The following is a 57,671-nucleotide window of genomic DNA, read 5'->3' as shown; positions in this document are numbered from 1 at the left end:
TAAATTCTTTTTTAAGGCAGTTGATAAATTATCAAATTTAGCCGGTGATTTGGCTTTTTTCGGTGCTTCTTTGATAGCTTTGGTAGATGACATAAATAATTATCTTTTCACATTAGCATTATTATATTATATTATGGATATTTTGGAAAATAAAACTATAAGTAATCTATGAATCAAAGTAATATAATCTCTCCTGAGTTACTGGATGAGAGGAGAAATATTGCAAGGCAAGGGGGCGGTGAAGCTAGGATCAACGCACAACATCAAAAAGGTAAGTTAACTGCACGAGAACGCATAGAAGTATTATTAGATCCGGATAGCTTTACCGAAACAGGTATGTTTGTATCCCATAGATGCGATAATTTTGGGATGCAGGATAAAAAGTTTTTAGGTGACGGTGTTGTAACGGGACACGGTACGATAAACGGTAGGTTGGTATTTATTTATAGCCAAGATTTTACTGTACTCGGCGGTTCTCTCGGCGAATATCATGCTAAGAAAATCTGTGATATTATCAATCAAGCTATAGAAACTGGTGCTCCCGTAATCGGTATTAACGACTCAGGGGGAGCAAGAATTCAAGAAGGGGTTGATGCTCTAGCCGGATACGGTGAATTATTTCAGCGTAATGTTTTAGCGTCGGGTGTCATCCCTCAAATTACTCTAATTATGGGCCCTTGTGCCGGTGGTGCGGTATATTCTCCTGCCTTAACCGATTTTATATTTATGGTTAAGAATAGTTCTTATATGTTCGTAACCGGTCCCGATGTAGTAAAAACCGTTACGGGTGAAGAAGTAAGCCAAGAAAAGCTCGGCGGTGCTAGGATGCATACCACTAAAAGCGGTGTTGCCGATCTTGCATTTAACAATGATATAGAAGCATTGCTTGAAATTCGTAAATTCTTTAATTTCCTTCCATCATCCAATCGTAGTCCTCTTCCTGTTCGTTCGACTGTTGATCCTGCCGATAGAGTTGATATGTCTCTTAGCACGTTAATACCTAACACTCCTAATAAACCTTATGATATGAAAGAACTTGTTGAGCGTATCGTTGATGAGGGAGAATTTTTTGAACTACAACCTGATTTTGCTAAGAATATCATTATTGGCTTTGGTTATATGGAAGGTTATCCGGTAGGATTTGTGGCTAATCAGCCTTTGCATTTAGCAGGATGTTTAGATATAAACGCCTCAAGAAAAGCAGCAAGATTTGTTAGATTTTGTGATGCTTTCAATATTCCTATAGTAAGCCTTGTTGATGTGCCTGGATTTCTGCCTGGTACATCCCAAGAGCATGACGGTATTATTAAACACGGGGCTAAGCTGTTATACGCTTATGCGGAAGCTACAGTGCCGAAGATTACTGTAATTACCCGTAAGGCTTATGGAGGTGCTTATATAGTGATGAACTCCAAGCATCTTAGAGGCGATATAAACTATGCTTGGTTTAATTCGGAAATCGCTGTTATGGGGGCAGAGGGCGCAGCCGAGATAATATTTAAGGAAGAATGTAAAAATCCTGAAGCTAAAAAACAAAAAATAGATGAATATAGGAAAGTAGTAACTTCGCCTTTTGTTGCGGCATCTAGGGGATATTTGGATGACATTATAAGACCGCAAAATACCAGATGGCGAATATGTAAGGCGTTAAATTTCCTGCGTACTAAAAAAGTAGAACTGCCTTGGAAGAAGCATGATAATTTGCCGCTTTAGCTGTCATCCCGTGGCTTGACCACGGGATCTCAGAATACAGTCTGTGACACAAGACCCCGTGGTCAAGCCACGGGGTGACATTAGGATACAAAAAACTATGAATAAACCATTATTTGATAAAATTTTAATTGCTAATCGTAGCGAGATCGCCGTTAGGATAATACGTACCTTAAAAAAGATGGGGATAAAGTCGGTTGCAGTATATTCTGAAGCAGATACAAACTCAATGTATGTGCAGCATGCAGATGAGGCTTATTATATAGGTGATTCCCCTGCAACGGAAAGTTATTTATCTATTAAAAATATTATTTCGGCGATTCGTGAAAGTGGCGCCAGCGCAGTACATCCAGGTTACGGTTTTTTATCAGAAAATCCAAATTTTGCCAATATTCTTAAAAGAGAAGGTGTTGTTTTAATAGGACCGAGTGCCGGAACTATTAAAAAAATGGGTGATAAAATCGAAGCAAAAAAGATAGCGATAGAAGCCGGAGTTAGCACCGTGCCAGGTTATATGGGAACTATAAACGATGTTAAACAAGCTATAGATATTGCTAAAGAGATTGGTTTTCCGGTAATAGTAAAAGCGGCTGCCGGCGGCGGTGGGCGTGGTATGAGAGTAGTGAATAATCCCGCTGAAATGGCCAATGCTTTTGAGTCGGCAAAGCTTGAAGCAGCCAATAGTTTTAGTGATGATAGATTATTTATTGAGAAGTTAATTCAAACTCCCCGTCATATCGAAATTCAGCTCATTGCCGATCAATACGGCAATAGTGTATGTCTCGGAGAGCGGGAATGTTCAATACAGCGTCACCATCAAAAAGTAATCGAAGAAGCACCAAGTTCTTTTATTACTGAAGATATAAGGCAAGAAATGTATCGGCAGGTAATATCCTTATCTCAAAAAGTGGGATATTATTCGGCCGGTACCGTTGAGTTTATAGTAGATAGCAATAAAAATTTCTATTTTTTAGAGATGAATACTAGGTTGCAAGTTGAGCATCCTGTTACTGAGCTAATTACCGGTATAGATATCGTTGAAGAGATGATACAAATCGCAGCCGGCGAGAAATTATCATTTACGCAAGATGATGTAAAATTAAAAGGTTGGGCATTTGAATCACGCATTTGTGCCGAAAACCCAAGCCGAGGTTTCTTACCTTCTAGCGGTAGAATTATAGCTTATTCCGAACCTGCAAAGAGTCCTAATATCCGTATAGATACAGGGATTGGGCTTGGCGGCGAAGTAAGTATGTTTTATGACTCAATGATTGCAAAATTATGTACTTACGGTGAAACAAGAGAGCAGGCAATTGAGCTAATGCATTCTGCTTTGAGTTCTTATATAATTAACGGTATTGCTCATAATATCAGTTTCTTAGAAGCGGTAATGCTACATCCACGCTTTGTTAGCGGCGATATTTCTACTGCCTTTATTCAAGAAGAATATCCTGACGGTTTTTCTGGAGCTAGTCTAACTTCAGAAGTAACTACCGTATTTTTAGCAACGGCTATTTTTATTTATATATCGGAGCAAAGACGTGCTTCTTTAATTTCCGGCAATATTAACAATCAGGCTAACAAAATAGGTACAAGGTGGGTAGTAACTATCGATGATAAACTATTTCCTGTATTAATTACACCTGTTGAAAACGGCTATAATATACGTCACGAAAGCGATAGAATATATATTCGTAGTAACTGGAATTTAGGTAATGAACTTTTTACGGCTATAATTAATGGTAAAAAGACAAATGTGAAAATTGAGAATATCAGAACCGGTTATTTATTATCGCATGCCGGTATTAGCGTAAAAGCCTTTGTACGCTCTCCTCGTATATCAGAACTTGAAGCGTTGATGGTCTCAAAAGTAGTGGTGGAAGAAAGCTCTGAACTACAAGCTCCTCTAAGCGGTCAGATTGCTGTGATAAAGGTGAAAGAAGGGCAGGAAGTGACGGCAGGACAAGAAATTATGATTTTAACTGCTATGAAAATGGAAAACTTGATTCTTGCCGAAAGAGACGGAAAAATAGCTAAAATTTTTGTTAATGAAAAGGATAATGTTGTAAGAGGGCAGGTATTATTAGAATTTGCTTGATATATTAGGTTCTGTAAAGGAAAATTCAATTATTTATATTTTCAGATATTTTTTAGTGAAAATTAATAAGATGTTTGCAGTAATAGTTGTTCCTATTTCAAAACAATCTTATAATTTGCAGCAAAGAAGAGCAAAAATAGATTAATTTAATTTTCCTTCACAGAACCTAATATATTGTTTTTCGCTTATAATTCGCTACTATAGTAAACTCAGCTCCATTTTATGAAAAGCGTAAGGGTATAGCCTATATATTAATAAGCAAGACAACGAACAACGAAGTACAAAATGGAGATCAGTAGATAAATGATCTTTGTTTACCTTATTATATGCCTCTACAGCTTCTATAAATTCTTCTTGATTGAAGGTAACACTCTCCTAAATAATATTGTGCTTCTTGATAATAATTAGAGCTTTTGTGTATTTTACTATACATGTCTATAGCTTCTTTATAATTTCTCATTCCTAAAATAATTATTTCCTTCCGTAAGATTTGGATGAGCCATGGTTCCTCCGTATTTTAATTAGATTTTTTTATAAAAAAGTATATATTATCATGAAATATGATTCTCATGTTTCGTGGTAATATATATCTAATAAATGTGCAAGAGGTTTTGTCGTCATTGTGAGGAAAAATTGTAAGTTTTGATTAAGCAATCTAGTTAAAAATACTAATATTATTAGTATTTTTAACTAGACCCCGTGGACAAGCCACAGGGTAACAATTAGGAAACTGGTCCACGCAACAACGTCTATGCGGGAATGACATAAGAGCAGGCAATGAAGCAATCTTATTGTAGGAATGACATTATTAAAGCTCAGAATCAAATATTTTTATATCACCGCCTAAAGACGTTTCTTCATCAAGTCCCTCAAGGGCAAAAGTGCGAAATATACCTGATTTAGAAGGAGTATGTTCTAACCTAGAGCCTGTGTTAGGTTTTTCAGTTTCAACCTTAAAATCAGAAACATAGCCCTCGTTTTCTACTACAGTATTTGTATTTATTGGAATTTTCTTTCCGCTAGAATAATCTTCTAACAGTGCTTTAATTTCTGCGAAATTTTGTAAATCTTTAGATAGTTGTTTTTTGAATTTAGAAAATTTTTGCTTTATTTGTTCTGATGATAAATTCTTATATCCGTCATAATGTGATGATATACTTGTTTTTAATATCCTCTCTAATATATATTGGTGGTTAGGATTATTAGCTTTGTCACACAATGTAGAAATCTTAGTGATTTGGGTTAGTTGACACGATACATCGCTATGTAAGTTATCTTTTTCCCATCCTTTAACATTATAGTTAGCACCGTGTTTAAGTAAATATTTTACTATTGTGATCTGCCCATACTCTGATGCAAGCATTAAAGGTGATACATCTGTATTGCCGTTAATCGTTGCCCCTGCATCTAATTTTTACCGCATTTAAATTACCGTATATTATTGCTACTGTTAGAGCTACATCTAAATTAGCATTTTTAGATAAAAGATATTTTGAATTTCTTTTCTATTTTTTAAATTTGCGGTGCTTAATGGTGTGTTAAAACGATATTCAGTATTAACATCAAAACCGTATATTTCAACAAATTTTTTAATTACTGCAAGCTTATTTTCTTTTATTGCTTTAAAAAAGATTTGCTTATGAAGATCGTTTACATTTTGACCACCTTGTGCTGCTTCTTCTAAGGTTGTATTTAAATAAGTTGCTCCTTTTATTAAAAGATCACATGTAATGTCTATATAGACATTACATGTGATCTTTTAATATTTGTAAGGTTCTTCCAAACCGGCAGTAACATTTAGTGTATTAGAACCATAATGACTAAAATTTACATTCGCTTCTTTTTCTTCTACAAAATACTTTACTAAAATTAAACTTTTATTGTGTATTGCTTGTATTAGGCTGGGATTAGGTTCAAACGTAAGATGATTAAGTAAATATTCAGCTTGTGCATTATTGTTTTTAAGTGCAAATTCTAATGCTTTGTATTGCCTTGCGATGTAAGGTCTTCCATGAGATTTATTTTATTTAAATTCGGATTATCTAAGCTAGCTATAATCTTTAATTTTGTCCCGTCTTTAGGATGAAAAACGTATCAAAATATTGTTTTAAATACCCTAGAGTTATTACATTTTCTGTTTTAGTAGTTTCCGGCTTAGTAGTTCTTTTAATTTGAGAACCCCCTGGAACTGTGTGTGGAGGAGTTGTGCATGATAATTTACCTTAAATTAATTTATAGCATGCGTACTATAGATTAATCTAAGTAAATTATCAATATCTTAATTGATAGTAAAATAATTTACGATTTCTTAACTTTAAGTTGTATTTGATGGTTCTCTAATTCTACTTTACTTACATAATCAGGCGTGAAATTTTTAGCAAACTCGCCTAAAGTTTGTTCTTTAATAAAGTCTCCATAATTATCAATTATCTTAGATAAATCAAACTCGCTTATTATCTCAATTAAAATCCTGTCAGTGATAGAGAAATCGGCATCTTTTCGAGCCTGTTGTATAAAGCGTACAATGTCTCTTGCGTATCCTTCTGCTCTTAACTCAGGTGTTAGCTCTAAATCAAGTATTAACAAGCTACTATTATTCTCAAAACTTGCTGCTCCTTTGATATGTGAATACGGCTCTAAAACTAGCTTATATTCGTCACTATTTAAGGTTTCACCGCATATAGCTAAACCGCCTGCGATAGCTTCCCACTCACCTTTTTTAGAAGCGGCTATAATCTCTTTCATTTTATGCGGCAAACGTTTACCAAGCATTGGGAAATTAATCGATAGTTTTTTGCTTGCGTAATTCTCTAGATCGTCACGATAAATTACTGCCTTAACATTAATTTCATCTTTAATTAAATCTTCAAAATCTTTGAGGTTGTTATTATGTTTACTGATAATAGCTATGCTAGCAAGTGGCTGCCTTACCCTGATATTTTCAGTGCTTCGGATAAATAGGCTATTACTGCAAATATCAAGCACGTTATCCATATTAGCAACCAGCTCGTGATTTATTTCAAAGTCTGAGAGAGTAGGGTAGTTGCAGAGATGTACGCTAATCGCGTCATTGCGAGGCACTGAAAGTGCCGTGGCAATCTTATTAGATACTCCTGAAATTGCTTCGTCAAGATTTGTGTCTTTCCTCGCAATGACGTTTGATTTTCCTGAGAGTACCGTGTCGTTACACTCCTCACAATGACGTAATCCCTTATATATCGCTTCCGAAATTATAGGCACTAGTGCCGACATCGCAATAGCCATGGTGTCTAAACATGAATATAGAGTATTATAAGCATTTTGCTTATCTGTATCTTTTTCGCTTTTCCAAAATCTAGTTCGGCTTCGTCTTATATACCAGTTATTCAACACTTCAAAAAATTCTGAAACTGCATGATAAGCTGTTTGCGTATCGAAATTATCTAAGCTCTCTTCAATTTTTTGTACGGCTATTTTAAGCTTAGATAATATATAAACATCAAGTACGTTTTTAGAGCTAAAATTAAGCTTGCCTTTAAGCGAATCAGCATTAGCATACATCGTAAAGAAATGGTAAGCATTCCATATAGGTTTGATAAATAGACGAAGCGTATCAAATACCATTTTGCCGTCTTTATCAATTAATAGCTCCTGACCTTTAACAACGTTTGAAGATAACATCGTAACTCTTAAAGTGTCAGAGCCGTATTTATCAAATAGCTCCAGCGGATCGGCGTAGTTATTAAGACGCTTTGAAAGTTTTTGACCTGTAGCGTCTAAAATTACGCCGTGGCATATACAGTTTAAAAACGGTGGGCGATCAAATAAAGCGGTAGATAGCACCATTAAGGTATAAAACCATCCGCGTGTTTGAGCTGAATACTCAATTATAAAATCAGCCGGAAAATGATCCTCAAACCACTCTTTATTTTCAAAAGGGTAATGGGCTTGCCCATATGGCATTGAACCGCTTTCAAACCAGCAATCAAACACGTCTTCTATTCTACGCATTGTTGATTTACCGGTTGGATCGTCGGGATTTGGTCTTGTCAGTTCATCGATAAACGGACGATGTAAATCAGTAACTTTAACACCAAAATCTTTCTCTAATTCCTCTATAGAGCCGTAAACGTCTATGCGTGGATATTTTGGATCATCGGACTTCCATACAGGCAGCGGCGTTCCCCAGAATCTATTACGGCTTATCGACCAATCACGAGCATTTTCAAGCCACTTACCAAATAAATTATCTTTAACATGGAAAGGTATCCAGTTAATTTGCTGATTTAACTCTACCATTCTATCTTTAAACTGCGTAACCTTTACGTACCATGACGGAACAGCCTTATATATAAGAGGCGTATCTGTTCGCCAGCAATGAGGATAATTATGAATATACTGCTCGGTTTTTAGCCAATTTCCTTGCTCTTTCAGTTTGATTATTATTTTGTCATTTGCATCAAATACTTGTAAGCCCTCTAAATCAGGAATTTCTTTAGTGAATTTACCGCTATTATCAACAGGACAAACAAGCTCAATACCTTTCGATTCACAAAGTATTTGGTCATCTTCACCAAAGCCTGGAGCCATATGTACGACTCCCGTGCCATCACCCTCAACTACGAAATCGCCTGCAAAGATCTTGAAGCTGTTTGGATGATTTTCGAAATAGTCGAATAAAGATTTATAGTTCAATCCTTGAAGTTCTGAGCCTTTAATTATCTCAAAATTTTCTTCACCGCTAAGTCCTAATTCTTTAGCATATTTAGAGACGGAAGAGGCAGCTATTATATAACAAATATCATTTTTAGGGACTAATGCATAATCTATATCACTACCGACTGCTAAGGCTAAATTTGACGGCAATGTCCAAGGTGTCGTCGTCCAAGCGAGTATACGGTATTCTTTAAAAGATCCTGTGGTCGTAGCCATGGGATGACATAGTACAAAACTCACCGTTACAGCTTTATCGGCTCGCTCACGATAAGAATTATCAAGTCTTGTTTCAAAATTAGAAAGCGGTGTTTCGCATGCCCAAGAATAAGGCATTACCCGCATAGATTCATACAATAACCCCTTATTATATAACTCCTTAAATGCCCAAAGTACGGATTCCATAAAATTCTTATCCATCGTTTTATAAGAATTTTTAAAATCCACCCATCTTGCTTGACGAGTTACATATTCTTCCCAATCATTAGCATATTTCATTACCGAAGCTCGGCAATGTGCATTAAACTTCTCTATACCAAAATTAGCTATTGCAAGACGTCCTGAAATGCCAAGTTCTTTCTCTGATTGCATTTCAGCAGGAAGACCGTGACAGTCCCAGCCAAAGCGACGTTCGACTTTCTTACCTTTTACGGTTTGGTATCTAGCATATACGTCTTTAATAAAGCCGGTAAGCAAATGACCGTAATGCGGCAAACCGTTTGCAAAAGGTGGGCCGTCATAAAAAATAAATTCTGACTCTCCGTTCCTATCATCAATAGATTTTTGGAATATATTATTGTCTTGCCAAAATTTTAGTATCTCTCGCTCTAAGCCTGCAAAATCAGCATTCGAGCTAACTTCAGGATAATATTTAGTATTTGTCATTATTTTAGAAATTATTTTTAAAAATATCTTAATTATATGCAAGAGAGGTCATAATACAAGAATTTTTAAGGTATTTAAGAAAGTAATAAGGTGTATTACAGATTAAAAGATGATATAGAAATTTTGTCTAACTCAATTCATTTCACTATTAGTTACTACCTATCGTTTCAGCTTCATAAGCCGATAATATTTGTGCTTCGTATCCTAAATACTTCCACTCTTCATTTAAATATTTAAACATTACTTCAACTCTAGTATATTTTGTTAAATCGCTAAGGCACTGTGCTTTAGAATCACTTTCTAATTTATTACTTAAGTTTAGTAGGAGCTTTTGTTTTTGCTCTAAATTAATAGTTTTAAGAGCTAGCAAAATCGCAGATTTTAAATATTAAATTCTTTATTGTTATCTATATACTATTAATATCTTCATTATATTTCACTTCGTTAAATTTTTTCACTTGAATCTCTTTATACTCAGGTACATTCTTATTCTTTATCGTCTCTTTCTCTATCCGTGCTTTTTTATAAATTGGCTCATAGCCCTTAATTTGCATTCATACGTTATAATTTAATAGTTGGATATATAAATTGGTTTTGCTAAAGAAATATCATCATAAGTTTTTAATTTTTTCCTAGGTGGATAAGTATATATTGGCTTCGGCTCGATTTGTTTAGTTTCTTCTATAAGCTCTTTGTCTAAATATTGTTGTTCTTCGGTATAGGCGATGTCTTTTAAACCTACATATTTCTTTTCTGTTTTATAAGAATAATATTTGTCATCATTTATCTTCTCTTGAAGATCTAAATTATAATTATTTTTATACGCTTTAGCAAGTTCAGAGAAAAGTATCTTTAGTGTTTTTGAATTTTCACCGAAATAACTTATAGGGATAACTTGATTATTAACTAATGTTCTATCATGTTCTTTATTAGAACATTCTTTTTTAAATTGAGTTTTCATATTATGTGAATTAGCGAATCAAAACAATATTGCAACTTAATTGTAAGCTAGCCCAAGCTTTGTCTGCTGTATATATCGGATAATTTTTCCTGTCCTTTTTCTTCCGCAAGTAAAGCCATCAAGGAAGAAGAATCAAGAATTATTGTTATGAGAAGACATTATTGGGTTACAAGTTAAAATTTAGAATTTTCTTTATTCGCTTCTTGATATTTCTGCTTTAAAAATTCATCAACAAATGATTCTGATTTAGAACCATGTTGTTTAAACAATGCTTGAGCTTCTTTTACAGCCTTATGACAAGTGATTAAATGTAATTCATTATTAACTTTATTTATAAGTTTCAATAGCATTTTTATATTTGATATGGAGTTAATATTACCCATTAAGCATATCTACGTAAACATTCTAACTATGGGGATCTTTGAAGGGGCGAGTAATTTTTTCATCTGTGAGAAAGTTTTTACTATATTTGCTACGGCAGTCTCAATCAATTTATCGGTTTCAATATAATTTTCCGATTCGTCTTGGATATAAAAAAGAATAGATGAAACATAAACCGAGAGCAATAAGCTTCTTTTGGTATAATAGTTAAAATCAAAAGATTTATCACCGGCATAACGCCAAATAGCATCACAACTACGGAATGCAACTTCAGTTCCTTGTATTGGATTTAATGCAAAATAAGCGGCATTCTTACTATGAATAATAGGAAGTACGGTTTTGACCCTAATCTTTACGGCTAAAGATATTTTTTCTCTTATTTTTGATGGTTCTGCTATTATCTTTAAGCTTTCTAGCATAATATTATCTAAATACTCTTCCAAGAATCCTACTATTTCGGATAAACCTTCTGGAAAAACTATTAAGCTATAGCCTTTTGCGAAACCGCATTTTTCTTCTGCTTCTTTGAGTAGTTTATTATTCCATTCATTAAACGGTAATAATTCTAATAAAGATTGCACGAAGCTTATTTTTTTGATATGGTGTTCTTCTTGAATGCTCATATTTTTAACCTTGACATATAACTGAATTATAGGGTATAGTTCAATAAACCACAATATCTTTTAAGGAGAGTAATTTTAGTGATATTAGTAAATGTTCACGCCGGTAATTGTGATAATACGCTTAAGAATTTTAAGAAAAAGCTACAAAGAGAGCTTTATTTTCGTAAGATGAAAGAACAGCGTTATTATGAAACACCTTCAGCGAAGCGTGTTCGTAAAGCACAGGAAGCAGCAAGAAGACAGAGAAAATTTGCTCGTAAAAAAATGTTTGATGAATAAAATTGCAAACAATTTTCATACTAAATATAAAGCTAGAAATATATAATATTTCTAGCTTTTTTTATTGTCATCTAGTTGCTTGACCATGTGTTGTACGAACGTTCAAGATGTCATTCCTGCGAAAGCAGGAATCCAAAAAATAGCCATACAAAATTTTACGTATTTGATGAAATAAATATAATAAAAAAAACAAGTTTTTATATGTTTGACTGGATTCCCGCTTTTGCGGGAATGACATAAAAACAATCAATGCAACAACACCCCGCTTTTGCAGAAATGACAATAAGATACTTAAAACTTGAAATATTTTCAATTAGCTTTTTTTTATGTTATAAAGAACTGTTATAGTCATATAAACAGTATCTATGCTTAGTTATCTTAAACAAAATTTACGTTCTTATTTTTCTAGTAGAGTACTAATTTGTACTTTAGCAACAGCAGCTATTATTTTTGCTTGTGCTACTTTTTATGTGATATCTTTAGAATCAAAGAATTTTAGTACGATTATTGGATTTTTATTAGTTGATTTAGTAATTTTTTTAATTTTAGGTGTTTTACTAACTCAAAAATTTTTTACTAAAAATAATGATAACGATAGTTCTAAATTACAAAAGCGTATTGTAATTGCCTTTAGTTTAGTTGCAGCTATTCCAACTATAATTGTTTCGGTATTTTCTGTTTATTTTTTTAATCTTAGTGTTCAAGCTTGGTTTGATAAGAAGATTTCTACGGTTCTTGATCAATCTGTGATAGTTGCAGAATCTTATATTGCCGAGCATAAATTACAGCTAAAAGAAACGGCTTTAGCCGTTGCTGAAGATTTAAGCGATATGTATTACGATTTAATTCACAATCCCGCTTTATTTACTAAAACACTTAATACTGAAGCAGAGATGCGTTCGCTTGATGAGGCTATAGTTTTAAACAAATCTACTAATACTATAGTAGCTAATAGTTATTTAAGTTTTTCATTATCATTTGCAACTATCCCTGCACATTTAATTAAAAAAGCGGATTTAGGTGAACCGGTGGAAGTAAAATCCGATCCAACCACAATAAGGATGCTGATTAAATTAAAAGAGTATAATGATGTGTATTTATTAGTTGGTAGATTAGTAGATAATAAAATTATCGACCATGTAGATGCAACTAACGGAGCAGCTGCCGAGTATAATAGCCTTAAAAATGAAATAGATAATATACAGATTAAGTTCTCTATAATGTTTATCTTTATTGCCTTATTACTGCTTTTTGTAGCTATAAGTTTCGGGGTTATATTTACTGCTAAAATAGTAAAACCTATTAAAAAATTAGTTACTGCAACCGATAACGTTAAAGACGGCGATTTAACGGTACAAGTGCCTGAAAATGAAGTAGATAAAGACGAAATAGGCACGCTTTATGTGGCATTTAATAGAATGATTAAGCAGCTTTCTCGCCAGCAGCGTGATTTAGTTATAGCACAGAGGGCTATGGCTTGGTCGGATGTTGCAAAAAAAGTAGCCCATGAAATCAAGAATCCGTTAACTCCTATTTTACTTGCTTCTGAAAGATTGCTGAAGAAATTTAGCCCTGAAATTAAGGAAAGGGTAGAATTTGAAAATTATTTAAAAATGATTATTCGCCATACTAACGATATTAAAAATATAGTATCCGAATTTGTTCTTTTTGCACGTCTTCCTGCTCCTAAATTTACGAAGAGTGAATTAGTTTATTTAGTTAAACATATTGTTGAAGCACGTAAATTACTTAATGATAATATTTTGTATAAATTTGAGTCTAACGTAGAACAATTTGATTTTATGTGTGATGCTACCCAAATAAATCAAGTTATGATCAATTTATTGAAAAACGCAGAAGCGTCAATAGAAGGACGAGAATCCGGGAAAATAGAAGTTACTATAGATGTTAAAGACGATTTTATTAGCGTTGTTGTAACGGATAACGGTAAAGGATTCCCGCCTGAGCTAATAGGCAAAGCTACTGAAAGCTATGTTACGACCAGCAGTAAAGGTATGGGAGTAGGGCTTGCTATAGTTAAAAGAATAGTCGAAGAACATTGTGGCATGCTAGATATAGCAAACAGAGAAGCAGAGGGAGCAATAATCGATATAAAATTTGATTTAAAAGAATTGGATTTAAAGGCTAAGCGTTTGGAAATGTAGGATTTTACTGGAGGATGAAGTTCTGAAAGAAAATTTAGAACCAATTATTTATCACCTAATATGAACACAAATCATAAACAAAAAGCAAAGTTATGAATGTAGAAATCACGGAGTTTTTAGCAAAAGAGCTTATTGCAGAACAATCCCCTAAATGGTTTCATTTACCTATCAAACCGGTTGAATTTAGTGGTCATGATAATAGGACCTTTCATTTAGGCGATGAAATGTTAATTAGATGACCAAGTGCAGCAAAATATGTAGGTGCGGTTTCAAAAGAACACAAATGGTTACCAATATTAGCACCTAACTTGTCATTTCATATCCCTAAGCCTTGAGCTTTAGGTAAATCTTTAAAAAATTATCCTTGGAATTGGTCAATATATCAATGGATTGAAGGAAAAAGTGCAAATAGCTTTGATACTAGTAGCTTAAATTTATCTCTAATTGCTTCTGATATAACAAAATTTCTAAATGAATTACATAAGATTGATATAATTGATGGACCTGTTCCAGGTACTCATATAACTTTTGGTGTGGAGGTGATCTTGCAGATTATGACCTTGAGACAAAAATAGCAATTAAAAATTTAAAAGATTTGGTTGATGCAGATAAAGTTCTATCTGTTTGGGAAAAAGCATTAAAATCTCAGTGGAATAAAAAACCTGTATGGATTCATGGTGATTTTGTAAGTGGTAATATTATTGTAAAAAACGGTCAGCTTAATGCAGTAAGCGATTTTGGAGGTATGGATATTGGTGATCCTGCGTGTGATTTGGTAATAATTTGGACTTTTCTGCAAAATGAAGCAAGAGAAATTTTTAAAGAACAGCTAGCATTAGATGATGATACTGGGGCAAGAGCACGAGGTTTGGCTTTGTAGAAAGCTTTAATTGCTCTACTAGATGGTCTTTATGCTGTTAAGAATTTACAAATTATTCATGATATTTTATATGAGCATGAAAAATTATGATTGAGATAGCTATTTATAAATACTATATCAATGAGTAATAGACATCTGCGAAGTATATAGACTAGATTTTAACTAAAGTTTTATAATTATTATAAACCGTTAAAGAAGGATCTAAATCTAGATATATAGAACAAAAATAAAAAAAATAAAATAATTTCAAAATTGTAGTTGACATAGCTGATTATATTGCATATAACTATACCTACACAAAGCGATACATGAAAAAAAGTCGCAGCTGTTTTTAAAAGTAAATAATTAGATATAGATAGTGACAGTAAACATGTACATATCACAAAAGTGATAATTAAACCTGTCAATTTTTAAAGTAAAACTGACAGAATCAAACTTGAGAGTTTGATCCTGGCTCAGAACGAACGCTATCGGTATGCTTAACACATGCAAGTCGAACGGACTAATTGGGGCTTGCTCCAATTAGTTAGTGGCAGACGGGTGAGTAACACGTGGGAATCTACCCATCAGTACGGAATAACTTTTAGAAATAAAAGCTAATACCGTATATTCTCTGCGGAGGAAAGATTTATCGCTGATGGATGAGCCCGCGTCAGATTAGGTAGTTGGTGAGGTAATGGCTCACCAAGCCGACGATCTGTAGCTGGTCTGAGAGGATGATCAGCCACACTGGGACTGAGACACGGCCCAGACTCCTACGGGAGGCAGCAGTGGGGAATATTGGACAATGGGCGAAAGCCTGATCCAGCAATACCGAGTGAGTGATGAAGGCCTTAGGGTTGTAAAGCTCTTTTAGCAAGGAAGATAATGACGTTACTTGCAGAAAAAGCCCCGGCTAACTCCGTGCCAGCAGCCGCGGTAAGACGGAGGGGGCTAGCGTTGTTCGGAATTACTGGGCGTAAAGAGTGCGTAGGCGGTTTAGTAAGTTGGAAGTGAAAGCCCGGGGCTTAACCTCGGAATTGCTTTCAAAACTACTAATCTAGAGTGTAGTAGGGGATGATGGAATTCCTAGTGTAGAGGTGAAATTCTTAGATATTAGGAGGAACACCGGTGGCGAAGGCGATCATCTGGGCTACAACTGACGCTGATGCACGAAAGCGTGGGGAGCAAACAGGATTAGATACCCTGGTAGTCCACGCCGTAAACGATGAGTGCTAGATATCGGAAGATTTTCTTTCGGTTTCGCAGCTAACGCATTAAGCACTCCGCCTGGGGAGTACGGTCGCAAGATTAAAACTCAAAGGAATTGACGGGGGCTCGCACAAGCGGTGGAGCATGCGGTTTAATTCGATGTTACGCGAAAAACCTTACCAACCCTTGACATGGTGGTCGCGGATCGCAGAGATGCTTTTCTTCAGCTCGGCTGGATCACACACAGGTGTTGCACGGCTGTCGTCAGCTCGTGTCGTGAGATGTTGGGTTAAGTCCCGCAACGAGCGCAACCCTCATTCTTATTTGCCAGCGGGTAATGCCGGGAACTATAAGAAAACTGCCGGTGATAAGCCGGAGGAAGGTGGGGACGACGTCAAGTCATCATGGCCCTTACGGGTTGGGCTACACGCGTGCTACAATGGTGTTTACAGAGGGAAGCAAGATGGCGACGTGGAGCAAATCCCTAAAAGACATCTCAGTTCGGATTGTTCTCTGCAACTCGAGAGCATGAAGTTGGAATCGCTAGTAATCGCGGATCAGCATGCCGCGGTGAATACGTTCTCGGGCCTTGTACACACTGCCCGTCACGCCATGGGAGTTGGTTTTACCTGAAGGTGGTGAGCTAACGCAAGAGGCAGCCAACCACGGTAAAATTAGCGACTGGGGTGAAGTCGTAACAAGGTAGCCGTAGGGGAACCTGCGGCTGGATTACCTCCTTAAAGACTAAATTAGTATATTACTTATACAAATATAAGTAATTACTCAGTCCAAATATTTACTGTCACTATCTTTAACTAATTGTTTGCTTTTAAGACTATAATTTCTTTTCTTGTTTCAATTGCCTATATCTCTTCTCAAAAACAAATACTGTTTTGTCTAAAGAAAGAATTAAAGTAATGAGTAACAAAACTTATTTGCTTGTATACTCATTAGACTTATTGCATATACTCCTTTTAAAGGTAGTTTGTCCACAGAATCTAGTAATGCTTGACATATTTTATAGTAACAATATCTTTTTATTAAAATTTTGGAGATATTTAGATTAACTTATGAAAATTGCTAAATTACAGGCAAAGATACTTTTTTCAGCATTAAATAAATGGAATAACGCCGGTTTACTTGGATAATACAACTATATTACTTAAACACGATATAGAAATATTAAATTTTGATTGGAAGAAATTAGCTAGATATTCTTTTTGGGTTTCTTGAATATGTATAGTTAATGCTATTTTGTCTGATCGTTATCTACACGAATTATTAGAATATATTTTTAATGTTTTAATGCCCCGTATCTGCCGAAATTTATTACCTTATCAACTTTATCGGGAATAATTTATTTTGTTGGTTTTAAAAGACAGCAACAAAAACCAGAGAAAATTTTTAGCAATGGGGCAGTATTATTTTGAGGGGGGTCTTAACCACTGTTTGTGCTATTTATCAACTAGGAAAAGCATTTGATTCAGGGAGTGGACATTTTTCCATTTTATTGCTTTTATCTTTTATTGTTTATGCCATATTAGGATATTTCTCTAAATCAAATTTAATTTGGTGCGTTGCTTTAATTGCACTAGGTAGTTGGATGGGAGCAGAAACCGGGTATATGTCAGGATGGGGAGCATATTACTTAGGTATGAATTATCCATTACGTTTATATTATTTGGAGGAATATTAGCATTTTCTGCTCTTGCACTAGAAGAAAATAAAACATTCAATCATTTTACTCAAGTAACTCTTGTAGTTGGTTTATTATACTCATTTATTGCAATGTGGTTATTATCAATATTTGGAAATTATGATCCTGAAGATTATTACTTAAAGCCGGTAAAGCCGATAGAATTATTTCATTGGTCTTTATTATGTGTCTTAATGGTGTCTTAATGTCTGGAGTAGCTATTTATCATGGTTCAAAACAAGATAATTCGGTAACTAAAGGATTCGGGGTTACTTTTTTATTTATTAATTTATATACAATTATATACAAGATTTTTTGAATACAACTCATAAAGCAGTATAAAGCAGTATTTTTACAATTCTAGGAATAAGCTTTTGGTAGCTTGGAAGTAAAGCAGAGAAAATTTGGAATCTTAAAGTTCTGCTTTTGTAAGGCACGTATATATTCAGATAGAACTTAAAAAATTGGCAGCAATGTCTTTGTAAGTCCTCGAATGCCGAACATTTCATAACTGCTGTTGTTTCTTGTCTGTGGCCTCTCTGCTCTTGTTAGCTATAAATTATAAGTTTTTTTTGAAATAGGATATATCCTCTCAAAAATATTATTAATTTTCGCTAAAAAATTTCTTTAATTATCACAATTAAAGTTATGGATAAAATATATGAATTACTTAGGATATGGTGGTATTGCTCTTGGAACAATACTTGCATAGTAATATCATTTAATGTGAATAAATCAATATTAGGGGCTATCATTCATGCATGGATTTTTTGGATGGTTTTATATTGTATATTATTTGTTATTTAGAAAATAGACTTCTTGCATAACCTCCTTCTAAAGGCGATTTGTACGTCGATCCGGTACTCGAATCCTCACGTACTCTTTTGTATGCTGCGGTTCTGCGTTCCGTGCCTCCTTCAAATTCCTCTCTATAAGCGAGTTTCCGAAGAGGTCTATTAAAATCTAAATATTTCTTAGAATTACTTTACTTAATTCATAATTCAAGTGTGAGAAGTTTATCTCTTCAAATCCTTTTCTCGGTATAATAATCATTGCAAATTTTATAGCCTTAAAGCTAGAATCACTAACAATAATTCTAATTATATGTCGTATACGCCTTTTAATTTTGTTGCGAACTACAGCTTTTTTATTTAGCTTTCTGCTAACTTTGATTCCTAAAAAGGTGTTATATTTTGATTCAAGGAAGCTTTTTGGAAGTTTTGTGGCGATTACCAAAATAAAATATCTCTCATAGAGCTTCTTTCCAAGCTTATTTATAAGCTCAAATTCTTTTTGATTTTTTAAAGAGGTAATAGACAATTTGGTAAGTCAGATTATTTTAAGCAGATAATTTATGTCTGCCTTTAGCACGACGTTTTCTTAAGATTGCTCTTCCAGTTGGAGTCGCCATTCTAGATCTAAAACCATGTCTTCTTTTTCTAACTAAATTACTAGGTTGAAATGTACGTTTCATAATATTTACACCGAACGAAAATAAAAATTAATTATTATAAATATGCCATCCCGTGGTCAAGCCACGGGATGACATTAAATACTCAAATATGTGCTTTTGCTTTTTCTACGATACTTACGAATCCGTCACTGTTATTGACGGCAAGTTCTGCAAGTACTTTACGATCTATATCGATTTCTGCTTTTTTAAGAGCTCCCATAAATTGAGAGTAAACAAGCCCATGTTCTCTTACTGCTGCATTTATTCTTTGAATCCATAAGCCTCTAAAATCACGTTTACGGTTTCTACGATCTCTATAAGCATATTGGAGGGCTTTTTCTACTTTTTCAATAGCTACTCTAAAACAGCTATTTGCTCTACCTCTATAGCCTTTGGCTAATTTAAGGATTTTCTTATGTCGACTTTTGGAAATTTTTCCTGATTTTGCACGTGTCATTGCTTTAGCTCTTAGTTAATTAATTTATACCGTACGGTAAAAAATATTTTTTAATATTATATCCGTCTTGAGGACAAAGTATTGTAGTTCCTCTAAGGTTACGAATTTGAGCTTTAGTACGACGACGCATAAAATGTTTTTTACCTGCTTGAGATGCAATAACCTTGCCGCTAGCAGTAAGTTTAAAACGTTTTTTTACGGCAGATTTTGTTTTTAATTTAGGCATATTGTTCCTTATAATTGGTATTTCTAGGTTGAAACGGTAAAACATTAGGCATACCAAAGCCATATTACCGATGAAACCTAGATAATAGTTTTTTTTATTAGTTATTGCAAGATTTTTTTATAAAAATGTACTATAATGTTTTTAATCAATCGATAATAATTTAAAAATGTTTGGACAAAATCCTAAAAGAAGCATATTAAACGGTGACGGTACTCGGTTAGAGGTACAGTCTATTTTTAAGACTATACAAGGGGAGGGGATTTTTGTAGGTTGTCCTGCGATCTTTATTAGGCTTGGAGGATGTAATCTTGCTTGTAATTTTTGTGATACGGAGTTTGAAGATTTTGATTTAGTAGATATAGATAAGATTTTGAATAAAGTAGAAAGCCTGGCATTAAATTCTAAAAATGAAAAATCGATTAATTTAGTAGTAATAACCGGCGGTGAGCCGATGCGTCAACCTATAGAGTTATTATGTCAGAAGTTATTAGACCGAGATGTTAAAGTTCAAATAGAGACTAACGGTACGTTATATCGTTCTTTGCCGAAAGAAGTGTCTATAATTTGTTCGCCGAAGGTAGGTAAAACCGGTTATAGTAAAATAAGAGAAGATTTATTGCCTAAAATTAGTGCGGTGAAATTTATCGTTGCTAAAAATATTTTAGAATATAGTCTCATACCGGAAGTAGGGCAAACCTCTTATAATATACCGGTTTTTATTCAACCTATGGATCAAAACAACCAAAGACTTAATGGCGAAAATAATGAGTTAGCAGTAAAATTAGCATTAGAGAGCGGTGCTAGATTATCTCTGCAAACTCATAAATTTTTAAATATCCCATAGATTTAGGTCGCCGTATGACCCCTTTGCATCACCTAATAATATTACTATTCCAACGTTACCATTGTCAGAATTAGAAGGGTAAAGCTATTTAAAAATTTTAATTATAACTATATAATTTCCCTAATTGTCTTTGTTGTTCTATAGAAGGGAAAGGTAAGATAATTTTGTCAGCATCTATGTTGCTTTTTGATGTTGATGTTATCATAGATTCCATTGAAAACTTTCGGTACAGAATTGTTGGAGTTGTGCTACATGTAATTACCTGCTTTTCATTGTCTAAATTAGAAACCTCCGCATTGTCTGCTTGTTCTCTAGCATTTGTTTGGTAGCACATATGTAATATACTAAACTAAATCTAAGTGAATTTTGCATTCCGGTTCTTTAATTTTTAACAAGAGTATTGATGCATAAGAATCGTCATCTTCACTCTTGCTGTCACTCCTAAATATAGTCAGCGTCAGAAGAGTACATAATAGATTCAAGGAGAAAATCCTTATTATATCCTTGGCAGCAATTTCTTCTCCACAGTTTGAGGGATTTGCAATATGCTTAGGTTGTATCTGTTTCATAATTTCCTTACAAAATAATTTCGGTTAGAACTAAATTTCTTTTCAATATCCAATAAATTAAAGAATTTTAACTAAGGAATATATTACTACTATATTCTAGTCAAAAATTAATTTACTTGAATTTTTAATTGTACTTAAGTATAATAATGAAGATTTATAATAAGTTAATATGGAGTAATAATGAGTGAAATATTAGAACTTGAAGCGGAATCCCGCACGGAATTCGGTACGGGAGCAGCAAGAGCATTAAGAAGAGCAGGGCGTGTTCCGGCTATTATTTATGGAGCGGCTAAAACACCTGTTAGTATTTCTTTGGAAGAAAAGGAAATAACTAAATATTATAGAAAGCCGGCTTTTATCTCTCAGTTAATTAATTTAACAATTGATAAGAAAAAATATAAAGTATTGCCGAAGGCTGTAGACTTACATCCTGTTACGGATATAGTACGCCATGTTGATTTTGTCTTTTTAGAAGAGAAAACCCAAAAAATGGAAGTACCTGTAGTATATGAAGGGAAAGAAAGAGCTTTAGGCGTTAAAAGAGGTGGATATTTTAATATAGTAAAAAGAAGAGTTACTTTATTATGTGATGTTAATAATATCCCAAGAAACGTAACTATAGATGTTACTAATATGCCTATGGCTACTTCGCTAAAATCGTCAAAAATAGAATTACCAAAAGGATGTAGTTTTGTTACAAAAAAAGAATTTGTCCTTGCAACTATTATAGGGCGTAGAGGAGCAAAAACTGAAGCTGAAGGGGAACAACAAGCCGCTGAAGCAGGGAAGTAAGATAATTTTCACGATAAGGACTTGCTTAGATACTTAAATCGTTATTGCGAGGATTTGTAGGCGTTGTTGTTTGGCTCGTTTTATGCCATTCCTAGCTAGAAGCGGGAATCCAGTAATCTTTAATTGTCATACTGCGAGCTTGTAGCGGTATCCAGTCTTTGTTAATTTTTTTCTGGATACCGTGGTCAAGCCATAGTATGACATCGGGTAGGTTTTTCGATCCACGCAATAATGCTGAGCTAAGAATGACATTATTCTGTACTTCTTGCAAATCAATACTTCTTCAAAAATTTTCTATTACTATTTACTTAGGTAAATTATTATGATTCTTGTTATTGGTCTTGGTAATCCAGGAAAAGAGTATCAATATACGAGGCATAATGTCGGCTTTATTGCTATAGAGAAAATAGCAAACCAATATAATTCATCATTTAGTACAAAGAAAAAATTCAATTGTGAAATTGCTGAAACTATTAGTGATGGACAAAAGATAATTTTTATAAAGCCTACCACCTATATGAACTTGTCCGGTAAGTCAGTGATATCGGTGAAAACATATTATAATATCCACCCCGCAAAAATCTTTGTTATTCATGATGATATTGATTTAGAAACAGGTAGAATAAAATTTAAAACCGGTGGCGGTAATGGCGGGCATAATGGTTTAAAGTCGATTGATGGGGTTATAGGTAATAATTATAACCGGATTAGGATTGGAGTCGGTAGACCGCAAAATAATCAGGATGTAGCAGATTACGTACTTAATAATTTCTCTAAACCGGAGTATGAAACAGTAATGCAAGATATAGATAGAATCACTAGTAACTTTGGTTTAATATTAGAGAATAAGTTAGAAGAATTTAAGAATAAGATAGCTGAATATGATATATTCAATGTTATTCCTACGACTTGATCGACGTTGCTGAGTGGATACCAACTCGTCATTGCGAGGAGATGCGTAGCATCGACGTGGCAATCTCGTGCAGTAGTATAGAATTCCTGAGATTGCCACGTCGATGCTACGCATCTCCTCGCAATGACGGGAAAACGATATTAAAACTAAACAGCAAAGAAGCAAAGATTTATGACACAAAATTTTGAAATTGTTTATGCTGATGCAATGGATAGAACTCATAGAACTATAATTATTGAGGCTTTGAACAAAGATGCTAGAGAACAAAAGGGGTTAGTAGGAGATATTGAATCTTTTTCATTTTCCTGTTTAGATCAGGATAAAAATTTTGTTGTAGGAATTAGTGGTATGAGTTTTTTGGGGGGATTTTACATTGATTCACTCTTTGTTAATGAAAATATAAGAAACTAAAATTATTATGGTACTGTACTAATGCAAAAGGCTGAGGATTTAGCACGTGAACGAGGCTGTAATTTTATTCATCTTGTTACTATGGACTTCCAAGCAAAATCGTTTTATGAGACACTGGGGTATAAAATTGAATTTGCTATGCACGGTTACGAAAAAGATTCTATAAAGATTCTATAATGTATTATTTACGGAAAAATTTATGACACTAAAACTCGGAATTGTTGGGTTGCCAAATGTCGGTAAGTCGACATTATTTAATGCCTTAACGGCAAGTCAGGCTGCAGATGCCGCTAATTATCCGTTTTGTACTATTGAGCCTAATAGCAGCAAAGTTTTAGTGCCTGATGCGCGTTTGCATAAACTAGCAAGCTTAGCCGGAAGCGGTAAAATTATTCCGTCTTATGTTGAGTTTGTCGATATTGCAGGGCTTGTTAAAGGAGCAAGCAAAGGGGAGGGGCTAGGCAATAAGTTCTTATCTCATATCAGGGAAGTCGATGCAATACTGCACGTACTGCGTTGTTTTGAAGATGAGGATATAACGCACGTACATAACAAAGTCGATCCGCTGCATGACCTCGAGATTATTGAAACGGAATTAATACTTGCCGATATAGAATCGGTTGAAAAGCGTTTAACTACAAGTGCAAAACGCTTGAAGTCAGGCGATAAAGCAATGGCAGAGCAGATAGAGCTGTTAAAAGAGGTTTATAAGGTATTAGGTGAGGATAAACCTGCAAGAGTGCTAAATGAAGCTTTAAGAGTTGATAATTTAAAAAAATTGCAGTTAATTACCTCTAAGCCCGTTTTATATATATGTAACGTACTTGAAAAAGATGCAGCTATAGGTAATGAATTTACAAAATTAGTAGCGGAAAGAGCAAAGAAAGAAAATGCTAAAAGTGTCGTAATTTCTTCAAAAATAGAAGCTGAAATTGCTTTACTTGAAAGCATGGAAGAAAAGGAAGAGTTTTTAAAATTTATAGGTTTAGACGAAACAGGGCTTAGTAAAGTCATTAAAGAGGGGTATAATCTTTTAAACCTTAAAAGCTTTTTTACTATAGGACCAAAGGAAGCCCATAGCTGGACTTTTAAAGACGGCACACTTGCACCTGCTGCTGCCGGTATTATTCATACCGATTTTGAAAAAGGTTTTATCAGAGCAGAAGTTATCGGCTATAAAGATTACATAAATCTCGGTAGTGAAGCAAAAGCCAAGGAAGTAGGTAAAATGCGTTTAGAGGGTAAAGAATATAAAATGCAGGATGGGGATATAGTACATTTTAGATTTAACCTTTAAATAACGATCAGCTATGAAAACAATTTGACCAAAACGGTCTCTTGAAGTTCAAGATAGGCTTGATTATATAGTGCAGCAAATTTTGGCTGTTGCCAAGGATAACGTTGCCTTGATTATCTTGTATGGCTCGTATGCTAGGTGATTGGGTTAAAGATATGTATACAGAAGATCATATTACTTATAGTTATACAAGTGATTTTGACTTTTTAGTAGAAAAAAAGATAAATTTAAGGAGCATGTTACTTTAAGGGGAGAATCTAAGATAGAAAAAAGGTTAGAACAAACAGGCTTAAGAAAAGCCGAGGTTTTTTCGCTAGAACCTTGGATAGACAAGCTTGAAAAAGGGCGTTATTTTTATACCGACATTAAGAATGAAGGTATTTTTTTATATGATAGTGGCGAGCAGCTTTCTCGAGCTAAAAATTTGCCTTGGAGTGAAGTAAAAGAAATGGCTAAAGAAGATTATGAATACTGGTTTGGTAGAGGCAAGAGTTTTTTTATTGATTGTAAATACCCATTAGAAAGAGGTGATTTTAGTAAAAGTGCTTTTGAGCTGCATCAAGCCACTGAAAGTGTTTACAGTAGCATTTTATTAGTTTTTGCCTGTTACAAACCAAAGTTATACGATATAAGAAAGCTAGGTGTATGATAAAAATTATAGAATTAGCAGAGAGCAGTTACTTTACTTGATTGAGAGAATATAAAGATTAAAAATGATAATGGAAAAAATTTGTTTGGAGCGGATTAATCGATAAAACTCGATGAACCGAAATAAAAAAAATCATTTATGAAAATTATTGCGAAGATTCCGGCATGGATGCTTCTATGCTTATTTATTTTATCACCGACTACGGAAACAATTTATACTTCAGGATTACCGAGTTTAACCAAATATTTCGGCATTGACGGCGGTCTCACTCAAATTACATCTACATTATATTTTCTAGGGTTTGCTCTTGGTATATTATCACTCGGCAGATTATCGGATATTTACGGCAGGAGACCTATAGCTTTATTAGGGCTTTTTATTTATGTTGTATCTTCAATTATTAGCATTTTTGCAGTTAATATAGAAATGCTGATGATAGCTCGTTTTGTGCAAGCTTTCGGCGTAAGTGTAGGTTCTGTTATTGGGCAGGCTATGGCTAGAGACTCCTATCAAGGCTTAGAGTTATCATATGTCTATGCTAGCTTATCTCCGTGGCTGTTATTTATCCCTTCTCTAGGTTCATCTATAGGGGGCTATATTATAGAATATTCAAGTTGGCATTATGTTTTTGTATTTTTTAGCCTTACCGGTACTATATTATTAGCTTTATATTATAAAGTTTTACCTGAAACAAATTCTTATATAGATTTTTCCCAAAGCAGTAAATATTTTGAGGTTTTGCAGGTAATTATTAAAGATAAAATTCTTTGGTTATATGCTTTTATCATCGGTGCATTTAACGGCATATATTACGGTTTTTTCATAGAAGCTCCTTTTATTTTGATTGATAAAATGAAAGTTTCGCCATCTTTTTACGGTAAATTAGCGTTTTTGTTATCTTTTGCCGCTATCTTTGGAGGCTTTTTAGGAGGGTATTTAATAAAAAAACGCCATGTACACGATAAAAAAGTTATGGGTTTAGGATTTATTTTTAGTTTGTGCGGTTGTATATTATTTGCGGTAAATGCTTTTATATTAGAAGTTATTTCAACGAGTCATAATCTTGCAATCGCTATGATATTTGCACCGATGATGATTCATATGGTTGGGCATAATCTACTGATCCCTATGACGCTTCGTTATGCACTGAAGGATTATGCTAAAGTAACAGGTACAGCAGGATCTATATTTGGTGCAATATACTACGTAGTTATCGCTGCTGTAACTTATTTGGTTTCTAAAATACACGGCACAACGATAAGCAATTTTGCTTTATTATGCTTCGTTTTAAGTATTAGCTCTGCTATTTCGTTTTACTGTATTTGGATTTTATATAATAAAAAGTCAAATATTCCTAACTAAACACAGGTGTCGTCATTGTAAGCAGCTGTGGTGTTGTTGTATGGCCCGAAGAAAGCGTTGATGTCATTCCTGCGAAAACAGGAATCCAAGGTAAAGCGAGATAAATCAAGCTTTTAGTTTTAAAAGTCTAGCATATTTATACTTTTTTGACTGGATTCCCGCCTACACGGGAATGACATTAAGAAAGTTAGAGATAACCTGGTATATCATCTGTATGCTCTTCACCCTCAAGAGTCATATCCTCTTTTAAGGTTTCCATACGACAGCTACTAAATACATCAAGGTTATGCTGCTCGGCTTGCCATTTTAAGCTAGCTTCTTTAAAACTAACAATACCTTTTTCAATTTCTGCTAATGTCAAATTTTTTATTTCGTGTAAAAAATTCTCTATATCTGCTTTTGCTTCTGGATTTTTTTCGATGAATGGATTAAAAAACTCCTTGATACCTGCTAATAATTCTTTTTTCCCAGGTTCTATATCTTGAGAATCTAGAGCTTGAGCTAGCGGTATATTAACTGTATCCTCGTTGTTTGCTATATCCTCTTCCTTTTCAAAACTTTTATCAAGTGTGTTATTAGAAGTATTAATATGGAATAACTCTTTATAAAAATTATTCATGACAATTTGGTCGTTAGGGTTATTTGCATTATAATGATTTATTATTTTATCAATAGCTTCTTTAAACTTTTCATTATAAGGTGCATCTCTAAAGGTGGAGCTTCCATATATAGATTTTTTAGCAAATTCTTTTAGTGCTTGCAGATTTTCAGTACTAGAATTACTCATCTCAGCATGTTTTTCCGGAATATAAGTAGCTATTTCTATTAATTTATTACCAAAAATGCTTTGAGCGGTTTTTTCATCAGCTTGTTGTGTTGCTGCTAATATTTTACTGGGCATATTATTTTTCACTAGTTCTAGCATGCCTCCGCCGCAACAAACAGTTTGGTAATCATCATTATTTTCTTCTTTTAATGATAAATACAAAGCGTTGTCTATGTGATAGTGATTTTCCTTTAATAATTTCCATGTTTGTAAGGTTGGGTCATTAGCATATATTCCACCATCAATAATTGTATGTGATTTAGTATTGGTTATATTATGGAAATTGTGGCTGGGGAAATATCCAGGTGCTGCAGTGATGCCTTGTATTATATCTGAAATGTAATAATCATTCTCTTCACTTTGTCTAGCATCTATAGTAGAGAAGGTTATAAGAGGATTTTGTTTATTATTTAGATCATAACCTGTAACTACAACATCACCGATTAAATCCTTGAGGGTATAATCCTTACAATATTCTTTCAATAATTTTACTAATGGTTCAGGAGAAAATTTATGGCTGAATAAGCCATTAAAACTCCAAAGTTTTCTAAAAGTGAATCCTACCGGAAAAATATTGTGTGCCATTTCTTCAAACAGTTCTTGAGCTTGCTCTGCACTGAATAAAGGTTTCCCGGGATTATTAGGATTCGGTAAATTAAGCAAAATAGAAATAAGTCCTCCAACACTGGTCCCTCCAGTAAAATCGAATATCTCACAAGTAGGCTTACCGGTTATTTGCTCCATTATTTTTAATTTTTCTAAATGGATATTTCCTTTTACTCCACCGCCTTCAAATAGTGCTAAGCTAATCTTATTATTGTTTATATCTACCATAACTACCTTTCAAAAATACTAAGCGAGCAAAATACAATAAAAATTAACTTTTGTCAATAAAAACTTATCTGTCTAAAGTCTAAACTGAAATTTAACTTATAAAATAAATTGTCACTATTAGTAAAGAAAACTTAATTAATGATTAATATTTTAGTATATAGCTAATATTATAACTACAATGGTATAAGATATGCTAAGTCATCCTAGTAATATAGATCCTCAGTTATTAGCTCAAGAAGTAAATACAATGATGCCCTTAGTAGAGAAAGATTTAGCTGATGTTGAAGATACAATAACTTATGGAAAAGAACAATTATTTAAATTTGTTAAAGATAAGAAAATTATGGAAGCTTTGGCATTTATGTATTGTTTTGAGGGAAATACTGGACAAACTTTAGATATTAAAGAATTTTGTACTACAAATGATTTATTGTATAGAGATGATTTCAGTGCCCTTACGGAGACACTAGATACTTTCACCCCCCTTATAGGGATATTTTTTTCTAAATAATTTAACACTAATTCTACTATAAATAATAATGCTAAAATACGAAAACTTTGATAGCTCCTCTGATGAAGAGTTAAAAGAAAATTATACTTTACCTAAGTATCTTAATTTTTTACTTAAAAATATACTAAATATTAATTATATATATAACTCTGAAGATTTTAAACTGAAGCTAGGTTTAGTATTATATAATTTAGCTGATAGATTTTTTAAATATTCTACTATTAGAAATATTTATAAAAAAATTAAATCTGAAATATTAGTTGTAGATAATGAGTATTACGAAGAAAATTTTAATATTATCAAAACTGCTTTTAATAAACATAATTATTTAAAGATTATAACAAAGAAAATATAAGTGATAAGGATTATCAAAAGCTATTGCACTGTGTATTTAATCCAAATCACTCTATTCCTAAGATATTTGCTTTAGCAGACGGTATTACTGCTCAGTATGCAAAGAAAGTATTATTACAAGAATTGCAAAACAGTAATATCAACTTAAAAAAGTATCAGTAATAACCCATACATAATTCTAAATGACTTTTAGCTTTTGCTGAAATGATTGGCAGGAATAATAAAATCAGCTAAAGCACCGGATTTTAGAAGAAATAAATAGTAATTTATCTACTATATGTAAGATCTCAAATACTAAAGAAGAAACTTTTACAATTAATCATATAGTACATTATAAAACCGGTAATGTACAAACAGATGTACCTGGCTTAGGAAAGTATGATGAAATTTTATCTAAATTTGAGCAAGAACACGAATATAAATATGCTATTATAAAACGTATATTTGAAGTTGTGCATGCTAAAGCATCGACACAAAATATAGAAGCATTACCGCGAAAACTAAATTACTTTGCAGAAAAGTTAACACATTGGTTATTTATGCTTGCAACGCATAGAAATAATGCAACCTTATTTACAGCTCCTATGTTTTTAGCACTTATTGATAAAAATAGTATATTTATTATCATATAAGGAGTTTTTTCCTATGTCTGCTGAGCATGCCGTTGCTCAAACAAGAGGTATACTGAAACACTATAAATATGTGTTACCAAATTCCTGTCCAATAGATTTATGACACTACAAATGTACAAAATGGTAATCTATTACTTATTAAAGAAGGTAATATATTAATAGAATGGCTTAGTAAAAAATTAAATAATTATAAACTAGCAAATATAGCACGAATATTTGACATCTTAGCTTCAATGTAATTTTACAAAAATATGGATAATGTAAAAAGCAATAATATAAAATCTTTTTTAGCAAAAGTGCATAAATTAGAGAATTGTTCTATAAATTTGTTAAATGCATTAGACCAAAATTTAACTGCTTTAATTCTTAAAGTAAACAATATAGGAGAAGGAGAACGCAATTTAAAGTTTACAAAACTAAATTGCTTGAAAAAAAGGATTTTTCTCAAGATTTAAAGGATTTAATTGAAATAACCTACTTGGAATTTACTGAAAGCTTAAAAAATATTGAAGGGTTTTTAGCTCAAAAACACTCATCTCTCAAGAAAGAAATTAAAAAAATCCTACCTGAAATTCTACAAATTTTATGTGCTAAAATAAAAGCATGGTATGATATTGATGCACCTGAATATGCTAAGAATGTATTACAAGATATTACCCCCAAATTTAATCAAACTATTTCTCCTACCTCGTCTCAAAAGAGATTAAAACTTTCCTTTTCTAAAAGATATATATGATTCAAATGATGATAATAATCAAACTTTGGAAACAACTGATATAGACAATAGTATGAAAGAATATTTTAAACTAATTGGAGAACATAACTAATACTATATACGATTAAAAACAGTATTAATATTATGGTCTTTTTGAGGTCCTAGAACTTGGTAGCTAAGAGTAAATGAATCAGGATTTAAAAATACATAGGTAGTATTATATTGATCTTTACCACATAGATGATTGCCTGTAGCTTGTATACTCAAATGATTTGAAGAATTGTTTCTGCAAAACTTCGGAGGACTCGCATGCTTACCTATTAAGTATGGCTGTGCGTACTCGCTCCTCGTTTTACATTCCAATTCTCCAAATCATTTGAGTATACCCTGTCTGCATAAACAAATTTTAATTGATAAAATAAGCTCTTTTCAGGAGCAATAAAATATTTTGTAATATTACTATTCTTAAAAATATATCTATTCCACGCTAATCAAGAATATAGATATCTATATTCTTGATTAGCGTGGATTTGATAATCGTAGTCGTGATAGTGAATTTGTAATTCCTCTTTCTAGATTAATTCATTTAAACTTTTAAGTAAGAAATATGCTACCCCCTCACCGTAACCATAATTATCTATAATTCTGTTAATTTGGTATTTTCCGGAGAATCTTGAAAAAATTTCTTTTACTGAATGGTTTTTTAAGAGCATTTGATATATATCTATGTCATTCCTGCGACGTTTTGGCTTTATTGTATGGTTGTTTATGTCATGCCCACGAAAGCGGAACTCCAGTAATTTAAAGGTTATACGCAATAAGTTTGTACAATTAAAAGCTCGATTTATTTTGCTTTACCCGGGATTCCCGCCTTCGTGAGAATGACATCGAGTCGGTTTTTCGGACCATGCAACAAAGTCAGCTTGACCACGGTATGACATTTAGTTCTGCAATATTTTCATTAGCAAATTAATCTCTTCGCGTAATTCTATATCGTTTTCCAGTAATTCTTCTACTTTCTTAATAGCATGCATAACCGTTGTGTGGTCTTTTTTACCGAATTTTTTACCGATATCTGCAAGACTTTTCGGCGTTAATGCTTTACTAAGATACATGGCTATTTGACGCGGTCTTGCAACTTCTCGTAATCTCCGTGATGAAGACATATCGGATAACTTAATATTATAACGGCTAGCTACCTTTTTCTGAATATCTTCAACGGTAATTATTCTTTCATTAGAACGCAGTAAATCCCGCAAAATATTTTGTGTGTTTTCGAGTGTAATTTCTTTTAAAGTAAAATTAGAATGAGCGATCACCTTATTTAAAGCTCCTTCAAGTTCTCTAACGTTTGAAACGATTTTAGATGCTAAAAAATCAATTACGTCTTTTGGTATTTTAACGTTCATCTGCTCAATCTTAGATTCTAGAATACCAAGTCGTAGCTCATAAGTAGTACTATGAACGTCGGCAACTAAGCCCCATCCAAGACGAGATTTTATCCGATCTTCAATATTATCTAAATCTGAAGGCGATCTATCACAAGAAATAACCATTTGACGGTTATTATCAATCAATGTATTAAAAGTATGGAAAAATTCTTCCTGTGTACTATCTTTACCGCAAATAAATTGAATATCATCAATCATTAACACGTCAACCGAACGAAATTTCTCTTTAAACGAGATTACTTCTTTATTACGCAGAGCTTTAACAAACTGATACATAAATTTTTCTGCCGACATGTATATCACTTTGCGGCTTGGATTATTCTGCTTGATGTACCAACCGATTGCATGCATTAAATGAGTTTTACCAAGCCCTACGCCGCCATATAGAAAAAGCGGATTAGACTCAGAAACCGCACCTGATGATTCCGCAACCGCTCTTGCGGCTGCATAAGCTAGCTCATTTGGGGCTCCAACCACAAAATTATCGAAAGTAAAACGTACGTCAAGGGTTGAAAAGATATTTTCCGAATTAAGCTCACTGCTGCCGATATCGGCAAAAGTCTTAGTAGGTAATTCTATAACTGTTTGGGTTGTTCCAGGTAACTCTTTAGTAATTATTTCAATTGACTTAATGGTATTATTATAATGTTGAAATAGTTGCAATATGACCATAGAGTACTTGGATTTTATCCAATCTCTAACAAAGTTAGTAGGGGCACAAAGAATAACGGTATTTAATGAAGACTCTATAAAATTGACTTTACTAAACCAGCTATTATATAGAGTTTCACCGTAATGATTGTAAAGATCTTGAGCCACGTGACTCCAGACATTTACATAATTATCACCTTGATCCGTTAAAATTATTTGGTTAGTACTCACTTAAAACTGCCACGGTAAGTTATTTTGTTTCCAGCCTTTATCTTGATTATTTCCTTCAAAGCCGTCACTAATATTATAACAATTTTTATAACCTATATTAGTTATAAAGTTTGCTGCGATAAATGACCTATATCCTGAACGGCACAGAAAAAATATTATTGCATGAATTTTATCGTTAACGATAGATAAAAAATTATCTTCAAAATCTTTATTCAATTGCCAACTTAGAAAGATCACCTTATTTTTATTATCTAAATGAGGTATCCCCACTTGTTGCCACTCTTCTCTAGTTCTAACATCTACAAGAAAAGCATTATCATTTGAAATTAGCATATCATAAGCTTTTGTAGAACAGATATTTTGAACCGACATATTTACGCTTTTTTGCTGTTATTGATAATACAAAGTTAATAGAATTTTACCCATGTAGAATGGATTTATTAGAGTGCTGAATTATTAAAGCATTTTAAAATGATCTTGGTATATGATTATTTTAATAATATTATTATAAAAAAATTTTGCAAGATGTTATAGATGAATAAATTAAATAAAAACTCTTTACAAAAGAAACTTTTTTACCGTAGTAAAAATCGCGGTTGCAGAGAAATGGATTATATACTCGGTAGCTTTGCCGAAAAGTACCTATCCTTAATGGATGAAAAAAAACTTGGAAGCTATTCTTTAATACTTGATCAAAATGATAATGATCTTTATAATTGGATTAATAATAAATCTTCTGCTCCTTCTTATCTAGATGCCGAAATAATTGATAAATTACGCAAAATAGCAAAAATATAAACTCCTGTAGAATGTTACAACAAAAATTTCCGGCTGCTGCCAAATCTTTCTTTGCAATTGATAATTTTACTAAGAATCTTAAACAAGATTTCATCTTGAGTGCGAGTAGTGAAGAGGAGGCGTTGCAATTATACAAGCAAGCTTTATTTTTTTCTTCTAATGAAAAAATTTATTACTTTCCAAGCTATAATACCATCCCTTATGACCATACGTCACCAAATGCAAATATCTTATCTAGACGTGCAGAAACATTAACCAAGCTAACAACAAATAATAGTAATAGCAAATTACTCATCACTCATACAGCGAACTTATTAAACAAATTACCGCCGAAAGATTTTTTTTCTAAATATTTTTTGAAATTATCCCCTAAAATGAAATTTACTACGGATGAGCTTGCTATGTTTCTAGTAGAAAATAGTTTTACAAGAAATGCGAGTAGCATCGATGCCGGGGAATTTGCGGTTAGAGGCGAAATCATTGATATAATATTGCCCGGTCCTAAAGCTTATAGAATTCATTTTAGCTGGGGTTATATTGAATCAATAAAAGAATTTGATATTGATACGCAAATTTCGACTAAATCCTGCAGGGAGCTTATTATTAGTCCTGCAAATGAGATAGTTTTAAATAGTGAAACTATAGGTAATTTTAAGAATAATTACTTACGAAATTTTGGAGTTAATCATACTGATAATGCTTTATATGAGGCGGTAATATCTGGAAGACAATTCACAGGATATGAACAATTACTTCCGTTATTTTACGATTCCTGCTCTAACTTAATAGATTATTTAAACGATCCTATTTTCATATTCGATAATTTGTCAAAACAAGCCATTTTAGAATTTGAACATAGTTATAACGATTTTTATTCGGCAAGGTCAGAGGCAAATAAACTTAAATTTAATAGTTTCTATCCCACCCTTGCACCGACTAGCTTATATTTTACCGCTTCTGAAATAACGGAATTACTAGAACAAAAAAATAATATACTACTTACTTTTGAAAACTCAGAGCAAGCTAGCTTAATTGAAAATATAGCTGCTACAAGTTTTATAGAAAAGAAAACAGTTTTCGATAAATTATTTGAGGTTATTAAAGCAAATTCTCATAAGAAAATTATTATAGGCTCAAGCGTTTTAAGTAGTTTTGAGCGAATCAAAAGCATAATTCAAAATTATGAATATAAATATAATGAGATAAATAAATTAGATGAGGCTAAGGCTTCAATGATAAATGTCGGGATAATTCCTTTAAATCAAAGCTTTTATACGAAAGAATATTTATTTATTACCGCTAGCGAATTATTAGAAGAAAAACCTAGCTCTACAAACACTAACAAAAAACTTAAAAATATCTTGCTGGAGCTTGATAATTTAGCTGAAGGCGAATTGGTTGTTCACAAAGATCATGGAATAGGGCAGTTTTTAAAGCTAGAAGCTTTAGAAATTAAAGGCAAACCACATGATTTTTTAAAGATTTTATATGCCGGCAATGATAAATTATATATACCAGTTGAAAGTATAGAGGTAATAAAAAAATACGGCAATGATAATGCGGAGCTTGATAAGCTTGGTAGCGTTTCATGGCAAAGAAGTAAGGCAAAGCTTAAAAAGCGTATAAAAGAGATAGCACTGCATTTAATACAAATAGCAGCTAAAAGGAAACTTAATAGTAGTGCTTCCGTTGAATTTGACCTTGAAGAATATGATAAATTTTGTGCTAATTTTCCTTTCAGCGAAACGGAAGACCAATTAATCGCTATAAACGATATTAAAGAAGATCTAAGAAACGGTATGTTAATGGATAGGTTAATATGCGGTGATGTTGGGTTTGGTAAAACAGAGGTAGCAATGCGTGCCGTTTTTATGGTAGCAAAATCTCTAAATGAACATTTACCTCAAGTAGCCGTAGTTGTACCGACAACTATTTTATGTAGTCAACATTTTTCAAGGTTCATAGAAAGGTTCAAAGGTTTTGGTTTAAATATCAAGCAATTATCTAGCGTTATTAGTTCTAAAGAAGCAAAAATTATAAGATCGGAGCTTGAAAGCGGTAAAATAAATATAATAATAGGCACTCATTCTTTATTACATAAAAATATAAAATTCTTTAATTTGAAATTGTTAATAATCGATGAAGAACAACATTTCGGTGTCGGTCAAAAAGAATGTCTTAAATCGCTAAAATCCTCTTCCCATGTACTTGCAATGTCGGCAACACCGATTCCTCGAACGCTGCAAATGTCAATGATGGGTTTAAAAGAACTTAGCATTATTGCAACGCCGCCTCTAAACAGGCTGGAAGTTCGTACCGCGGTGATGCCGTTTGATCCTGTTATTATCAGAGATGCATTATTACGCGAACATTTTAGAGGCGGAAGAAGCTTTTATGTAGTTCCAAGAATTAAAGATATAGAGGATATCACAAAACAATTAAAACAAATCGTGCCGGAATTAAGCTATAAAATAGCTTACGGAAAAATGACTCCGAGTAAAATTGATGAGGTTATGAGCGAGTTTTATGCCGGCAAATTCGATATACTAGTCTCAACTACTATTATAGAATCAGGAATTGATATAGCCGAGGCAAATACCATGATCATACATAATGCTGATATGCTGGGTCTTAGTCAGCTATATCAATTGCGTGGTCGCATAGGTCGAGGTAAAATGCGGGGTTATGCCTATCTAACGGTAGCAAGTCATAAAAAGATGACATCGCACTCCTTAAGACGCTTAGAGATAATACAAAATAGTTGTGCTTTGGGCTCAGGTTTTACTATTGCAAGCCGTGATATGGATTTACGAGGTTTCGGTAATTTGATAGGTGAAGAACAATCAGGACAAATTAAAGAAGTAGGTACAGAACTCTATCAAGAAATGCTGGAAGAACAAATAGCTATTTTAAAAGATGAACCGATTGTTTCAGAACAACCCTTTATCCCGACTATTAATTTGGGATTATCCGTCTTTATTCCAGATAATTATGTAGCCGATGCAGCTCTTAAACTTGGACTATATAGAAGAATAGGTAATTTAAGTAATGAGATAGAAGTAGAGACATTTAAAGATGAGATGATTGATAGATTCGGTTTACTACCGATTGAATTTAATAATTTACTTGATATTGTAAAAATAAAACTATTATGCTTTAAGTTAAATATTGAAAATCTAGATTCAGGAGATAACGGATTTGTGATTAAATTTTATAAAAATGCCGATATGACTGATAAAATTTTAAAATTCGTTAGTACTTACTCTAATCAGGCAAAAATCAAACCAGATAATAAATTAGTATATATCAAGAAATTAGTAGATAAAAATATAATTGTTGAGGCAAATCAACTACTTTGGAATTTATCGGAGGTGTAGATTCGATGTCATTCCTGCTCCGTCATTGCGAGCAGCCGTAGGCTGCGTAGCAATCTCATGAAATAATAACAAACTCCTGAGATTGCTTCGTCAATTGCTATGCAATTTCCTCGCAATGACAGTAACACGTTTTTAACATAATAAATATGTCCCATAACCTAAAGCAATTATTTCAACAACATAACGTAAAAGGTTTGTCGATTAATTCTAAAACCGTTAAGGATAAAGACGTCTTTTTTGCGATTAAAGGACGGAATACTGATGGAAATGATTTTATTAAGGATGCTTTAAGCAAAGGTGCAGTATTAGTAATTACGGACAATAAAAAAAATATTGTTATAGATAAAGTAATTTACGTAAAAGATGTGCAGGCAGCTTTATATGAAGCCATAGAAATATTCTATCCTAAAAAACCAAAGGATCTAATAGCCGTAACCGGTACTAACGGTAAAAGCTCGGTAGTATCCTATATAGCTCAAACATATTCATTACTTGGGAAAAAAGCAGCATCTATAGGTACGATAGGGGTAGAAATATTTGGCTGCGTTAATCTTATAAATGATGTACCGGAATTAACAACTTTAGACTATTTAAGCTTTAGAAAAATTGCTCATAATTTAGCTGAAAATGGTATAGAATATTTAGTTTTTGAAGCTTCTAGTCATGGTCTTGATCAAGCAAGACTTAGGGACATAAAAGTAAATATTGCATGTTTTACTAGCTTTAGTCAGGATCATCTAGATTACCACCATACAAAAGAAAATTATTTATTAGCCAAACTGAAATTATTTATAAATCATTTATTACCGAACGGCATCGCAATATTAAATTCTGATATAGAAGAAATAGAGTTTGTTAAAGATTATCTACATAATCATAATATTAAATTTATAACCGTTGGGAAAAAAGGTGATTTAGAAATAACTAGAATTAACGGTTCTTTAAAAGGACAAAATATTAATTTTACATTTAATAATAGAGAATATAATTTTAATACCCCGATAATTGGTAGCTTTCAGGCTAGTAATTTATTAATTGCTGTTCTTAGCATTCATTATATTGGTTTTGCTTTTGATGATGTTATAGATTCTTTAGTAGAAGTTAAAGCAGTAAAAGGCAGAATGGAGAGAATAGATAACACTAATATCTTCGTTGATTATGCCCACACTCCGGACGCTCTTGAAAAAGCTTTAACGGAACTGAAAAATATTAAATTACGTGATAGTAAGCTAAGCGTAGTTTTTGGCTGCGGCGGTAATCGTGATAAGGCAAAGAGAAGTCTTATGGGGCAAATAGCCGCAAAACGTGTCGATACCATCATAATTACAGATGATAATCCACGCCATGAAGCCCCAAAGCTTATTAGAGCTGAAATCATAAGTGGTATAGAGAAAGCAGATTATACAGAAATAGCCAATAGAGAAGAGGCTATTAAATACGGTATAAATAATTTAAAACAAGATGATATCTTATTAGTTGCCGGCAAAGGTCATGAAAATTACCAAATTATAGGCGATAAGAAATTACCTTTTGATGATGCTGAAGTTGTGAGGAAGTGTGTAAAAGTTTGTCATCCCGTGGCTTGACCCATAGTACCGGACAGTTTTAAAAAAACTTGATGTCATCCCCGCGGAAGCGGGGATCCAGAAAAATAACTTCAATATTAATACAGAAGTTACATATTTGATAAAATAAACATATAAAAAGCTTGCTTTTTATATGTTTACTGGCTTCCCGCCTACGCGGGAATGACATAAACAAGCCATACAACAACACATAAATAACAAAAACATATATGATCTGGAACTCTAAAACTTTAAGTGCTGTTCTCGGTATAACAATCTCTAATTCTATAAATTGTAATGAAGTGCAATTTAATTCCAAAGATGTTAAAAAAGGTGATTTATTTATAGCACTTCAAGGCAATAGAGATGGTCACGATTATGTTCTAGATGCAATAGATAAAGGAGCAGCAGCCGTAATTATTAGTAAGCGAGTAGAGATCAATTATAAAGATAAAATTATCTTAGTCGATAATTGTTTTGAAGCTCTACAAAAAATGGCTTTATATAAACGAGAGAATTCAAAAGCTAAATTTATAGCTATAACAGGCAGCGTCGGTAAAACTTCTACCAAAGAAGCACTGAAAGTATTATTACAACATGATTTTCTAGTTTTTGCTAGCCGAGGTAACTTCAATAACAAACTCGGTATGCTTATTAATCTTGCTTCAATGGCTGATGATACGGAATATGCTATTTTTGAGCTTGGCATGAACCATAAAGGTGAAATAAGAGAGCTGGTTCAAATATTAAAACCGAATATTGCCATGATTACTAATATTTCGGAGGCGCATTTAGAATTTTTTAACTCGCTTGAAGAGATAGCTGAAGCTAAATGTGAGATTTTTGCAAATTTTAGCAAAAATGATATTGCCGTTATTAATGCCGATACTAATTGCTATAACAAAATATTATCGATATTAAAAAACCTTTCTATAACCGATATACATAGTTTCGGTAGATCAGCTAAAACTTCAGCAGAATTAATTTTATATGAGAATCTAGGAGAGCAAGTCTACTTAAAGTATAAGATAAATAATAAAGTCTTAGATGTAACGATACCGTTTATTCCTCGGCATTTTACCGAAAATTATACTAGTGTACTTTTAATTATCGATATATTAGGTAAAGATATAGAGATAGCTGCAAATCACTTAGCAAATATTTCTCCTACTAAAGGAAGAGGGGAAATTATCAATATACAAAATTGTCGTGTAATTTGTGATTACTATAACGCAAGTCCGCAGTCAATGAAAGCTGCATTAGAATATTTAAAACAAGTACCTGCCGAGCATAAAACTGCTATAATAGGCGATATGCTAGAGCTAGGGGAAAATTCTAAACGATTACATGAGAAACTAGTGCAGTACATATTAGATGCCGCTTGTTCTAAGGTATATTTAGTAGGAGTAAATACTAAATATATTGATGATTTACTACCTTCCAAAATAGCTAAAAAATACTTTAAAAATGTTGATGAATTAATTACACATATTACGGATTTATTTGAAGGTAATGAGCTTATTCTAATAAAAGGGTCAAGAGGCGTAAAACTTGATAAGATTGTTGATTATTATAAATAAATACACTAGGATATTCTTAATATTATGTGGTTTTGTTGTCCGTCATTGCGCGGAAATTACGTAGTAATTGACGAAGCAATCTCAGTATGTTTGACGAGATTGCTGCCGCGCAGTCTACGACTGCTCGCAATGACGATTTGGTATCCATGCACAATGAATAACATCAAAATATACTTTTAAATTTAAATCTACAAATGTTATACAATCTTTTACTTCCTCATATCCATAATTCACATATAGCTAATTTATTTCACTATATTACTTTTCGTAGCGGTCTTGCTATTATTATAACTCTAAGCCTTAGTTTTATCACGGGTCCGATATTAATAGAATTTCTGCGATCTCTTCAAAAAAACGGTCAGCCTATACGCTCAGACGGACCTGAATCGCATCAAACAAAAGTAGGTACCCCGACAATGGGGGGCATTATGATTATTTTGTCTAGTTGTCTTTCTACTTTATTACTTGCTGATTTAACGAATAAATATATTTGGATTACGTTATTTGGTTTTATTAGTTTTGGTATTATAGGATTTATGGATGATTATGCTAAGGTAACTAAAAATAATCATTACGGAGTAAGAGGAAAAAGTAAGCTTTTACTTCAAGGAATTATTAGCTTCATTATATGTGTTTTACTAGAATATCTAGATAAAAGTCCAAGTCATTTACTTAACGTACCGTTTTTTAAAAATTTAAGTTTGGATCTTGGTGATTTTTATATAGTTTTTGCTATATTTGTTATAGTCGGCTCTTCTAATGCTGTGAATCTAACGGATGGGCTTGATGGTCTTGCTACCGTTCCTATTGCCTTTACTGCCGGTTCTTTTGCTTTAATAAGTTATTTAGTAGGAAATCTAATTTACTCGAACTACTTACAGCTAACCTATATACCGAATACCGGAGAGTTAACGGTGTTATGTGCGGGATTAGTCGGTAGCTGCCTTGGATTTTTATGGTTTAATGCGCAACCGGCAGAAGTTTTTATGGGCGATACCGGTAGTCTAAGTCTTGGCGGTGTGCTTGGTATTATTAGCGTTATTACTAAGCATGAAATAGTTTTAGCTATAGTCGGCGGCTTGTTTGTTATTGAAACGGCATCCGTAATTTTACAGGTATATTACTTCAAAGCTACCAAAGGAAAAAGAATATTTAAAATGGCACCGCTCCATCATCATTTTGAAAAACACGGCTGGGCAGAATCAAAAGTCGTAATAAGATTTTGGATTATTTCAGTTATATTTGCTCTTATAGGCTTATCATCCTTAAAATTACGTTAACTACATTCGTTTATCTATCTTTTATTTATCAAAAATACATTACATAAATTAACTTTCTCTTTGCTTTTGTACAAGAAATTTGCTATAATAATGATATTAATTTATAGTAGGTGTATGGCATGGTTAAAGAAATAGATATAAATAAATTATTAGCACAAGAAAATAATGCTTTAAATACTATATTAAGCCAAGTAAATGAATTATGCGAACAAAATAAGCAGTTGCAAGGTTTAATCGAAATACAAAATGAAACTAAAGAACTAGAAAAAGAACATAATAGATCGCTGCCTTGGTTTAAAAGATTTGTAAAAACAGTTTCTAATGTAAAGTATATTTTGATAAAAAGTGAAGAACAATTAACAAATGAAGCAATAAAGTATAATAATAAAATATTAAAAGATATTGATAATAAGATATATAATATAGTGGAAAAATCTGCACCTTTAAAGCAAGAATTACAAGAAGAAATCGCAAAAAATTTTAAGGATTTAACAAAGAAAGATTTATCTAAAGATCAAAGAGCAAGATTATCGGAAGTATTTTTTAGTTATAAGAGTAAACCTGAAAGATTCTCAGCTCTACATATGACAAATCCCTTACAATTCATTAATGCTGAAGCACTAGAGAAACAATATAATTCTTTAAATGCTACAAAACAAAACATCCAAAATTTAATATCCGAAAATTCTAATATCAGAGAACTTAAAGAAATACAAAAACAGGTTGCTGAAATTAGGGCAGAAGTACCTTATACATTTTTTGAAAAATTAAATAATATTTGGCAAAATGTTAAAAATGTTTTTGTAAATAATAGTGAGCAGGTTTTAGCAAAAAACAAAGAGAGTAATACTAGAACAATTAGAAAGATTGAGGAACAATTATATAAAACGAAGCATAAATTTGAGGAATTAATTGAAAATAAAGAAAGAAATATTAAGGATATAATTGCAAAATTACCTGACAATGAGGAGTTACAAAAGATAGTAAGTAACCTTACAAATCACATGGCTTCAAAAAAAGAACCAATATTAGTAAATTCGTCCCTAGCTAAACCTTTGGAAAATAATATAACACCACCGCCTCCTTTACCGGAAAATAACATTCCACCCCCACCACCACCTCCTTTACCGGAAAATAACATTCCACCCCCACCACCCCCACCACCGCCTCCTTTACCGGAAAATAACATTCCACCCCCACCTCCGCCACCGCCTATGCCTACTATGGCTCCGGCTCAGACTGATACATTATCTAAGCCTGTAGAAGCTACTACGGTTAAAAAACCAGAAAATCAACCACGTCCTTCTATAGATACTTCTGATTTAATGAGAGAAATAGTAGGGCCAAAAAAACTAAGAAAAGTTGAAACAACGGATGTTAAGGTACAAGATCCTAGAGATTTATTGCTGCAGTCCATAAGAGGTGAACACAAACTAAAAAAAGTTGAATTTGACCCTAATACAGGAAAACCGGTTGCACATTCTCAGAGTAAGTCTGCTCAGAATGTTAACAAAATGAGTGGAGTTGCATCAATTTTAGCACGAAGAGTTGCTATGGAGATGAGTGATAGTAGTAGCAGTGAAAGCGATAGTGGTAATTGGAGTGATGTTAGTGTTAATAGGAAAAAAAATCTTAAAACTAAAGGAGAACGAGATGCTAAAATGACTACGCATGCTCAAAAAATTAATAATAGGAACTCACAAAAACCATCATTTGTGAGATAATAATTAGATAATAAATGTCATTCCCGCGGAAGCGGGAATCCAGTAAAACCTATAAAAAACTTGTTTTTTTAGGTTTATTTTATCAATTAATGGTAATTTTATAGCAGCATTAAAGTTATTTTTTGGATTCCCGCTTCCGCGGGAATGACATAAAACACCATATAAATCTACCCTTTAAACTTCTTAGTTATTTCAACTATTCTTTTACCAAAGAAATTAGCAGTTTTTAAATCGCCTTGAGTAGGAGTAATATCAGGAGAAGATTTGTGGTTAGATTGAGTCATACGTCCTGACCAGCTACCTAAGCGGTTAATTTTAATTTTATCGGGATCAGGCATCTCATGATCGGAAAAATTCGGAGCAGCTTCAGCTTGCCCGACCCAAATCATACAATGCTGCATAGCGAAGTGCAATAGCTGCTGAATATTGCATAACTTATCACCTGCATAAGAAGCAGAATTAGTAAAAGCTGCAGCTATTTTATCTTGCCATTGTTGTTGTGTGCCCATCTAGTTGAGGTAGCTTCCATAAATATTTTAAACGCTCTGGCTAAACTACCCATATAGGTTGGGACTCCAAAAATGATAGCATCTGCATTGTCTAATAAATCCCAATTGAGATTATCAGGTTTATCTTTATTTATTTGTATAAGAAACATTTGCTCCTACTTCTTGTATGCTCTTATTTAGTTCTTCAGCTACTTTTGCAGTATGACCGTATCCACTATAATATACGATACTTTAACCATTTTATTCTCCATATTATAAATTAACTATAAACTCGGCTTCAGTTTTAGACTTTATTTCTTCAATAGTAACATCGTCAGCTTGTCTAACTAATATCATTTCATCTTTATCAATATCAAAAATTCCAAGATCGGTAATTACTCTGTTAACTACTTTTTTACCTGTTAACGGAAAGCTGCATTCTTTTAATAATTTAGCACCGCCATCTTTTGCGTTATGTTCCATTATAATAACTACTCTTTTGGTGTTAGCGACCAAATCCATAGCTCCTCCCATACCTTTAACCATTTTACCTGGAATAGTCCAGTTGGCAAGATCTCCTGTTTGTGAGACTTGCATAGCACCTAAAATAGTTAAATCGACATGCGAACCTCTAATCATCCCAAATGAAAAGCTACTGTCGAAATAGCTGCTTTCAGGAATAGCAGTAATAGTTTGCTTACCGGCGTTAATTAAATCAGGATCTTCCTCTCCTGCGTAAGGAAATGGTCCCATGCCAAGCATACCGTTCTCGCTTTGAAATATTACATTCACTCCTTGAGGTATATAATTTGCTACATGCGTAGGCATACCTATACCAAGATTGACATATAATCCGTCTTTAAGTTCCTCTGCTGTTATTTGATAAATTTCTTCTTTGCTCCAAGGCATATCTTATTTTTCCCTGACAGTTAATTGCTCAATACGTTTCTCATATTTTTCACCTACTATTAATCGCTGTATGAAAATATTAGGTGTGTGAATATTGTTAGGGTCAAGCTCTCCCACCTCAACTATTTCCTCTACTTCACAAACTGTAACTTTAGCGGCACCTGCTATGACTGAATTAAAATTTCGTGCAGTTTTATTGTAAATCACGTTGCCGCTTTTATCAGCTTTAAAGCCTTTAATAATAGCAAGGTCAGCTTGAAGGGCAGTTTCCATTATATATTTTTTGCCGTTAAACTCCTTTGTTTCTTTACCTTCCTCTACAATTGTACCTATACCTGTTTTAGTATAAAAAGCCGGAATTCCCATACAAGCAGCCCTAATTCGTTCAGCTAAAGTTCCTTGTGGGTTTAGCTCAAGCTCTAAAACCTTATCAAGATATTGTTGCTCAAAAATCTTATTTTCTCCGACATACGAAGAAATCATTTTTTTTATTTGTTTAGTTTGAAGAAGAAGCCCAAGTCCGAAATTGTCAACACCGCAATTATTGCTTATAACTGTTAAATTTTGAACATTGATTTTAAGAAGTGCATTTATTAAATTTTCAGGAATACCGCATAGACCGAATCCGCCCGACATTATAGTCATGCCGTCATAAAGAAGTCCTTCAAGAGCAGTTTCAGCCGAAGGATAGATTTTATTCATAAATTTTAAATTATTTAATATCTATTATTTAAGAAATTAGGAGGCTTTTCAAAAGAAGTCAAGGATATACACAAGTTTGGTATATTAAAAAAATACTTTACAAGAAATTAAATTTAACCATTGCTGCTTATTTTTTGTATTCATCAACAGTATTAATAACTGCATCAAATATTGATGACGATATAACAATTCAAGAAAATTCTAAAAAAAATTATAGTTATGTAGTGACTTATGATAAAGATATGTCCTCAAGAGCGAGTAGCGATGCTGCTATGTCATTAATTGAAGGTTACCATCAATTAGATGATGCTATGTTTGCCGATTCAGATAATATAGCTATGAAGATCTTAAGTTATATTACAAGATTTACTGCTACATCTTGGATTATGGTAGGTAATCATGAAATAGGAGGTTATAGAGCAAGAGCAAAGAATTTGATTTAAAAGTAACAAAATATGAAGTAGATCCTTTTGAGGATACAACATATTTTACAACTAAAGATTTTAATGCTTTGCAAGTTCATAAGCAAATTGCTATAGATACAGGGGGAATGCAAGCAAGTTATTTGTTATCTGAAAATATTAAAGATAGATACATGGCAAGTAACAAAATTAATCCTACTTACGGTATAGGTTATTTATGGACAAGACTAGATCAAGCAAGTTATATTTTTAGTACTAAGTTTGATGGCAAAGATAAAAGCGTTAATGATATAAATGCATATGTAAAAGCGATTAACTCCATATACGGTAAAAATTATATTACTAAAAATAAAATTCGTTCATATGCTTATTTAGATTTATTTGATCCGTTTTTATTCTATTCAGGATATTCATTTTTAATGAATACTAACTTAAATAATATTCCGATGATTGAATTAGGACCGGTTAAATATTTACCGGCTACTAGAGCGATACTTGCTCCATACGGTTTAGAGCGTGGTTTAGTTAACCATTTTGTTGTTGATAACAAATATATGCAAGTTAATATTCATTACGGCAAAATCAAAAATTTAAGTCTTACGGTGTTGGAGTTAAAGCTAATAACTTAGTCAAAGTTGAATTTATCGGTTTAGGTTTAGAAGCAACATTTTGGAATCAGCCTAAAATGTTAACCGCTACCCCTTTAAAAGAAAGTTGTAAGCAAGGTGGAATTGGAGCCGTTAATTTGGGGCTTAGCTTAAATGAAACATTTAAGATAGTCGGCTCAGACGGTTACAAAACAGCGGAATTTATAGAAGGTATGCCTTTAAAATTCTCAGCTATAGTTAGAGCAGGGTTAAAATTAGATTTATAAGAGAAGGCTTGTTGCATGATTAATATGTCATTCCTGCGAAAGCAGAAATCCGGAAAAAAGCGCGATACATCAAGCTTTTAATTTTAAAAACTTACTGTGTATGCACCGTTTAATTACTGGATTCCTGCTTTTGCAGGAATGACATATTAATCATAATTTGTATATTTTATTATTCTTCTTTTATTATAAAGTATATATATTTGTATATAAGATAATTATGACTATATATGCTAACTATTTTAGAAAAATTCTTATTCTCTTCTGTAAAAACGTTCATCAATATACGTGAAGATACCGTATCTGCTCTTAAAAGGCTTGGTATTAACAATATTCGTGATTTATTATTTTATCTACCTGTTTCATATCAAAATAAAATATTATCGCCTAATTTAACTGAAGTTAGAGACGGTGACATAATCCAAACAGAAATTGTAGTTGAGAGCATTAATTTACCAAAGAAAAGTAGTCAGCCTTTAAAAATTACAGCTAGCAATGATACTGGTTCTTTGTTATTAGTGTTTTTTCATAAACCCCCACCGTTTATTTTTAATAAGCTGCAAGTTGGTACTTCTCATATTATCAGCGGAAAGGTACAATTTTTTGATCATTACTTACAAATTGCGCATCCTGAATTTATTGTAAATCCTAAACTCACAAAAGAAATAGAGCCGATTTATTCCCTGACATATTTACTTAGTAATAAGCAGTTATATTCATATATCATAAAAGCAATAGAGATATTTGAAGAGAAGTGTAAGAGTATAGAAGATAAAGAAGTAAAAGATTATTTAGATATTATATTGCAGAATTTGCAAATGTTGCATGTTTTCCGTCATTGCGAGGAGGCATTCATGCCGACGAAGCAATCCAGTAATGTAAAATTAATAAATTCTAGATTGCCGCAGCCCCTAAAGGGGCTTCGCAATGACGATTTATATACTAACGCCAAAAAACAACTAGCAGCTAAGGAGCTTATCGCTAATCAAATATCTCTTTTAAATGTACGTACGCAAATAAGTAGAAGACAAGGTAATATTTACCCTAAAGCTGTATCTATTCAAACAAATATATTAAATGAGCTAGGATTTGAGTTAACTTCTTATCAAAAGCAAGTCATAGAAGAAATAGAGTGTGATCAAAGCAATAAAATAGAAATGATGAGATTGTTGCAAGGCGATGTTGGCTCTGGTAAAACTTTGGTAGCTCTGCTGACGATGGTAAATGTGGTAGCCACTGGATTTCAAGCAACGCTTATGGCTCCAACTGATTTGCTTGCCAATCAGCATTATGAGTTTTTTGTTAAAGCTTTAAAAAATACTAATATAAGAGTCGGATTACTTACAGGTAAGATACTGGGGGCAGCTCGTAAAAATATTATGATACAACTTGACAACGATGAGATTGATATATTAGTCGGCACTCATGCTTTATTTCAAGAAAAAGTAACTTTTAAGAAACTAGGTTATATAGTTATTGATGAGCAGCATAGATTTGGGGTGCAACAGCGTTTGAATTTAATAAATAAAGGGGTAAATCCCGATGTGTTAGTTATGACTGCAACGCCGATTCCTAGAAGCCTTGCACTTACTATGTTTGGTGATATGACTATCTCAAAGCTAATGGGTAAGCCGAAAAGTCGTTTACCTATCGCTACAAATACCATATCCGTTAATAAGATAGAGCATATTATAGCAGCGATAAATAAGAAGCTTATTGCAGGTGAGCGGGTATATTGGATTTGTCCATTGATAGAGCAGGGAGCGAAAGAAACGCAGGAAGAGGATAGTTTATTGATGGATGTGATGAATCGTTTTAACTCTATCGACAATATCTATCAAGGTTATACCGGTATTATTCACGGTAAGATGAAAAACGAGCAGAAAGACCAAATAATGAAGCAATTTAAGGAAGGTGAAATTAAGATATTAGTTGCAACAACCGTTATTGAAGTCGGAATAGACATACCTGAAGCCACTTTGATAATTATTGAAAATGCTGAGCAATTTGGTCTCGCTCAACTTCATCAGCTTAGAGGTAGAGTAGGGCGGGGTAGTTTGCAGTCATATTGTATATTGTTATACAATCCTAAAAGGCTTAGAAAAGTTGCACGAGGTAGGTTTGAGATAATGAAACAAACTAATGATGGATTTTATATAGCTGAGCAGGATTTAAAACTTCGAGGTAGCGGTGAGATTTTAGGAGTAAAACAAAGCGGCGAAATCGCATTTTTCTTCGCCGATTTAGCGGACGATTATGACCTACTTCTTAAAGCGCATAAATTTGCGGAAATAGGCTCAAAAGGTAATGTAAATTTTGTTAACTTTCAGATCAAGCTCTTTGCCAAATCTCAAGTAAGCGAGTTGGTTTAGTTTGAATATGCTATTGCCGCTTGGCATTGGCGTTGTTGCGTGGTTCGATTTTTACCGTCATTGCGAGAAAAGAATTATGCAGTAATTTGATGAAGCAATCTTGTGCCAAAGTCCTGAGATTGCCGTGCTCCTTTCAGTCGCTTGCAATGACGAAAAACCGCACCGTGCAAGCAAGCTTTTTTATAAAATCTAGAATACTATAAGTTAAAGCTAATCCTGTGTGATTTCAGCAAGTCTAGTAAACAGAGCGTCAATCATATCCCAGCCTTTTTTTTGAATAGTGAGTAAAGAAGAATCATTAATGTTTATTTGTTTTAATAAATCTATTCCCATTTGTTCATGTTCAGGATCAAGATACATATGTATTTTGAAATGTTTTGCTGCTTTATGATTAAAAAATATTGATCCTAGTTTTGCATAAAATATAGTAGCACAAGACTCTATTACTAAATGGACAAGGACGGCTCTTTCACTATCTCCAAGAGTCATCATTTTTAGCGTAAACCAAGAACCTAAGGCCTCAAAAATAGAATCTGTAGTTTCTTCATTATTTTCTAGATTTTGGAATAATTCTCTATTATGTCCAAATTCATCAGTAAGATGCTCCCATGCAAGTTGTTGAAATTCTTTTGTTTCAGAAAACACTACTCTTGCTAATACCATTTTTTGAAACTCATCTGACCAAATCCGAAAATGTTTAAGAAATTTATTTTTTCGTAGCGTATTATCTAACTTAATTTTAAATAGTTTGTTTTTTTTAAATTGCTCTTTATATTGTTCATTATCCAAAATTAAACGATCTATTATATTCATATATTTAATTATCAATTTATTTAAATATATTAATATTAACTAAATTATGCTGTCACTCATTATTAATGTTTATTTACCAATGTTTAAAACCATATGTGTATTTATAGATTAATATGAATTGTAAGATCATAATGTGTATGCAGTAAATATATAAAACATTGCGACTTATCCATTTTAGATTTATAGCTATTTTTTGTGAATAATCGCTTAGGATCATTAATATATAGGTAATTGTTAAGAAAGTGAGGTTTAAAATTAAGTCAGTATTTGAAAAATTAAACTCATTAAAGAAAAAAATTGCAAGAGTAAAAAGAGTTGAATGCACGAAAGAGGCAAAAATTGCTATAAAACAGCAAAGTTTTAAGTTTGCCTGCTCATGTTTTGAAATAAATCCAAGTATCATTGTAGCAATTACAAGAGTCCCGTAATCAATCAAAGCCCAGCTAATATACCACAATAGTACCATTATAATTGCATGACAATAACCGCTATAGAAAAAGTGAGTTAAAGAATTACGAAAATAATAAATATACCATTGCCCTAAATAGATAGAGATTAGAATATTTGTAGTAAGAAACTGTTTAAATAGTACAGTGGTATATATTTGTAATAAAACACCGAATATTATTATATGGGTTTTTGGTTTATCATGAAAATTATAACCGGCAAAAAAGCAAAATACTGGCATAGCTGTACGACCTATGATCCGCATAATCGTTAATTCAGGATATAGATATAAACCTACATGATCAATGATCATGGTTATAATAGCTAAGGCTTTTAGCCAATCCTGATAATTTGATTGGTGCTTATTTTTTGTTATTATCATAATTAACCGCTTTTAATAAATATGCCGTGCCGAAAAATGCTCCCATTCCAACTGCAATTGTACTACCTAGCATACAGACTTTAATCAGTAAATATTCCGAATAAAAATATTCTAAATAATAATGCTTTATTAAAGCAATTATAATAGACATTAAGATACAGCATAACAAAATTTTACCGCAGAAAAGTTTTATACCGGCTTCTATATGAAGCTTATTTTGTTTTGTAGTATAGCTATATAATAAACCTAGATGATACCAAGCTGCAATAGATGTACCGACTGCAATACCGATATGTTTCAAAGAATCCATTAATAATAGGTTCATGCTGGTATTAATTATTATTGAAAATAAGGTTATTTTGAGCGGTGCTTTAGTATCTCCGTTAGCATAAAAAATAGGAGTTAAAATTTTTGCCAAAATAAAAGCAGGGAGCCCAAGTGCAAACGCAGAAATAGCCTCAGCTGTATTTGTAGTATCTTGGCTCGTGAATACTCCTCTTTCATAAATTATATTAATAATCGGATGAGATAGAATTATAATACCGAATGTAGCAGGCAACGATAATAATAATCCCATTCTAATAGCATTATTCTGTATTTTTTTTGCAGCTACTATATCATTTGATTTATAGATTTTTGACAGCTCAGGTAGCAATATAGTAGAGAAGCTAGTACCTATTATTGATAGAGGAAATTGATATATCCGGTCGGCATAAGATAATATAGAAATAGCACCTTCAATAAGGCTAGCAATAGATTGGGATATGAAAAGGTTTAATTGCTGTATGCCGGAGCTAATGGTTGCCGGTCCCATATTAATCAAAAGCTTTTTTACATCGGGATCGCTTGGGTTAAAAATTATCGGAAAGTTTAAATCCGCTCTTTTCACACAGACAAACATAAACGAAACTTGTAATATTCCGGCCATTATTAAAGATAAGCTAATTGAGATAGTAGATTCTATATAATGATCAAATGTTAAAGTAAAAATTATTACGCATATACTTAAAATAACCGGTGAAAAAGCAAATGCAGCGAATTTTTTTACAGAGTTTAATATTCCGCCAAGTAGAGCCGTTAATGAAACAAATATTAAATAAGGTATTGTAATGCGGCATAAAAATACCGTAAGCTCAAACTTTTCTTTTTTACCGTGAAATCCAGGAACAATAAACAGCATTAATTGTGGCATGAAGATTTGCATTAATGCTATTATTACTATTAATGTCAGAAGTAAAAGGGTAAAAACCTCACCTGAAAAATTATTAGCGGCTTTCTTAGAAATAAGCATTTTTTCATTATAAATAGGAATGAATACGCTTGATAATGCTCCTTCTGCAAAAATTCTTCTAAATAGATTCGGTAGTTTAAAAGCAACATTAATGCTATCACCCATAGGTGTAGAGCCGAATAATGATGCGATAAACTGTTCACGCACTAAGCCAAATATGCGAGAAATTAATGTGCAAAAAGCTACTACGACTCCTGAACGAAATAATCGACTTCTTGCATAACTTGCTTCTAAAGGTAATTTGTGCGTCAATCCGGTACTCGCATTCTCATGTACTAAAGTGTACGCTGCGGTGCTGCGTTCCGTGTTTCTTTCAAATTCCTCTTTATTAGCTACATTATGCAAGAAGTCGGTCACTGTTTGTTTTTTATCTTATTTTTCTGATGTCATTCCCGCGGAGGCGGGAATCCAGTAAAACCTATAAAAACTTGTTTTTATAGGTTTATTTTGTTAATTAATGTGTAATTGTTGAGATCGGGATTAAGGCTACTTTTTCTGGCTTCCCGCCTCCGCGAGAATGACATCAAGCACCATGCAAGCAACGTCATGAATTCTTATCCCTAGCTGACCCTATCTATTCCTTCATTGATTAAAGCGTCTGCTTTTGATTTATTTTCCCATCCAGTAACTTTAACCCATTTACCTTTTTCTAAATCTTTATAATGCTCAAAGAAATGCACGATACGTTTCTTGAGCATGTCACATAAATCATCTAGCTCTTTAATATGATCGAAAGTAATATCGAGCTTAGAAGTCGGTACTGCGATTATTTTCTCATCAAGCCCTGATTCGTCTTCCATAATCAATACACCGACTGCTCGGCATTTTATAACCGACCCAGGCACTACTGGATGATGAGCTACGACAAGTACGTCTACCGGATCACCGTCATTTGAAAGAGTATGAGGAATAAAACCGTAATTGCATGGATAGCTCATGGTAGTTTGCATAAAGCGATCAACAAAAACTGCTCCTGATTCTTTGTCAAATTCATATTTGATTGGACCGCTATTCATCGGAATTTCGATAATTACGTTTATTTCGTAATTATTTGCTTTTGCTTTGATTTTATCTATAAACATGTTTTTATTTATTTGGTTTAGTTATTTTTCGTCATTGCGAGGAGAATTACAACGTAATTCGACGAAGCAATCTCAGGCCTATTTTACTAGATTGCCACGTCGCTTCGCTCTTCGCAATGACGTTGTTATTGCGGAGGTCTGTAATTCTCATCATGCTTTGCAAGTAATTGTCTTGCTATAAATTTCCCGTTCGATAATTGCCCGATGGCAATAATTCCTTGTCCTTTACGAAATAGAGCCGGCAGGGCTCCTTGATATAATATCTCGAAATCCTTAATATTATCGGTAATAACAAAACTTATCTTATCATCAGCAATTTTATTTATTGAGTCTGTTTTAACAAGCCCACCGACTCTTAACTCTTTGCCTTGTTCTATTTCATTAATTTTTGACGGCGGCAAAAAAAATACTATATTTTTCTCTAAATTGTAAAGTATTATAATAATTCCTAAACATGCTGAGCAGAAACAAATAATTATTGTTATTAATCTATTCCTTACTCTCTTTTGCATTAAAGTTCTGTTTATTTTTCAATGACTTGTAATTTAAAAAACTTACAATTAACAATATCGCTAAGGTTAAAAAGGTAAATAAATACGCTACCGATATATAATTATTCATTTCTTAAAAATTCCATAATTTCCTTAGGTGAAGAATCTAAATAGAAATGTTTCAGATATTTTCCGTTTGCATCGATTAAATATGTAAAAGATGAATGATCAAGCATATAGTTCGGGTCGTCATCATCACCATGCACACGAGCATAGAAAACCTTGAATTTATCAGTTACATCTTTTATTTGCTGCTCGTTACCGGTAAGACCTATAAATTTCGGATGAAAATGTTTTAGATATTCTTTAAGTGCTATAGGAGTATCACGTTTTGGGTCAATAGTGATAAAAACAGGTAGAATATCTATTTTATGTTTATTTAAAATTTCTACAATCTCCGTCATTTTATTTAGAGAGGTTGGGCATATATCAGGACAACTAGTAAATCCAAAGTAAATGAGGCTTAAGTTGCCTTTCAACTTATCACTATTAAATATCTCTCCATTTTGGTCTATTAGTTCAAAATCACCGCCGATTTTTACGTTATCTTCATAGATATTAACTTGACCGGCAAGTGGCTTTTCAGGCGTTCTTAAAGATAACAACAAATATAATGCTCCTACTCCTATTAATAAGCTAATTACGATAATTATTTTTATAACATTAGACTGTATTTTCATAAGATATTATCCATTTTTGCGTTGTCATCCTAGCTCTGGTCCTGCTGTATGGCTCTTATGTCATTCCCGCTTTCGTGGGAATGACATAAAAAGACCATACAACCAAGTCTACTCTTTTACACAAGCCCTAATTTTTTAGGTTTAAAATATTTTACCCAAATATCTATTAATAATTTAGTAATGATAATCGCCGAAAACATTGAAGATATAATCCCGATCGTTAATGCAACGGCAAAACCTTTTATTGCACCTACTCCAAATATATAAAGTAAAAAAGCAACGATTAAAGTAGTTAGGTTAGCATCAAGGATAGTGGCAAACGCAGATTCAAAACCGGTTCTAATAGCATAAAGATTAGACACTCCTTTATGCAGTTCCTCTTTAATTCTTTCGTAAATCAATACATTAGCATCAACAGCCATACCCATAGTGAGTATTATTCCTGCAATTCCCGGCAGAGTTAAAGTAGCTTGGAAAAGTGAAAGTAAAGCTAAAATATATAACAATGCAAGGCTTAAGGCTATATTGGCAAATAAACCAAGCACACCGTAAGACCAAACCATAAATATACACACTGCTATAAATCCTATAAGTCCTGCCTTTTTGCCCGACTCTATAGAATCAGCACCCAAATTTGGACCTATACTTCTCTCTTCAATAATTTTAAGTGGGGCAGGAAGTGAACCGGCTCGCAATAATAGTGCAAGCTCATTTGCCGACTCAACGGTAAAATTTCCTGTTATTATACCGCTTCCGCCCATAATCGCTCCGTTTATCGTTGGAGCACTTAGTAATTTATTGTCTAGAACTATAGCAAGGCGTTTACCGGTATTATTTTTAGTTATTTCACCAAATATTTTACTACCTAAATTGTTGAAAGAAAAAGCAACTACCGCTTGCGAATTTTGGTCAAAAGAAGCTGAAGCAGTTGTAAGCTGATCCCCACCCAAAACAACTTTTCTCTTTATAACGACATAATACTCCCCATGACTTTCGTTATCTCCCTTAACTAGCATTGAACCTACTGGAACATGTCCTTTTACCGCTTCTTCGATATTGGCATTTTCATCAACTAAATGAAAAGTTAGCTTTGCAGTTTTCCCTAATATATTCTTCAGGTAAGAGGGATTTTCTTCACCGGGAACTTGCAGTAATATATGCTTATCGCCTTGTTTCTGTAGGGTCGGCTCTTTAGTGCCGGTACTATCAACTCTCATGCGAACGATCTCAATAGATTGGTCTACTACCTTATTAAGTAAGTCATTTAATCTAGATTCGCTGTAGCCAAGCTTTATTTTATTTTCATTTACTTCAGCGATAATTTCTGGATCGATTTTATTAATTATTTTCTTTAACGGCTTTAATTTCTCAGGCGATCTTACTTCTAATTGAATGCTATTTTGTCTAACTAACAGATTTTTATAGCCGATTTTATCCTCACGAAAATTTTTGCGTAAAGTGTCGGCAAGATTTTCCATTGAATCATTTAAGTAGGTGTCAAAATCAACATCTAGTAATAAATGGGCTCCTCCTCTAAGATCAAGTCCTAGATTTACTGAATCATGAGGTAGAAACTTAGAGTTTACCTGCATGAAATTAGGTAAGGCACAAATAACTGCAAAAACCGTACATATAATTGAAAGAAAAATTTTCCACTTAGGAAGCTTTTGCACCGCTTACCTTCTTATCTTTTTTGTTGTTTTCTTTTTTTACTGCTACTTCTTTTGTACGACTAGTTATATCGATAATAGCACTTTTTAAAACTTTAATACGTACATCTTTAGCTATTTCGATTTCAATATTATTGTCATTTTCACTTATTTTAGTCACAATACCATAAATGCCGCTATTTGTTAGAACTTCTTCGCCTTTTTTAACTTCACTTACTAATTTCTCTCTTTCTTTGCGTCGTGTTTCTTGTGGACGTAATAATAAGAAGTAAAATACAGCAAAAATTAAAACCATCGGTATTAAGCTTGTTAACCCCGATTGTAAAGAATTTGTTTCTACGGGCACTACCTCAGTTTCCTGTATTTCTATAGTGTCGTTATTATTTGCCTGATTATCTTGCGTATTTGCTGACATATGTAATTTCCTAATTGTTGCAATAGTCTTCCTGTATAACCTCTTTCTAAAAGTAATTTGTATACCTTTGACGTACCAAATGCAGATACTTCAAGATTTGGTACGTCAAATTTTAGGCTTCGCCTTTGCTCATGTAGTTTGCTACGCTCCGCAGGCTCACCACTTATTTGGCTTCCAACTTTTGAAGTATCTGCGGTATACATCAATCCGGTACTCGCATCTCACGTCCCTTTTTGTACGCTGCGGTGCTGCGTGCCGTGTTTCCTTAAAATTTCTCTTTATAAGATAGGTTATGCACTAAGTCTAATAAAATAAAAATAGCTACCTAATAGCTTTAATGCAAGGGTAAAATAATAATATTAAATATATTTAAATGTATTTTATACTAATATAAGTTATCACAAAACCGATAAATGGCTATTTTTATGACAGTTATAACTACTAGAATTTCTAATGAACTAGATATTATACTTTCTAATGTTGCTAAGGAAATCGATAGACCAAAAGGATATATTATACGTAAAGCAATAGAAAGTTATATAGAAGAAAAAGCAGATTTATTAATTGCTTTGTCTCGTATAGAAAAAAGAGAAGAAGTAATCTCATTAGAAGATATTAAGAAAAAATATGGTTTGGAAGATTGAATTTATGATAAACTTACTGATGTCATTTGCAAAAGGGCGTTGTTGCTTAGTTCAAAAAACATGCTCTATGTCATTCCTGCCTACGCGGGAATGACATAAAACGGACAAAATCACTGGAGCGGGTGAAGGGATTCGAACCCTCGACTTCAACCTTGGCAAGGTAGCGCTCTACCCCTGAGCTACACCCGCTTAAATAAAATAACGGCGTTTTAATGTAAAAAGTTTAAGGGGATCAAAATTAATTACATATAAAACGCCTTAGTGCTTTTTAATCTAAGCGGATCTGAATATAAGTAATTATAAGATAAATTGCAAGTATTAAATTAGAAATTTATTGGCATTGCTAAATAAAGATAGATTTATTTAATAAATTAACGCCATTGCAAGGAAATTACAAAGTATATTGACTAAGCAATCTAGTTAAAAACTCTGTAAACTAGAATTTATTATTATTTTTTTAGATTGATACGCTCCTTTCAGTCGCTCAGCTCATTACGACACCTGTCTTGAGTTAGCAATGTTATAAAATCTAATTTTGTTAAATTGACTTTTATATAAAACAGTATAGATTTCTTTACAATTTAATTTTAACTAATCTGTAAAAAAGTATGTGAAGTTACGCAAAAGAGCAAAAAAGTTTAGCCCGTAATCAAAAAGAAACAATAGGACTATTTTTATCTATTGTTATATTTCTTGAGTATTTTGACCTAATGCTTTACGTGCATATGGCAATACTTTTAAATGATTTATTTTTGCCTAAGTATGATCCTTTTGTTAATTCACTTACTTAATGCTTTTGCGTTTTGTTCTACTTTCGTTTTTAGACCGGTAGGCGCTACTATGTAATATTTGGTTGGATTGGTAACAAT

The 57,671-nt window shown here is 33.0% G+C and carries 57 protein-coding genes, 1 tRNA gene, 1 rRNA gene and 8 pseudogenes (1 of these 67 running past the window's edge); 33 read left to right on the top strand and 34 right to left on the bottom strand.

Annotated elements, in window-relative coordinates; translation table 11 throughout:
* A pseudogene (locus GCO76_RS06940) lies at positions 1 to 93 on the bottom strand (hypothetical protein); it reaches 157 nt to the left of the window's first position.
* A 75-nt stretch (positions 94 to 168) separates the two neighbouring features.
* Between GCO76_RS06940 and GCO76_RS06935 the strand changes: the two are divergent.
* Together GCO76_RS06935 and GCO76_RS06930 are read left to right on the top strand one after the other, a co-directional pair.
* Positions 169 to 1,713, top strand: a complete 1,545-nt coding sequence (locus GCO76_RS06935; protein WP_045805628.1) for an acyl-CoA carboxylase subunit beta — start codon at positions 169 to 171, stop codon at positions 1,711 to 1,713.
* Positions 1,714 to 1,810: 97 nt separating this feature from the next.
* A complete protein-coding gene (locus GCO76_RS06930; RefSeq protein ID WP_410956663.1) occupies positions 1,811 to 3,808 on the top strand; it encodes an acetyl-CoA carboxylase biotin carboxylase subunit in 1,998 nt (665 codons plus the stop codon).
* Positions 3,809 to 4,976: 1,168 nt separating this feature from the next.
* Here the strand turns inward: GCO76_RS06930 and GCO76_RS06925 are convergent.
* The 8 genes and pseudogenes from GCO76_RS06925 to GCO76_RS06890 all read right to left on the bottom strand — a co-directional run.
* A pseudogene (locus GCO76_RS06925) lies at positions 4,977 to 5,171 on the bottom strand (hypothetical protein); the annotation flags it as partial.
* Positions 5,172 to 5,335: 164 nt separating this feature from the next.
* A pseudogene (locus GCO76_RS06920) lies at positions 5,336 to 5,678 on the bottom strand (hypothetical protein).
* Between the two features lie 428 nt (positions 5,679 to 6,106).
* On the bottom strand, positions 6,107 to 9,385 hold the full coding sequence (ileS, locus tag GCO76_RS06915) for an isoleucine--tRNA ligase (RefSeq protein WP_410956662.1): 3,279 nt from the start codon (positions 9,383 to 9,385) through the stop codon (positions 6,107 to 6,109).
* A 148-nt stretch (positions 9,386 to 9,533) separates the two neighbouring features.
* On the bottom strand, positions 9,534 to 9,755 hold the full coding sequence (locus tag GCO76_RS06910) for a hypothetical protein (protein ID WP_410956661.1): 222 nt from the start codon (positions 9,753 to 9,755) through the stop codon (positions 9,534 to 9,536).
* Between the two features lie 37 nt (positions 9,756 to 9,792).
* Positions 9,793 to 9,939, bottom strand: a complete 147-nt coding sequence (locus GCO76_RS06905; protein WP_410956660.1) for a hypothetical protein — start codon at positions 9,937 to 9,939, stop codon at positions 9,793 to 9,795.
* A gap of 14 nt (positions 9,940 to 9,953) precedes the next feature.
* Entirely contained in the window at positions 9,954 to 10,346 is a 393-nt protein-coding gene (locus GCO76_RS06900; RefSeq protein WP_410956659.1) for a hypothetical protein, read from the bottom strand.
* A 173-nt stretch (positions 10,347 to 10,519) separates the two neighbouring features.
* Positions 10,520 to 10,729: a hypothetical protein gene (locus tag GCO76_RS06895; RefSeq protein ID WP_014014586.1), complete on the bottom strand. Its 210-nt coding sequence runs from the start codon at positions 10,727 to 10,729 to the stop codon at positions 10,520 to 10,522.
* Between the two features lie 9 nt (positions 10,730 to 10,738).
* A complete protein-coding gene (locus GCO76_RS06890) occupies positions 10,739 to 11,350 on the bottom strand; it encodes a COQ9 family protein (RefSeq protein ID WP_014014585.1) in 612 nt (203 codons plus the stop codon).
* A gap of 78 nt (positions 11,351 to 11,428) precedes the next feature.
* Between GCO76_RS06890 and rpsU the strand changes: the two genes are divergently transcribed.
* From rpsU to GCO76_RS06860, 6 genes are all read left to right on the top strand, one after another.
* Complete coding sequence (gene rpsU / locus GCO76_RS06885) at positions 11,429 to 11,629, top strand: 30S ribosomal protein S21 (RefSeq protein WP_012148483.1); 201 nt, start codon at positions 11,429 to 11,431, stop codon at positions 11,627 to 11,629.
* A gap of 365 nt (positions 11,630 to 11,994) precedes the next feature.
* The gene (locus tag GCO76_RS06880; RefSeq protein WP_410956658.1) at positions 11,995 to 13,794 is read left to right on the top strand and encodes a sensor histidine kinase NtrY-like; all 1,800 of its coding nucleotides are present in this window, start codon (positions 11,995 to 11,997) and stop codon (positions 13,792 to 13,794) included.
* 92 nt (positions 13,795 to 13,886) lie between these two features.
* Complete coding sequence (locus GCO76_RS06875; RefSeq protein ID WP_012151101.1) at positions 13,887 to 14,033, top strand: hypothetical protein; 147 nt, start codon at positions 13,887 to 13,889, stop codon at positions 14,031 to 14,033.
* Between the two features lie 356 nt (positions 14,034 to 14,389).
* Entirely contained in the window at positions 14,390 to 14,674 is a 285-nt protein-coding gene (locus tag GCO76_RS06870) for a phosphotransferase (protein WP_410956657.1), read from the top strand.
* 432 nt (positions 14,675 to 15,106) lie between these two features.
* A 16S ribosomal RNA gene (locus tag GCO76_RS06865) occupies positions 15,107 to 16,605 on the top strand.
* 892 nt (positions 16,606 to 17,497) lie between these two features.
* Positions 17,498 to 17,767: a hypothetical protein gene (locus GCO76_RS06860; protein WP_410956656.1), complete on the top strand. Its 270-nt coding sequence runs from the start codon at positions 17,498 to 17,500 to the stop codon at positions 17,765 to 17,767.
* Between the two features lie 593 nt (positions 17,768 to 18,360).
* Here GCO76_RS06860 and GCO76_RS06855 read toward each other — a convergent pair.
* The 5 genes and pseudogenes from GCO76_RS06855 to rpmI all read right to left on the bottom strand — a co-directional run.
* Positions 18,361 to 18,519, bottom strand: a pseudogene (locus GCO76_RS06855) (palindromic element RPE1 domain-containing protein); the annotation flags it as partial.
* 5 nt (positions 18,520 to 18,524) lie between these two features.
* Positions 18,525 to 18,881 (bottom strand): ribonuclease P protein component, encoded by a 357-nt coding sequence (rnpA, locus tag GCO76_RS06850; protein WP_410956655.1) that lies wholly within the window; start codon positions 18,879 to 18,881, stop codon positions 18,525 to 18,527.
* 19 nt (positions 18,882 to 18,900) lie between these two features.
* Positions 18,901 to 19,035, bottom strand: a complete 135-nt coding sequence (gene rpmH / locus GCO76_RS06845; protein ID WP_011270688.1) for a 50S ribosomal protein L34 — start codon at positions 19,033 to 19,035, stop codon at positions 18,901 to 18,903.
* A gap of 82 nt (positions 19,036 to 19,117) precedes the next feature.
* Entirely contained in the window at positions 19,118 to 19,471 is a 354-nt protein-coding gene (gene rplT, locus GCO76_RS06840; protein ID WP_014014575.1) for a 50S ribosomal protein L20, read from the bottom strand.
* Positions 19,472 to 19,490: 19 nt separating this feature from the next.
* Positions 19,491 to 19,697 (bottom strand): 50S ribosomal protein L35, encoded by a 207-nt coding sequence (rpmI, locus tag GCO76_RS06835; RefSeq protein WP_004997924.1) that lies wholly within the window; start codon positions 19,695 to 19,697, stop codon positions 19,491 to 19,493.
* A gap of 166 nt (positions 19,698 to 19,863) precedes the next feature.
* Here rpmI and GCO76_RS06830 point away from each other — a divergent pair, with 166 nt between their 5' ends.
* Positions 19,864 to 20,541, top strand: a complete 678-nt coding sequence (locus GCO76_RS06830) for a 7-carboxy-7-deazaguanine synthase QueE (protein WP_103897179.1) — start codon at positions 19,864 to 19,866, stop codon at positions 20,539 to 20,541.
* 749 nt (positions 20,542 to 21,290) lie between these two features.
* Positions 21,291 to 21,902 (top strand): 50S ribosomal protein L25/general stress protein Ctc, encoded by a 612-nt coding sequence (locus tag GCO76_RS06825; RefSeq protein ID WP_103897178.1) that lies wholly within the window; start codon positions 21,291 to 21,293, stop codon positions 21,900 to 21,902.
* A 91-nt stretch (positions 21,903 to 21,993) separates the two neighbouring features.
* Here the strand turns inward: GCO76_RS06825 and GCO76_RS06820 are convergent, their stop codons facing one another.
* Positions 21,994 to 22,173, bottom strand: a complete 180-nt coding sequence (locus tag GCO76_RS06820) for a hypothetical protein (RefSeq protein WP_410956654.1) — start codon at positions 22,171 to 22,173, stop codon at positions 21,994 to 21,996.
* Between the two features lie 51 nt (positions 22,174 to 22,224).
* Here GCO76_RS06820 and pth point away from each other — a divergent pair, with 51 nt between their 5' ends.
* The 7 genes and pseudogenes from pth to GCO76_RS06785 all read left to right on the top strand — a co-directional run bounded on the left by pth (position 22,225) and on the right by GCO76_RS06785 (position 26,534).
* Positions 22,225 to 22,815, top strand: coding sequence for an aminoacyl-tRNA hydrolase (gene pth, locus GCO76_RS06815; protein ID WP_410956653.1), 591 nt, complete (start codon positions 22,225 to 22,227; stop codon positions 22,813 to 22,815).
* A gap of 171 nt (positions 22,816 to 22,986) precedes the next feature.
* A pseudogene (locus GCO76_RS06810) lies at positions 22,987 to 23,218 on the top strand (acetyltransferase).
* A gap of 29 nt (positions 23,219 to 23,247) precedes the next feature.
* A pseudogene (locus tag GCO76_RS06805) lies at positions 23,248 to 23,429 on the top strand (N-acetyltransferase).
* The gene (gene ychF, locus GCO76_RS06800) at positions 23,426 to 24,523 is read left to right on the top strand and encodes a redox-regulated ATPase YchF (protein WP_410956652.1); all 1,098 of its coding nucleotides are present in this window, start codon (positions 23,426 to 23,428) and stop codon (positions 24,521 to 24,523) included. Before GCO76_RS06805 ends, ychF begins: the two are co-directional and overlap by 4 nt.
* Before the next feature lie 82 nt (positions 24,524 to 24,605).
* Positions 24,606 to 24,771: pseudogene (locus tag GCO76_RS06795) on the top strand (nucleotidyltransferase domain-containing protein).
* A gap of 176 nt (positions 24,772 to 24,947) precedes the next feature.
* Positions 24,948 to 25,172, top strand: a complete 225-nt coding sequence (locus tag GCO76_RS06790) for a HEPN domain-containing protein (protein WP_410956651.1) — start codon at positions 24,948 to 24,950, stop codon at positions 25,170 to 25,172.
* A gap of 138 nt (positions 25,173 to 25,310) precedes the next feature.
* Positions 25,311 to 26,534, top strand: a complete 1,224-nt coding sequence (locus GCO76_RS06785) for a Bcr/CflA family efflux MFS transporter (protein WP_410956650.1) — start codon at positions 25,311 to 25,313, stop codon at positions 26,532 to 26,534.
* A gap of 187 nt (positions 26,535 to 26,721) precedes the next feature.
* Here GCO76_RS06785 and GCO76_RS06780 read toward each other — a convergent pair whose 3' ends face one another.
* Positions 26,722 to 28,194, bottom strand: coding sequence for a patatin-like phospholipase family protein (locus tag GCO76_RS06780; RefSeq protein WP_410956649.1), 1,473 nt, complete (start codon positions 28,192 to 28,194; stop codon positions 26,722 to 26,724).
* A 190-nt stretch (positions 28,195 to 28,384) separates the two neighbouring features.
* Between GCO76_RS06780 and GCO76_RS06775 the strand changes: the two genes are divergently transcribed.
* From GCO76_RS06775 to GCO76_RS06760, 4 genes are all read left to right on the top strand, one after another.
* Positions 28,385 to 28,705, top strand: coding sequence for a hypothetical protein (locus tag GCO76_RS06775; protein WP_103897171.1), 321 nt, complete (start codon positions 28,385 to 28,387; stop codon positions 28,703 to 28,705).
* Between the two features lie 28 nt (positions 28,706 to 28,733).
* Positions 28,734 to 29,060, top strand: coding sequence for a hypothetical protein (locus tag GCO76_RS06770; protein WP_410956648.1), 327 nt, complete (start codon positions 28,734 to 28,736; stop codon positions 29,058 to 29,060).
* A gap of 451 nt (positions 29,061 to 29,511) precedes the next feature.
* Entirely contained in the window at positions 29,512 to 29,691 is a 180-nt protein-coding gene (locus tag GCO76_RS06765; RefSeq protein ID WP_410956647.1) for a hypothetical protein, read from the top strand.
* Between the two features lie 421 nt (positions 29,692 to 30,112).
* The gene (locus tag GCO76_RS06760; protein ID WP_410956646.1) at positions 30,113 to 30,427 is read left to right on the top strand and encodes a hypothetical protein; all 315 of its coding nucleotides are present in this window, start codon (positions 30,113 to 30,115) and stop codon (positions 30,425 to 30,427) included.
* A 93-nt stretch (positions 30,428 to 30,520) separates the two neighbouring features.
* Here GCO76_RS06760 and GCO76_RS06755 read toward each other — a convergent pair whose 3' ends face one another.
* From GCO76_RS06755 to GCO76_RS06740, 4 genes are all read right to left on the bottom strand, one after another.
* Positions 30,521 to 30,673 carry a DUF6314 family protein gene (locus tag GCO76_RS06755; RefSeq protein ID WP_222610397.1) on the bottom strand — a complete coding sequence of 51 codons (153 nt, stop codon included), beginning with the start codon at positions 30,671 to 30,673 and terminating at the stop codon, positions 30,521 to 30,523.
* Positions 30,674 to 30,978: 305 nt separating this feature from the next.
* Positions 30,979 to 31,119 (bottom strand): hypothetical protein, encoded by a 141-nt coding sequence (locus GCO76_RS06750; protein ID WP_410956645.1) that lies wholly within the window; start codon positions 31,117 to 31,119, stop codon positions 30,979 to 30,981.
* Between the two features lie 228 nt (positions 31,120 to 31,347).
* Positions 31,348 to 32,739 (bottom strand): chromosomal replication initiator protein DnaA, encoded by a 1,392-nt coding sequence (gene dnaA, locus GCO76_RS06745; RefSeq protein ID WP_011270703.1) that lies wholly within the window; start codon positions 32,737 to 32,739, stop codon positions 31,348 to 31,350.
* Positions 32,740 to 33,111 (bottom strand): rhodanese-like domain-containing protein, encoded by a 372-nt coding sequence (locus GCO76_RS06740; RefSeq protein ID WP_004997961.1) that lies wholly within the window; start codon positions 33,109 to 33,111, stop codon positions 32,740 to 32,742.
* A gap of 162 nt (positions 33,112 to 33,273) precedes the next feature.
* On the opposite strand from GCO76_RS06740, the gene GCO76_RS06735 reads away from it, so the two are divergent.
* The 6 genes from GCO76_RS06735 (at position 33,274) to rickA (ending at position 43,063) form a co-directional block, all read left to right on the top strand.
* Positions 33,274 to 33,537, top strand: coding sequence for an FAD assembly factor SdhE (locus GCO76_RS06735; RefSeq protein WP_008580148.1), 264 nt, complete (start codon positions 33,274 to 33,276; stop codon positions 33,535 to 33,537).
* Positions 33,538 to 33,548: 11 nt separating this feature from the next.
* Positions 33,549 to 36,914, top strand: coding sequence for a transcription-repair coupling factor (mfd, locus tag GCO76_RS06730; protein ID WP_410956644.1), 3,366 nt, complete (start codon positions 33,549 to 33,551; stop codon positions 36,912 to 36,914).
* Positions 36,915 to 37,060: 146 nt separating this feature from the next.
* Positions 37,061 to 38,500 carry a UDP-N-acetylmuramoyl-L-alanyl-D-glutamate--2,6-diaminopimelate ligase gene (locus tag GCO76_RS06725; RefSeq protein ID WP_410956643.1) on the top strand — a complete coding sequence of 480 codons (1,440 nt, stop codon included), beginning with the start codon at positions 37,061 to 37,063 and terminating at the stop codon, positions 38,498 to 38,500.
* 209 nt (positions 38,501 to 38,709) lie between these two features.
* The gene (locus tag GCO76_RS06720; protein ID WP_410956642.1) at positions 38,710 to 40,059 is read left to right on the top strand and encodes a UDP-N-acetylmuramoyl-tripeptide--D-alanyl-D-alanine ligase; all 1,350 of its coding nucleotides are present in this window, start codon (positions 38,710 to 38,712) and stop codon (positions 40,057 to 40,059) included.
* Between the two features lie 194 nt (positions 40,060 to 40,253).
* Entirely contained in the window at positions 40,254 to 41,339 is a 1,086-nt protein-coding gene (gene mraY / locus GCO76_RS06715; protein ID WP_410956641.1) for a phospho-N-acetylmuramoyl-pentapeptide-transferase, read from the top strand.
* 119 nt (positions 41,340 to 41,458) lie between these two features.
* Positions 41,459 to 43,063, top strand: coding sequence for an Arp2/3 complex-activating protein RickA (gene rickA, locus GCO76_RS06710; RefSeq protein WP_410956640.1), 1,605 nt, complete (start codon positions 41,459 to 41,461; stop codon positions 43,061 to 43,063).
* 167 nt (positions 43,064 to 43,230) lie between these two features.
* Here rickA and GCO76_RS06705 read toward each other — a convergent pair whose 3' ends face one another.
* The 4 genes from GCO76_RS06705 to GCO76_RS06690 all read right to left on the bottom strand — a co-directional run bounded on the left by GCO76_RS06705 (position 43,231) and on the right by GCO76_RS06690 (position 45,162).
* A complete protein-coding gene (locus tag GCO76_RS06705) occupies positions 43,231 to 43,452 on the bottom strand; it encodes a transcriptional regulator (RefSeq protein ID WP_410956681.1) in 222 nt (73 codons plus the stop codon).
* 86 nt (positions 43,453 to 43,538) lie between these two features.
* On the bottom strand, positions 43,539 to 43,721 hold the full coding sequence (locus tag GCO76_RS06700; protein ID WP_410956639.1) for a flavodoxin family protein: 183 nt from the start codon (positions 43,719 to 43,721) through the stop codon (positions 43,539 to 43,541).
* A 103-nt stretch (positions 43,722 to 43,824) separates the two neighbouring features.
* Complete coding sequence (locus tag GCO76_RS06695) at positions 43,825 to 44,460, bottom strand: 3-oxoacid CoA-transferase subunit B (protein WP_014120974.1); 636 nt, start codon at positions 44,458 to 44,460, stop codon at positions 43,825 to 43,827.
* Between the two features lie 3 nt (positions 44,461 to 44,463).
* A complete protein-coding gene (locus GCO76_RS06690; protein WP_410956638.1) occupies positions 44,464 to 45,162 on the bottom strand; it encodes a CoA transferase subunit A in 699 nt (232 codons plus the stop codon).
* 134 nt (positions 45,163 to 45,296) lie between these two features.
* Between GCO76_RS06690 and GCO76_RS06685 the strand changes: the two genes are divergently transcribed.
* The 4 genes from GCO76_RS06685 to GCO76_RS06670 all read left to right on the top strand — a co-directional run bounded on the left by GCO76_RS06685 (position 45,297) and on the right by GCO76_RS06670 (position 48,827).
* Positions 45,297 to 45,605 (top strand): hypothetical protein, encoded by a 309-nt coding sequence (locus GCO76_RS06685; RefSeq protein ID WP_410956637.1) that lies wholly within the window; start codon positions 45,297 to 45,299, stop codon positions 45,603 to 45,605.
* 68 nt (positions 45,606 to 45,673) lie between these two features.
* Entirely contained in the window at positions 45,674 to 46,213 is a 540-nt protein-coding gene (locus GCO76_RS06680; RefSeq protein ID WP_410956636.1) for a hypothetical protein, read from the top strand.
* Positions 46,214 to 46,269: 56 nt separating this feature from the next.
* Positions 46,270 to 46,458 (top strand): hypothetical protein, encoded by a 189-nt coding sequence (locus GCO76_RS06675; RefSeq protein ID WP_410956635.1) that lies wholly within the window; start codon positions 46,270 to 46,272, stop codon positions 46,456 to 46,458.
* A 227-nt stretch (positions 46,459 to 46,685) separates the two neighbouring features.
* Positions 46,686 to 48,827 (top strand): ATP-dependent DNA helicase RecG, encoded by a 2,142-nt coding sequence (locus GCO76_RS06670; RefSeq protein WP_410956634.1) that lies wholly within the window; start codon positions 46,686 to 46,688, stop codon positions 48,825 to 48,827.
* A gap of 210 nt (positions 48,828 to 49,037) precedes the next feature.
* Here GCO76_RS06670 and GCO76_RS06665 read toward each other — a convergent pair whose 3' ends face one another.
* The 9 genes from GCO76_RS06665 to GCO76_RS06625 all read right to left on the bottom strand — a co-directional run bounded on the left by GCO76_RS06665 (position 49,038) and on the right by GCO76_RS06625 (position 56,364).
* Entirely contained in the window at positions 49,038 to 49,640 is a 603-nt protein-coding gene (locus tag GCO76_RS06665; protein WP_410956633.1) for a hypothetical protein, read from the bottom strand.
* 73 nt (positions 49,641 to 49,713) lie between these two features.
* Positions 49,714 to 50,469, bottom strand: a complete 756-nt coding sequence (locus GCO76_RS06660; protein WP_410956632.1) for a TraX family protein — start codon at positions 50,467 to 50,469, stop codon at positions 49,714 to 49,716.
* Positions 50,450 to 52,012 carry a murein biosynthesis integral membrane protein MurJ gene (gene murJ / locus GCO76_RS06655; RefSeq protein WP_410956680.1) on the bottom strand — a complete coding sequence of 521 codons (1,563 nt, stop codon included), beginning with the start codon at positions 52,010 to 52,012 and terminating at the stop codon, positions 50,450 to 50,452. Before murJ ends, GCO76_RS06660 begins: the two co-directional genes overlap by 20 nt.
* A gap of 308 nt (positions 52,013 to 52,320) precedes the next feature.
* Positions 52,321 to 52,842 carry an inorganic diphosphatase gene (gene ppa, locus GCO76_RS06650; protein WP_410956631.1) on the bottom strand — a complete coding sequence of 174 codons (522 nt, stop codon included), beginning with the start codon at positions 52,840 to 52,842 and terminating at the stop codon, positions 52,321 to 52,323.
* A gap of 125 nt (positions 52,843 to 52,967) precedes the next feature.
* Positions 52,968 to 53,354, bottom strand: a complete 387-nt coding sequence (gene ccmE, locus GCO76_RS06645; RefSeq protein WP_014120981.1) for a cytochrome c maturation protein CcmE — start codon at positions 53,352 to 53,354, stop codon at positions 52,968 to 52,970.
* 101 nt (positions 53,355 to 53,455) lie between these two features.
* A complete protein-coding gene (locus GCO76_RS06640; RefSeq protein WP_012736692.1) occupies positions 53,456 to 54,073 on the bottom strand; it encodes an SCO family protein in 618 nt (205 codons plus the stop codon).
* Between the two features lie 116 nt (positions 54,074 to 54,189).
* On the bottom strand, positions 54,190 to 55,746 hold the full coding sequence (secD, locus tag GCO76_RS06635) for a protein translocase subunit SecD (RefSeq protein ID WP_410956630.1): 1,557 nt from the start codon (positions 55,744 to 55,746) through the stop codon (positions 54,190 to 54,192).
* Complete coding sequence (gene yajC, locus GCO76_RS06630; RefSeq protein ID WP_410956629.1) at positions 55,730 to 56,158, bottom strand: preprotein translocase subunit YajC; 429 nt, start codon at positions 56,156 to 56,158, stop codon at positions 55,730 to 55,732. The genes secD and yajC overlap by 17 nt, the downstream gene beginning before the upstream one ends.
* Complete coding sequence (locus tag GCO76_RS06625) at positions 56,110 to 56,364, bottom strand: palindromic element RPE5 domain-containing protein (RefSeq protein ID WP_410956628.1); 255 nt, start codon at positions 56,362 to 56,364, stop codon at positions 56,110 to 56,112. Before GCO76_RS06625 ends, yajC begins: the two co-directional genes overlap by 49 nt.
* A gap of 207 nt (positions 56,365 to 56,571) precedes the next feature.
* Here GCO76_RS06625 and GCO76_RS06620 point away from each other — a divergent pair, with 207 nt between their 5' ends.
* Positions 56,572 to 56,802, top strand: a complete 231-nt coding sequence (locus tag GCO76_RS06620) for a DUF6290 family protein (protein WP_103897153.1) — start codon at positions 56,572 to 56,574, stop codon at positions 56,800 to 56,802.
* Between the two features lie 114 nt (positions 56,803 to 56,916).
* Here the strand turns inward: GCO76_RS06620 and GCO76_RS06615 are convergent.
* A tRNA-Gly gene (locus GCO76_RS06615) sits at positions 56,917 to 56,991 on the bottom strand.
* A 473-nt stretch (positions 56,992 to 57,464) separates the two neighbouring features.
* On the opposite strand from GCO76_RS06615, the pseudogene GCO76_RS06610 reads away from it, so the two are divergent.
* Positions 57,465 to 57,639: pseudogene (locus GCO76_RS06610) on the top strand (MFS transporter); the annotation flags it as partial.
* Between the last annotated feature and the right edge of the window lie 32 nt (positions 57,640 to 57,671).

It is taken from the genome of Rickettsia koreansis (genome assembly GCF_046532895.1).
Classification (GTDB): domain Bacteria; phylum Pseudomonadota; class Alphaproteobacteria; order Rickettsiales; family Rickettsiaceae; genus Rickettsia; species Rickettsia rickettsii.
Note: the sequence above shows the minus strand (reverse complement) of the source record. Positions and strands in the feature narration are given on the sequence as shown.

What these genes read in the sequence shown, in the direction of transcription:
- GCO76_RS06825 (WP_103897178.1), top strand. Translation starts at nt 21,291, where the DNA reads ATGAGTGAAATATTAGAACTTGAAGCGGAATCCCGCACGGAATTCGGT.
- GCO76_RS06700 (WP_410956639.1), bottom strand. Translation starts at nt 43,721, where the DNA reads ATGTTTCTTATACAAATAAATAAAGATAAACCTGATAATCTCAATTGG.
- GCO76_RS06900 (WP_410956659.1), bottom strand. Translation starts at nt 10,346, where the DNA reads ATGAAAACTCAATTTAAAAAAGAATGTTCTAATAAAGAACATGATAGA.
- GCO76_RS06905 (WP_410956660.1), bottom strand. Translation starts at nt 9,939, where the DNA reads ATGCAAATTAAGGGCTATGAGCCAATTTATAAAAAAGCACGGATAGAG.
- ccmE (WP_014120981.1), bottom strand. Translation starts at nt 53,354, where the DNA reads ATGCAAAAGAGAGTAAGGAATAGATTAATAACAATAATTATTTGTTTC.
- GCO76_RS06640 (WP_012736692.1), bottom strand. Translation starts at nt 54,073, where the DNA reads ATGAAAATACAGTCTAATGTTATAAAAATAATTATCGTAATTAGCTTA.
- GCO76_RS06740 (WP_004997961.1), bottom strand. Translation starts at nt 33,111, where the DNA reads ATGTCGGTTCAAAATATCTGTTCTACAAAAGCTTATGATATGCTAATT.
- GCO76_RS06670 (WP_410956634.1), top strand. Translation starts at nt 46,686, where the DNA reads ATGCTAACTATTTTAGAAAAATTCTTATTCTCTTCTGTAAAAACGTTC.
- GCO76_RS06660 (WP_410956632.1), bottom strand. Translation starts at nt 50,469, where the DNA reads ATGATAATAACAAAAAATAAGCACCAATCAAATTATCAGGATTGGCTA.
- GCO76_RS06880 (WP_410956658.1), top strand. Translation starts at nt 11,995, where the DNA reads ATGCTTAGTTATCTTAAACAAAATTTACGTTCTTATTTTTCTAGTAGA.
- GCO76_RS06930 (WP_410956663.1), top strand. Translation starts at nt 1,811, where the DNA reads ATGAATAAACCATTATTTGATAAAATTTTAATTGCTAATCGTAGCGAG.
- ileS (WP_410956662.1), bottom strand. Translation starts at nt 9,385, where the DNA reads ATGACAAATACTAAATATTATCCTGAAGTTAGCTCGAATGCTGATTTT.
- rplT (WP_014014575.1), bottom strand. Translation starts at nt 19,471, where the DNA reads ATGACACGTGCAAAATCAGGAAAAATTTCCAAAAGTCGACATAAGAAA.
- GCO76_RS06875 (WP_012151101.1), top strand. Translation starts at nt 13,887, where the DNA reads ATGAATGTAGAAATCACGGAGTTTTTAGCAAAAGAGCTTATTGCAGAA.
- GCO76_RS06675 (WP_410956635.1), top strand. Translation starts at nt 46,270, where the DNA reads ATGTTAACCGCTACCCCTTTAAAAGAAAGTTGTAAGCAAGGTGGAATT.
- GCO76_RS06725 (WP_410956643.1), top strand. Translation starts at nt 37,061, where the DNA reads ATGTCCCATAACCTAAAGCAATTATTTCAACAACATAACGTAAAAGGT.
- GCO76_RS06780 (WP_410956649.1), bottom strand. Translation starts at nt 28,194, where the DNA reads ATGGTAGATATAAACAATAATAAGATTAGCTTAGCACTATTTGAAGGC.
- GCO76_RS06695 (WP_014120974.1), bottom strand. Translation starts at nt 44,460, where the DNA reads ATGCCTTGGAGCAAAGAAGAAATTTATCAAATAACAGCAGAGGAACTT.
- ychF (WP_410956652.1), top strand. Translation starts at nt 23,426, where the DNA reads ATGACACTAAAACTCGGAATTGTTGGGTTGCCAAATGTCGGTAAGTCG.
- GCO76_RS06620 (WP_103897153.1), top strand. Translation starts at nt 56,572, where the DNA reads ATGGCTATTTTTATGACAGTTATAACTACTAGAATTTCTAATGAACTA.
- GCO76_RS06895 (WP_014014586.1), bottom strand. Translation starts at nt 10,729, where the DNA reads ATGGGTAATATTAACTCCATATCAAATATAAAAATGCTATTGAAACTT.
- pth (WP_410956653.1), top strand. Translation starts at nt 22,225, where the DNA reads ATGATTCTTGTTATTGGTCTTGGTAATCCAGGAAAAGAGTATCAATAT.
- GCO76_RS06890 (WP_014014585.1), bottom strand. Translation starts at nt 11,350, where the DNA reads ATGAGCATTCAAGAAGAACACCATATCAAAAAAATAAGCTTCGTGCAA.
- GCO76_RS06735 (WP_008580148.1), top strand. Translation starts at nt 33,274, where the DNA reads ATGAATAAATTAAATAAAAACTCTTTACAAAAGAAACTTTTTTACCGT.
- rickA (WP_410956640.1), top strand. Translation starts at nt 41,459, where the DNA reads ATGGTTAAAGAAATAGATATAAATAAATTATTAGCACAAGAAAATAAT.
- GCO76_RS06860 (WP_410956656.1), top strand. Translation starts at nt 17,498, where the DNA reads ATGGGGAGCATATTACTTAGGTATGAATTATCCATTACGTTTATATTA.
- GCO76_RS06690 (WP_410956638.1), bottom strand. Translation starts at nt 45,162, where the DNA reads ATGAATAAAATCTATCCTTCGGCTGAAACTGCTCTTGAAGGACTTCTT.
- GCO76_RS06935 (WP_045805628.1), top strand. Translation starts at nt 169, where the DNA reads ATGAATCAAAGTAATATAATCTCTCCTGAGTTACTGGATGAGAGGAGA.
- GCO76_RS06705 (WP_410956681.1), bottom strand. Translation starts at nt 43,452, where the DNA reads ATGATTTGGGTCGGGCAAGCTGAAGCTGCTCCGAATTTTTCCGATCAT.
- rpmH (WP_011270688.1), bottom strand. Translation starts at nt 19,035, where the DNA reads ATGAAACGTACATTTCAACCTAGTAATTTAGTTAGAAAAAGAAGACAT.
- GCO76_RS06770 (WP_410956648.1), top strand. Translation starts at nt 28,734, where the DNA reads ATGCTAAAATACGAAAACTTTGATAGCTCCTCTGATGAAGAGTTAAAA.
- GCO76_RS06750 (WP_410956645.1), bottom strand. Translation starts at nt 31,119, where the DNA reads ATGCTCTTAAAAAACCATTCAGTAAAAGAAATTTTTTCAAGATTCTCC.
- GCO76_RS06785 (WP_410956650.1), top strand. Translation starts at nt 25,311, where the DNA reads ATGAAAATTATTGCGAAGATTCCGGCATGGATGCTTCTATGCTTATTT.
- yajC (WP_410956629.1), bottom strand. Translation starts at nt 56,158, where the DNA reads ATGTCAGCAAATACGCAAGATAATCAGGCAAATAATAACGACACTATA.
- GCO76_RS06775 (WP_103897171.1), top strand. Translation starts at nt 28,385, where the DNA reads ATGCTAAGTCATCCTAGTAATATAGATCCTCAGTTATTAGCTCAAGAA.
- mfd (WP_410956644.1), top strand. Translation starts at nt 33,549, where the DNA reads ATGTTACAACAAAAATTTCCGGCTGCTGCCAAATCTTTCTTTGCAATT.
- rpmI (WP_004997924.1), bottom strand. Translation starts at nt 19,697, where the DNA reads ATGCCTAAATTAAAAACAAAATCTGCCGTAAAAAAACGTTTTAAACTT.
- GCO76_RS06830 (WP_103897179.1), top strand. Translation starts at nt 19,864, where the DNA reads ATGTTTGGACAAAATCCTAAAAGAAGCATATTAAACGGTGACGGTACT.
- GCO76_RS06665 (WP_410956633.1), bottom strand. Translation starts at nt 49,640, where the DNA reads ATGAATATAATAGATCGTTTAATTTTGGATAATGAACAATATAAAGAG.
- ppa (WP_410956631.1), bottom strand. Translation starts at nt 52,842, where the DNA reads ATGTTTATAGATAAAATCAAAGCAAAAGCAAATAATTACGAAATAAAC.
- GCO76_RS06720 (WP_410956642.1), top strand. Translation starts at nt 38,710, where the DNA reads ATGATCTGGAACTCTAAAACTTTAAGTGCTGTTCTCGGTATAACAATC.
- mraY (WP_410956641.1), top strand. Translation starts at nt 40,254, where the DNA reads ATGTTATACAATCTTTTACTTCCTCATATCCATAATTCACATATAGCT.